The following is a 57,014-nucleotide window of genomic DNA, read 5'->3' on the forward strand; positions in this document are numbered from 1 at the left end:
GCCTACCTGACCGAGCAGAACGTCTCCCGCACCGCCTCCGACATCGCCGCCGGCCACGTGGTCGCGCGACTGCGTGACCGCAACTTCCTGCTCGCCCACTACGGTGGCGGCATCTACGGGTTCGTCCACCGCACCTTCCTCGAGTACCTGGCCGCCAGCGACCTCCTGGAGCGCTCCCGCGAGGAGGAGTGGACCCGCGACGAGACCGTCGCAATCCTGGCCGAACGTGCACAGGACCCCGCCTGGCACGAGGTCCTGCTGCTCACGGCCGGCAGCCTTCCTCAACGGGGCGTGGCGGCTCTCATCGCGAACCTGCTCCACCAGCACCAACGCCGACGCAAGTCCGATGGATGGTCAGTACCGATGCTGGTACTGGCCATCCGGGTCCTGGCCGAGGTCAAGGAGATCGGCGCCTCGCCCACACCGAGGACGAAGGACCGGCACCTGTCGGTAGCCGCGCAGAGCGACGCCGTCATCGACGCCCTCACCATCACGCTTCGCTGGATCCCGTATCCCTCCATCCACGAGGCCCTGCCGGCCCTCGGGACCTTCGACCGCTTCTGGAGCGGCCGCGAACGCTACCTGCGCTGGTACCACGCCCACGGGACACAGAGCGGCTCGAGCACCGCCGGCAGCGTCGCCGCGGCTCTGAGCTGGGACTGGGACGGGGCCCACCAGCACACGCGCATTCCATGGGACCCGTTCCTCCGTACTGCAGCGTTGCGGGTGCTCGGAGAACGATGGCCGGAGCGGGACGACAGCCGGCGAGCCGTCCTGGCCGCCACCACCGATGCCGACCCCCAGGTGCGCCGCACCGCCCTCCGCCTGCTCGGGCGGTACTGGCCGGAGCGGGACGACAGCCAGCACGCCGTCCTGGCCGCCGTCGAGGACACCGACACCGACACCGATGCCATCGTCCGCCGCACCGCCCTCGACACGCTCGGGGAGTACTGGCCGGAACGCGACGACAGCCACGCAGCCGTCCTGGCCGCCACCCAGGACACCCACCCGGACCTGCGCCGCACCGCCCTCAACCTCTTGGGGGAGTACTGGCGGAATCGGAGTGAGAGCCACCGAGCCGTCCTGGCCGCCACCACCGACACCCACCCCGAAGTCCGCCACACCGCCCTCTACACACTCGGAGACTGCTGGCCGGAACGCGACGACAGCCACACAGCCGTCCTGACCGCCACCCAGGACACCGATCCCAACCTCCGCGCCATCGCCCTCGATGCCCTCGGACACTACTGGCCGGAAGGGCACGGCAGCCACGGCCTCGTCCTGGCCGCTACCACCGACACCCACCCCGAAGTCCGCCACACCGCCCTCTACGCACTCGGGGAGTACTGGCCGGGCCACGACGACAGCCACACGGCCGTCCTGACCGCCACCCAGGACACCCAGGCCGGTGTCCGCGCCATCGCCATCGACGCCCTCGGTCGGCACTGGCGTGAGCGGGACGACAGCCACCGCCTCGTCCTGGCCGCCACCACCGACACCCACCCCGAAGTCCGCCGCAGTGCCATCCAAGTCCTCGGAGACTGCTGGCCAGAACGCGATGCCAGTCACCGCGCCGCCGTTGCCGCCACCAAGGACACCGACGCCCACGTCCGTGCCGGCGCCCTCGACTCCCTCGGACAGTATTGGCCAGAGTCGGACCACAGCCACCACGCCGCCGTAGCCGCCACCAGGGACACCGACACCCAGGTCCGCCGCACCGCCCTCCGTCTGCTCGGACGCTGCTGGCCGGAACGGGACGACAGCCACGGCCTCGTCCTGGCCGCCACCCAGGACACCCACCCCGACATCCGCGACAGCGCCCTCGACATCCTCGGTCAGTACTGGCCGGAACGGGAGGACAGCCGACAGGCCGCGCTGGCCGCCACCCAGGACACCCATCCCCGCATCCGCCGCACCGCCCTGGACCTGCTCGGGGAGTACTGGCCGGAACGGGAGGACAGCCGACACGCCTTCCTGGCCGCCACGGCCGACTCCGACACCGAGGTCCGCCGCACTGCCCTACAGGTCCTCGCGGTGCGGTTCCCGGCCCTGGCATGGCCGGTCGTGTGCGGGCACACCGATGAGGAGCAGCCGCCTGACGTCAGGATGTGCGTGATCAAGTTGCTCACACTGCTGTGGCCGGACGCGCCGGACACTCTTCCCCTCATTCGCGCAATGGAGCGGCACGACGACGAGGACATTCGCCGGACCGCCGGGGAGGCACTGTCGTTCTTGGGTACGCAGTGACCGACCAGCCCCTCCGGGGTTGATCACCGAGGATCCACCCTCAGCCTCGGACGGGTTCTCGACACCAGAGCAGTGCGGGACCTCCGCCGGCGCAGGCAGCAGGTCGTCGGCCCGCACGAAAACCCGCCCTGGTAGCCGGACTTCGCCGATCGCCGTTCCGTGCGGTGCCCGTGCGTGGCAGGGTGCTGGCAGGTACGCGGGTGAGGGGGAGCGATGGGACTGTGGGAGCAGGTGCCGGCGCTGGTCGGGGTGGTGGTGGGGGCCGTGGGGTCGATCGCCGCGTCGAGCGTCGCGGAGCGGAGCCGGTGGCGGCGGACACGGGCCGAGCGGTGGGACGAGAAGCGGTTCCAGATCTACGTGGGGTACGCGAACGCGCTGAAGGCGCAGATCCGGATCGCACAACGGATCGGGGCGGCCCGGGGGTTCGCCAACGTGGTCGACCCGTTGGAGCCGGAGGAGGGCTTGAAGCTGCTCGCCGAGGCGGAGTCGCGGCGGGCTGCCGAGTGGGAGTCGGTGCTGCTGGTGGGGGACGCGGAGACCGTCGCCGCTGCCCGGGCCTGGCACGAGGCGGTGTGGAACGTGGAGCTGTACGCACGGGGTCTGCGGACCGATCCGGTCGGGTGGGCGCAGGCGGAGCAGGTGATGAGCCGGGCCCGGGACGCCTTCTACGAGCGGGCGCGCGGCGACCTCGGGATCGCCGGGCCACCGCCGCCCTCGGGCAACTGGCCGCGGCCCTGGCAGGCGGAGAGCGGAATCCCCGGCGGCGGCTGAGCACCTGACGGGTGGTGAGCGGAGGCACGGGCGGCGGTCGGGGAGGGATGAGCGGCCACTGCCCCTCCCCGACCGGTCCGCCCCGCCCTCTCCTGCCGTCAGGCCGGACGGATCGTCAGGACCGTCTCGGCCCCGGCGGTCAGGTGCAGGTCCTCGTCCTTCCGGAGGTGCGGGACCACCCGTCCCACCCCGTCCGTGACCGTCACCGGGCCGGTGCCGGCCGGCAGGCGGACCGTCAGCTCGCCCGCGCCGACGGTGCCGACCCGGGCCCAGGTCAGGGTGCCGGCCGCCCAGCCGATGCCGACGGTCACCCCGCCCGGGGCGCGCAGGCCGGTGACGGTCCCCTCCGGCCAGTCCGCCGGGAGGGCGGGCAGCAGGCGCAGCACGTCCTGGTGGGACTGGAGCAGGCAGCGGGCGATGGCGGCGGTGGCGCCGAAGGTGGCGTCGATCTGGAAGAACTCGGGCGGGCACATCCCGGTGAGGTTGGGGAAGGTGTAGGCGGCGAGCAGTTCGGTCAGCGCGCGGTGGGCCGACGCACCGTCACCGAGCCGGGCGGCCAGCGCCGCCGCCCAGGCGGCGCTCCAGCCGGTGCTGCCGCCACCGTGGTCGAGCCGGTGGCGGAGGGCGGCGGCTGCGGCGGCGGCCGGGCCGGGGGTGGTGACCGGATCGATCCGCTCGCCGGGGAACAGGCCGTACAGGTGGGAGAAGTGCCGGTGGCCCGGGTCCTCGGGTGGGAAGTCCCCGTCCCACTCCTGGAGCCGGCCCCCGGCCCCGACGCCCGGCTCGCGCAGCCGGGCGCGGGCCTGGTCCAGCCGGTTCGCGAACTCCTCGTCGGTGCCCAACTCCCGTGCTGCGGCAGCACAGTCGGCGAACAGCTCGCGCGCCAGCTCCAGGTCCATGGTGGTACCGGCGGTGACGGCGGCGTAGCCGCCGCCGGGGGTGCGGAAGTGGTGCTCGGGCGAGGTGGAGGGGCAGGTGACCAGCGCGCCGTCCCCGTCCTCGACCAGGAAGTCCAGCAGGAAGAGCGCCGCGCCGCGCATCGCGGGGTAGGCGCGCTCGGCCAGGAAGGCGCGGTCCCCGCCGTAGCGGTAGTGCTCCCACAGGTGGGCGCAGAGCCAGGCTCCGGCCATCGGCCACATCGCCCAGCTCGGCGAGCCGGCCACCGGGGCGGTCGGGCGCCAGAGGTCGGTGTTGTGGTGGACGGTCCAGCCCCGGCAACCGTAGAGGTCACGGGCGGTGGGGGCACCGGCCTCGGCGAGGTCCTCGACCAGGCTCAGCAGCGGTTGGTGACACTCCGCCAGGTTGGTGATCTCGGCCGGCCAGTAGTTCATCGGCAGGTTGACGTTGGTGGTCCAGTTGCTGTTCCACGGCGGGGCGGTGTCGTCGTTCCAGATGCCCTGGAGGTTGGCGGGCTGGCTGCCGGGGCGGGAGGAGGCGATCAACAGGTAGCGGCCGTAGGCGAACAGCAGGGCGGTCAGTCCTGGGTCGTGGCGGGTGGCGCGGAAGGCGGCCAGCCGCTCGTCGGTGGGCAGGGCGCTAGTGGGCAGGGCGCCGACAGCCCCGGCCGGGCCGAGCCGGAGCGAGCAGCGGCGGTACAGCGCCCGGTGGTCCCGGACGTGCTCCTCCAGCAGTTCGCGGTACGGCCGGGCCACGGCGGTGGCGAGCACGTGGCACGCCTCCCGCACCGGGCCGTCCTCGGGGCCGACGGGCCGCTCGCGCCAGCCCCGGTAGCCGGTGGCCAGGGCGATCGTCAGGGTGGCCCGGTCCGCGCCGGTGACGGTGAGGGTCCCGTCCTCCGCCGCCCGCACGGTGCCGCCGACGGCCTCGACGTGCAGGGCCGCCGCGAAGCCGGTGCCGGCGTCGGGGAGGTAGGTGAGCGGGGCCGGGCGGTCGAACTCCAGGTGGGCCGGGGCCCGGCCGGTGAGCAGTGCGCCGGACGGGCCGACGGCGTGGGTGGTGCGGGGGTGGGGGGAGGTCAGCCGAGCCGAGAAGGCGAGCGCGCCGGGCCGGTCGACGGTGAGGTCCAGCACCAGCACACCGGCCGGTGCGGACTGGAACGCCTCGCGCCGGTGGTGCACCCCGCCGCGCAGGTACTCGACGGTGTGGACGGCCCGGTCGAGATCGAGCACCCGGGCGTAGCCGGTGGCCTCACTTGCCCGGCCCCCCGCCTCCGGACCAGCCACACCCGCCCGGCCCCCCGCCTCCGGACCGGCCGCATCCGGGAAGTCCAACAGCAGGGCACCCAGCGGCTGGTAGCCCTGCCCGAACGGCCCCTGGAAGCCGGCCGCCAGCCGGTCCGCCCGTTCGTGGTCCCCGTCGCGCAACACCGCGTCCCGCAGCGCGGGCAGCCCGGCGGCGGGCGGCGGCCCGGTACGGGCCGGCACCGGGCCGCCGGACCACAGGGTGTCGGCGTTGAGGTCGATCCGCTCCTGCCGGACACCGCCGTGGATCATCGCGCCGTCGCGGCCGTTGCCGAGCAGCAGGGCCTCGGTGGCGGTGGTGGCCGGGGCGGCGTAGTGCAGCTGATGGACCATCGGTTCGTCGTCCTCCCGGAGGATTCGCGGGTCGCTCACCACTCGGCGAACGACCCGTCGGTGTGCTGCCAGAGCGGCGGGCGCCAGGCGTGGCCGGTGCGGGCGGCCTCCCGGACGACGCCCTCGTCCACCTCGATACCCAGGCCCGGGCCCTCCGGGCGGCGGATCCGGCCGTCCGTCATGTCGAAGACCGAGGGGTCGCGGACGTAGGCCAGCAGGTCGTTGCCCTCGGCGTAGCCGATGCCCAGACTCTGTTCCTGGATCAGGAAGTTGGGGGTGGCGAAGTCGACCTGGAGGCTGGCCGCCAGGGCGATCGGGCCGAGCGGGCAGTGCGGGGCGAGCAGGGCGTCGTGGGTCTCGGCGGCGGCGGCGATCCGGCGCACCTCGGAGATGCCGCCCGCGTGCGAGAGGTCGGGCTGCACCACCGCCACCCCGGCCGCCAGCGGCTCGGCGAACTCCCGCCGCGAGAACAGCCGTTCACCGGTGGCGATCGGGATCGGGGTGGACTCCACGATCCGCCGCAGCTGCGCGCCGTGCTCGGGCAGCACCGGCTCCTCGACGAAGAACGGCCGCACCGGCTCCAGCAGCGGCAGGATCGCCAGCGTGGCGGCGGTGGAGAACCGGCCGTGCACGTCGATCGCGATGTCCACCTCGTCCCCGACCGCCTCCCGCAGCACCCGCATCCGGTGCGCCCAGAACTCCAGGTCGCGCTTGGACGGGATCGGGTCGGCGGCCTCGGTCAGGTTGACCTTGACGGCGGTGAAGCCCTGGGCGACCTTGACCTTGGCGTCGGCGGCCAGCTCGTCCGGGTCGAGGCCGTGCACCCAGGTGTACATCCGCACGGTGTCCCGGACGGCGCCGCCGAGCAGCGCGTGCACCGGCACGCCGAGCGCGCGGGCGGTGATGTCCCAGAGCGCCTGGTCGATCCCGGCGACGGCGCTCGAGAAGACCGGGCCGCCCCGGTAGAAGCCGGACTTGGTGAGGGTCTGCCAGTGCTGCTCGATCCGCCGCGGGTCCCGGCCGACGAGGTACTCGAAGTGGGTGTCGACCACCGCCTTCACCGCCTCGGCCCGGCCCTCGACGATGGGCTCGCCCCAGCCGCTGATCCCGGCGTCGGTGTCGACGCGCAGGAACAGCCAGCGGGGGGCAACCAGGAAGGTCTCCCAGCCGGTGATCTTCATGCCAGTCCTCCTGAGGGCGTGTCAGTCTTCGTGCGGGTGACGCTGCGTACGGATCAAGCTGCGTACGGGGCAGGCGGTCCGGGTCGGGGGCAGCCCGCCTGTGGGTCGGCCGGTCCGGCCCGCCTGCGGGTCAGCGGGTGATGTCGTCGGTCTGCCGGTCGTCCTGCGCCGCGACCTCGTCCCAGGTCGGCAGGCCGTCCCAGTCCCCGACCGTGGTGACGGCGTGCCGGGCGGTGGCCAGCGCGATCCGTATCCGCTCGGCGAGTGGCAGGCCGCGCAGCCGGGCGGCCAGGTAACCGGCCGCCAGCGAGTCGCCCGCGCCGACGGTGTCCACCACCGTCCGGGCGGTCGGGTGGTGCAGCCGGGCCAGGCCGCCGGCGTACACGCCGAGGGCGCCGCCGCCGTCGGAGACCAGCACCTCCTCGGGACCGAGCCCGGCCAGCGCGGCGGCGGCGGCATCGGCGGGGAGGTCCTTGCCGAGCACCAGCCGGGCCTCCGCCGCCGAGGCGAAGACCACCGCGCTGTGGCGGACCAGCCAGGTGAGTTCGGGCCGGGCCCGCCCCTCGCTCCACAGCCGCTGACGGTGGTTCAGCGCCGTGCTGACCGGCACGCCGGCCGCCACGGCCGCCCGGACGGCGGTCCGCACCGCCTCGGCCGGGCCGGGGCCGAGCGCCGGGGTGATCCCGCTGACGTGCAGCAGGCCGGCCCGGCGGACGGCGTCCAGGTCGAGGTCCTCCGGCAGCAGGGTGGTGCCCGCCGTACCGGCCCGGTAGTAGGCGACGGTGGAGCGCTCGGCGGTGCGCAGGGTGCGGATCAGCAGGCCGGTCGGCTCCGGTGCCCGGCGGGCGTGCACGGTGACGCCCTCGGCCCGTAGCTCACGGGTGATCAGATCGCCCAGCTCGTCCGAGGAGAGCACGCCCTGCCAGGCGGCCGGGACGCCCAGCCGGCTGACCCCGATCGCGGTGTTCGCCTCGGCTCCGGCCACCCGGACGGCCAGGCCGCCGCCGCGTACCAGCGGGCCGGGCACCGCGCTGGTGAGCGAGGCCAGCACGTCCCCGAGGGTGACGAGGGCGGGGTGCGCGTGCGCGGTGGTCATGCCGTCTCCCGGGCGGGTGCGGTGAGGGCCTGCCGCAGGGTGCGCAGGCGGGTGCGGAGGTCGTCCTGGTCGCCGGTCAGCAGGGTGCGGCCGAGCAGCGGGCCGCCGAGGCCGACGGCGACCGCGCCGGCCGCCAACCAGCTTGGTATGTCCGCGAGTTCGACCGCGCCGGTGGGGACGAAGGGGATCTGCGGCAGCGGTGCCCGCAGCGCGCTCAGGTAGCCGGGGCCGAGGGTGCCGGCCGGATAGAGCTTGACGGCGGTGGCCCCGGCCAGGTGCGCGGCGAGCGCCTCGGTGGGGGTGAGTGCGCCGGGGAGGGTGGCCAGGCCGGCCCGGGCGGCGGCCCGGATCAGCTCCGGGTCGGTGTGCGGGCTGACCACGAAGTCGCAGCCCGCCTCCTCGGCGGCGGCGAGGTGTCCGGCGGTGCTGGCAGTGCCGATGCCGAGCAGCACCGAGTCGTCCAACTCCCGCCGCAGCCGGGCGAGTACGGGCAGCGCGTCCGGGGTGGTGACGGTGATCTCGACGGCGGTGACGCCACCCTCGGCCAGGGTGTGCACGGTCCGCTCCAGGTGCCGCCCGTCGGGGGCCCGCAGGATGGCCACCACCGGGTGGCGGCGCAGCGCGTCGGCGAGCCGGGCATCGGCGGTGGACCGGGATGTGGGGTCCTCGGCGGACCAGGCGGCGGAATCGGCGGCCGTCATCCCTTCACCGCCCCGCCGGTCATGCCCTCGACCATCCGGCGCTGGAAGAACACGAAGAGCAGCAGCAGCGGCAGGATGCCGAGCAGCGCGGCCGGGAAGAGGTCGGTCGGCTGGGCGATCTTCGGGTCCAGCAGCGCGTAGGCGTTGACCACGATGGTGCGCTGGCCGGCGTCCTGGAGGAAGACCAGCGGGATGATCAGGTCGTTCCAGACCGAGAGGGTGACGAAGAGCAGCAGGGTGGCGCTGACCGGACCGAGCAGCGGGAGGTAGACCGAGACGAAGGTGCGCAGCCGGCCCGCGCCGTCCAACTGGGCGGCCTCGTCCAGCTCTTCGGGGATGGCCCGGACGAAGCTGGTGTAGAAGAAGACCGCGATCGGCAGGTTGACGGCGGCGTAGATCAGGATCACTCCGCCGGTGGTGCCGAGCAGTTGGAGGTCGCGCATCAGCAGGTAGAGCGGGGCGATGAAGACGAAGAACGGGACGGACAGCCCGGCCATGAAGGCCCGGTAGACCCAGACCGACCAGCGCCGGGTGGAGCGGCCGAGCCCGTAGCCGGCCATCGCACCGACCAGCACCACCACCAGGCAGGTGCCGCCGGTGATCACCAGGGTGTTGAACAGGCTGCGGGCGTACTCGATCTCGGAGTAGACCCGGGTGAAGTTCTCGAAGGTGAACGAGGTGGGCAGCGCCACCGGGTCCCTCGCCACGTCCCCGGCCGGGCGCAGCGAGGTGCTGACCGCGAACAGGAACGGGGTGACGAAGAGCAGTACGGCGGCGGCGCCCAGGGCCCGGGCCGCCAGGGCCCTCGGGCCGAGCTTGGTGTCGCGCATCAGATCCGTCCTTCTCGGCGTCGCAGCAGCGAGTTGACCGCAGTTGCGGCGACGACCACCAGGACCAGGAGCAGCACGGCGATCGCGGTGCCGTAGCCGACGCTGCCCTGGGTGAAGAGCTGTTGGTAGATCAGCAGGCCGAGCGTGCGGGTGGAGTTGGCCGGCCCGCCGTTGGTCATCACCAGCGGGAGCTCCAGCACCCGCAGACAGCCCGTCAGGCTGAGCGTGACGCTGACCGTCAGCGCCGGGGCGAGCAGCGGCCACTCGATCCGGCGGAAGCGGGTCCAGCGGCCCGCCCCGTCCAGTTCGGCGGCCTCCAGGAGTTCGTCGGGGATGCCCCGGAAGCCGGCGGCGAAGATCGCCGCCGAGAATCCGGCGAACATCCAGACGTTGACCACCGCGATGGCGTACAGCGCGGTGGCCGGGTCGCCCAGCCAGACCTGGGTGAGGCCGCCGAGGCCGAGCGACTCCAGCGTGCTGTTCACCAGGCCGTCGCCCTGGTAGAGCGAGGACCAGATGAAGCTGGCCATCACCGGGGAGAGCAGCGCCGGGGTGAGCAGCACCACGCTGAGCACCTTGCCGTAGGTCCCCCAGCGGCGGAGCACGGCCGCGATGGCCACCCCGAGGGCGGTCTGCGCGACCACCACCACGACGGTGTAGACGATCGTGTGCAGCAGCGCGGTCCGGACGTCCTCCGAGCCGTACATGGTGCGGTAGTTGGCGAGGCCGACGTCGTTCGCGGTGGGCCCGCCGGTGGAGTCGGTGAGGCTCAGCGGGATCGACCTCGCCAGCGGGTACAGCGTGAAGAGGGCGTACAGGCCGATCGCCGGCACCGTGAAGGGCACGAGGCTGCGGCTCCGGGCGCGAGGGCGGGCGCGTTTGCGGGTCATTGCGGTGGTTCTCTCCGTGGCCGGTGGTACGGGGCGGTGGCTCGCTCGGGCGCGGGTCAGCCCTTGGCGGCGGCGTCGAAGGCGGCCAGCGTCTGGTCGACGTTCTTCTGACCGAGCAGCAGGGCCTGGACGGCGTTCTGCATCGCGGTCTGCGAGGCACCGCCGGCCCAGGAGTTCTCGGGGAGCACGAAGAACCGGCCGGCGTCGACGGTGGCCACGTAGGGCTCGGCGTTCGGGACCTTGGGCGAGGGCACCGTGGTGAACGGGGAGAACGCGGACTCGGCGGTCAGGTACTGGTCGAGCGCGGCCTTGGTGGACCAGAACTTCAGGTACTCCTTGGCGGCGGCGGCGTTCTTGGTCTTGGCGTTGACCGCCCACATGGTGCCGACGGCGTTCATCGCGCCGTTGGTCGCGGCGGAGTCGCCGCCCGGCCAGGCGGAGAGCTGGACCTTGGGGACGTCCTTGGCGATGTCGGCCAGTGCCCAGGAGCCCTGCAGCAGGAAGGCGCTCTTGCCGGCCTTGAAGTCCTGCGGGCCCTGGCCGAAGTCGGAGATGCCGAGCTGCTCCTTGTAGTCGATCAGGCCCTTCTGACCGAGCGAGAGGATCTTGTCGATCGAGTTCTTCCAGCCCGGCTCGGCGGCGAAGGTGGTCTCCCGGGCGGCGAACTTCTGGTTCCAGTCGGCGGTCTTGGCGTAGACCTCGGAGGAGGCGGTGGCGTTGATCGCGGCGTCCACCGACCAGCCCTCCTTGTCGGGCAGGGCGAGGCCGGGCTTGCCGGCCTTCTTCAGCGCGTTCAGCGCGTCCAGGAACTCGGGCCAGCTGGCCGGGGCCTTGGTGATGCCGACCGAGGCGAGGATCTCCAGGTTGCTGAACAGGCCGATGCCGACCATCTCGCTGGGCTGGGCGATCAGCTTGTTGCCGTCCACGGTGGCCAACTGCTTGGCGGGCAGCGCCAGATCGGCCACCCACGCCTGGTCGGACAGGTCCATCAGGTAGCCGGACTTGCCCCAGCGGGCCGCGTTGGCGGTGTTGGTCATCACCACGTCCTCGGCCTTGCCGCCGAGGAAGGCGGCGTTCAGCTTCTGGGTGTACGGGTCGTTGGCCGGCTGGTAGACGTAGTCGATCTTGATGTTCGGGTGGGCGGCCTCGAACGCGGCGTTGATCTCCTTGATCTTGGCGGGCTCCGCCGGGCCGCCCTTCCAGCCGATCACCTTGAGGGTGGTGGTCCCGCCCGTGCCGGTGGAGCCGGAGTCGCCGCTGCTGCAGCTGCTCAGCGCCAGGGTGGCGGCGACGGCGAGGGCGCTGATCGCGGTGAGCTTTCTACCGGGCATTTCAGCCTCCAGGAGTGGGGGCCGGCGACCGCCGGGGATTCGGCAGATCAACCGGTTTCCTTACGATGGCGCCGACGTTAACCAGCCGGATACAGCAGCGTCAATCATCGTAACGCGTTCGTTACTGCCCAGCAGGAAACCGGTTGACTAGGCGTGTCGATGGGCCTAACCTGGCCACACGAACGGACCCGGGCACCCCACCGGGCAGCGCTGTGGTAGATGAACTGATGGACATCCCGTCCAGCCCACGCGCGCCCGCAGGCCGCCGGGCGTGTTCGAGCGCCACGGAGACCCGGCGGCGCGACCGGATCAGGAGACAGCAGCTTCCATGCCCGAGACGCCCACCCGCCCCCGCCTCACCGACGTGGCCGCCGCCGCCGGCGTCTCCAAGTCGGCCGCCTCCAAGGTGCTCAACGACGCACCGGGCACCAGCGTGAGCGAGGAGACCCGGGCCCGGATCCACGAGGCGGCCCGCCGGCTCGGCTACCGCCCGCACGGCCCGGCCCGCTCGCTGGCCACCGGCCGCACCGGAGCCATCGCCCTGGTGCTGCCCCCGCTCTCCAACCCCACCCACGCCACCATCGCCCGGGGCGCCACCCGCCGCGCCCTGGAGCTCGGCTTCATGACCCTGACCGCCGAGGACGCGGGTGACGAGGCGTCACGGGCCGGGCTGGAGATGGTCATCGACTCCGGACGGATCGACGGCGTGATCGTCGGCTCCGCCTCGACCGACAGCGACCTGCCGTTCCTGCTCACCCGCAAGCAGCTGCCCTACGTGCTGGTGAACCGCAGCAGCCCGCACGGGCGGGCCAACGTCGTGATGGACGTCGCCCAGTCCGCCCGCGAGGCGGTCGACTTCCTGGTCGGCCTCGGCCACCGCCGGCTCGGCCACATCGGCGGCCCCACCGAGTACACCCCGAGCGTCGAGCGCATCCAGGCGTTCCGCTCCCGCTGCCGCGAGCTGCGGCTCCCCGAGCCGACCATCACCCTCCAGCCCTTCGACGAGGGCGGCGGCGCCCGCGGCCTGACCGACCTCCGGTCCGCCCTGGAGCCGCCCACCGCGCTCTTCACCAGCTCCTTCGCCCAGGCCGTCGGCGTGCTCGGCACCGCCGCCCAGGCCGGGCTGCGGGTGCCCCAGGACCTCTCCGTGCTGGCCAACGACGACTACCCGATGGCCGACTACCTGGTCCCCACCCTCTCCACCGTCGCCACCCCGCTCGCCGAACTAGGCGCGGCGGCCGTCGACGCCCTGCTCGCCGTCTTCAACGGCGAGGAGACCGGCGACACCGTCATCCCCACCGCACCCCAGATCATCGCCCGCGGCTCCACCAGCGCCCCCGGCGACTGATCACGACCTCCGAGGTGACCACCACCCCATGAAGATCTGGCACACCGAGCCCACCCTGCTCGACCACCCCGCCCTGCTGCTGGGCGAGGGCCCGAGCTGGGACGACGCCACCGGGACGCTCGCCCTGGTCGGCATCGACGACCGGCTGTTCGGCGTCGCCGACGGCGACACCGTCGCCTTCTCGGCGGTGCCGGACTTCCTCGGCTGCGCCGTCCCCTGGCAGGACGGCCGCTGGCTCGGCGCCTACGGCACCACGGTGGCCGCGCTGACCGCCGGCGGCACCCCGCAGGTCTTCGCCCGCATCCCGCTGGACCCGGCCGTGGTCCGGGCCAACGACGGCAAGTGCGACCCGTCCGGCCGGTTCTGGGTGGGCGTCATGAGCCGCCGCGCCGAGGCCGGGCAGGGCAGCCTCTGGGTGGTCGAGCCGGACGGCTCCGTACGGCAGGCGCTCGGCGGCCTGACCGTGCCGAACGGCCTCGGCTGGTCCCCGGACGGCACCGTCATGTACGTCACCGACTCGCTGGCCGGCACCGTCACCGGCTACGCGTACGACGACCGCACCGGCACCCTCGGCGAGCCCCGCTCGGTGATCTTCCTCGACCCGCGCCTCGGCGTCCCGGACGGCCTGGCCGTGGACGCCGCGGGCGCGCTGTGGACGGCCGTCTGGGACGGCGGCGCGGTGCTGCGGCACTCCCCCGACGGCGCGCTCACCGGAGTGCTCGAGTTCCCGGTCTCCCGGCCGACCAGCTGCGCCTTCACCGGTGGCGCGCTGGACGAACTGGTCGTCACCTCCGCCGCCGTGGCGCTCTCCCCCGAGGAGCTGGCCCGCTCCCCGCTGGCCGGGCGCACCTTCCGGCTGCGGGTCGACGCCGAGGGCCTGCCCGCCGTCCGCTTCGCGGGCACCCTCCCCGCCGCCGCGCCCTCCTCCGCTCCCTCCGCCGTCCCCTCCGCCGCGCCCTCCGCCGGGACCATCCGATGACCCCCCGGGTCGCGGTCGTCACCGGCGCGGCCGGCGAGATCGCCCGGGCCACCGCCGCGCTGCTCGCCGCCGAGGGCTGGACGCTGCTGCTCACCGACGTCGACGACGAGGCCGGCCGGGCCGCCGCCGAGGAGATCGGCCCGGCCGCCCGCTACGCGCACTGTGACGTCACCTCGGACGACTCCTGGGCCGCCCTGCACGCGCTGGTGACGGACCGTCACGGCCGGCTGGACCTGCTCTACTTCAACTCCGGCAGCAGTGCCCGCACCCCGATCGGCGCCACGCCCCCCGACAGCTGGGCGGTCCTGCTGGACCTGCACGTCACCGCCGCCTACCGGGGCGTGCGGACCTTCCGCGACCTGCTGGGCGACTCCGGCGGCAGCACCGTGCTGACCTCCTCGATCCACGCCGCCACCGCCTTCCGCGAGCACTCCGCCTACGCGGCGGCCAAGGGCGGCCTGGAGGCGCTGACCCGGCAGCTCGCCGTGGACTGCGCCCCGCACTCCCGGGTCAACGCGATCAGCCTCGGCGGGATCTTCACCACCCCCTGGTTGGCCGCCGACGAGGAGGAGCTGGCCGCGATCCGCGCCCGCATCCCGCTCGGCCGGATCGGCACCCCGCAGGACGTGGCGGCCGTGGTCGCCTTCCTGGCCTCCCCCGGCGCCGCGTACGTCACCGGCCAGACCGTCACCGTCGACGGCGGCCGAACCATCTGGGCCGGCGAATAGGCCACGACCGACTGCCCGCCCCACTCCGCCCGTTCCTTCCGCACTCCCCACCGCGCCTCACCCGGCGCGTCCCCCGGCTCCGCCTCCCGCACACCCCTCGGCGCCGCTTCCTTCTCTGCCTTCCGCGCCCCTTCCGGCACTGCCTTCCGCGTGCCCTCCGGCGCGTCCCTCCACTCTCCACGAACCCGGCGAGGCCCCCATGCCCCACCGCCCCCGGGACGGCGCGTGCCGTCCGCGACCCTCGACCTCCGGCGGGACGGTGGTGCCGGGATGACCCCGCGCCGCATCGTCGACGCCCACCACCACCTCTGGGACCTGACGGTCCGTCCGCAACCCTGGATATCCGGCCCGGCCCTGGCACCGCTGGCCCGCAGCTTCCTGCCCGCCGACCTGATCTCGGCCACCTTCGGCCTGGACCTCACCGCCACGGTCGCGGTCCAGACCGTCTGCGTGCCCGGCGAGACGCCCGAGCTGCTGGCCCTGGCGGCCGGCAGCCCGCTGATCGCCGGGGTGGTCGGCTGGGTCGACCTGACCGCACCCGACGTGGCCGACGCCCTGGCCGCCCTGCGCCGACTCCCGGGCGGTGCACGCCTGGTGGGCATCCGGCACCAGGTGCAGGAGGAGGCCGATCCGCGGTGGCTGCTGCGCCCCGACGTCCGGCAGGGCCTGCTCGCGGTCGCCCGGGCCGGGCTGGCCTACGACCTGGTGGTCCGGCCGCACCAGCTCCCGGCCGCGGTCACCGCCGCCCGCGAGCTGCCGGGCCTCACCTTCGTCCTGGACCACCTCGGCAAGCCGCCGATCGCCACCGGTGCCCTGCTTCCCTGGGCCACCTGGCTCCGGCGCTTCGCCCAACTGCCCAACACCGTGGCCAAGTTGTCCGGCCTGCTGACCGAATCCACCCCGGGTCGCCGCCGGGCCGAGCACCTCCGCCCGTACGGCGACATCGCCCTGGAGGCATTCGGCCCGCACCGGCTGCTCTTCGGCTCCGACTGGCCGGTCTCCACCCTGGCGGCCGGCTACGGCCGGACGGTGGAGGTCACCGAGCAGCTGACCGCCTCGCTCAGCCCCGCCGAGCAGGACGCCGTCTTCTGCTACAACGCCGTCCGGGTCTACGGCCTGCGCCCACCGGCGGGCGGCACCGGGCCGCTCTAGGGCGGCTTCTCGCAGGCAACGCGCCGATCCGGCACGGCAGTTCGAACGCCACGGGCCCTCCCGGGCCGGCTTCCTGGTCGGAGGCCGGCCCGGGAGGGCCTTCGGTGCGGGAGCGGTCAGCTGACGGCGTAGCCGTCGAGGGTGATCGCGGTGCCGGTGGAACGCGGGTCGGCCAGGCCGGTCCGGGTCACCGTCACGGTGTGGGTGCCGGCGGCCAACTGCGGGCTGGTGTAGATCCGCTGGCCGTTGGCGGTGGCGCCGGGGGTGTAGAGGTCGACCTCGACGGCCGGCCCGCCGTCGATGCTCACCTTCGCGATGCCGGCGGCACCGCTCTGCACGCCGAACAGCGAGAGCGTGCGCCCGGTGAAGGTGTAGCTCGCGCTCGCACCGTCGGAGGTGCCGGTCCGGGCGCTGCCGCCGGCGCAGCCGGAGCACCCAGTGGTGGTCCAAGTACCGCTGAAAGTGGCCGCGTTGTCGTCCACCCGGACGGGCGTGGCGACACCGGAGCCGCCGTAGGCGCCGCGGTTCGGGGCCGCCAGGTTCAGCGCGTTGCCCCAGTAGTCCGTCCCTCGGTTGCCCGTGACGGGTGCGCCGGAGCCCAACGAGGCCGATCCGGACAGCAGTTGGTAGCCGCCGAGCGAGTGGATGCCGTACGGCGCGGTGCCGTTCGCACCGACCAGGGCCGGATCGGCGGTCGAGCCCTGCGGGTCGGACGGGGCGGTGAAGCCCACGTAGGTGTTCGCCTTGTACTTGGCCTGGGCCGGCAGCGCCGACCCACCCTTGCCGAGGAAGACGTTGTTGGTGAAGGCCGTGAAGTCCGGCACCTCGTTGAAGTCCCAGTTCTTGTTCCGGCAGTCGATCGTGTTGCCGTAGAAGGCGTAGGAGGCCAGCGTGCCGGTGTAGTTGTGCAGGCGGCAGTCACCGACCGAGACGTTGTACCGGAAGACCACCTTGGTCCGCTCGGCGCCTCCGCAGCTGGCGCAGGTGAGCAGGATGCCGTTGGCGTTGTCGTGGTCGTAGTTGTACTGGTAGGTGCAGGTGCCCCGGTTGAAGCCGTCGCAGTCCCAGGCGACGCTGTCGTCGGTCATCACCAGGATGTTGGAGACCTCGTTGTACTGGAAGGTCGGGTCGGTGTTGCCCCAGCCCCAGATGCCCGCGTAGACGCCGTCGGTGTGGTTCCAGCCGAGCCGGTCCGCGACGTTGTGCTCGATCAGCGGGGCGTCGGAGACGCTGACCACGATGCCGTCCTGCGAGGTGTTCCGGACGGTGTTGCGGGCGATCAGGACGTTCTCGTGCCGCTCCTCGTTGTTGTTCCAGTTCGACTGGTCGCCGTAGAGGCCGATGCCGACGGCGCGCACCTCGTGGACGTAGTTGTCGACCACGGCCAGGCCCTTGATCAGGCTGCCGCGCACGGGGGTGTCGACGCCGATGCCGTGCGAGAGGTAGAAGCTGTCCAGGTTGGTGCTGCGGTTGGACCAGCCCTTGACGTCGTGGACGTTGTTGTTGCGGATGGTGATCCCGTGGTGGACCTGGCCGTCCGTCCCGTAGACGTTGATGCCCGAACGCCGGGCCTCGGTGGCCGCGTCGTTGGTCACCTCCAGGTTCTCGACGATCCAGTAGCTCTGGTTGGTGAGCTGCACCGCCGCCGCGTTCACCAGGCCGCCGCCGGCCACCAGCGGCGCGTTGCCGGTGCCGTACGAGCTCAGCGTGATCGGTGCCGCGGCCGTGCCGCTGCCCTTCGGGGCCAGCTGCCCGTTGCAGACCGACCCCTTCTTCAGCAGCAGCCGGTCACCCGGACCGAAGGTCTTCGCGTTGACCGTCGCCAGCGCGTTGAACGGCGACGCCTGCGAGCCCGAACCGTTCGAGCCCGCCGAGCAGTCCAGGTACCAGTCCGTCCCGGTCTGGGGCGCGTTGACCGTCCACGAGAACGACTTGGACGCGCTCGCGCCCGCCTCGTCGGTGACCGTCATGGTCACGGTCGAGGTGCCCGGCGACTTCGGCGCGCCCATCAGGGTGCCGTTGATGTAGTTCACCGACATCCCGGCCGGCAGGCCCGACGCCGACCACTGGTACTGGCCGGTGCCGCCGGCCGCCGACGGCCGCAGGCCGGAGGCCACACCGGCCGCCGACACCTGCGCACCGATGGCGCCGACGGACAGCGTGCCGCCGGTCCCGCCGCCGGTGCCGGTCGGGAGCACCCACTGCTGGGCGTAGGTGCCGTTGCAGGTCCAGATCTGGAGCGGGTTGCCGTCGTTGGTCGCGGCGTTGACGCTGTCCAGGCAGAGGCCGGAACGGGTGTTCTTCAGGCTGTAGTTGGGGCCGCGCTCCCAGGACTGGGCAGCGCTGCCGTTGCAGTCCCAGAGCTGGACCCGGGTGCCGGGCGCGGTGGCGCCGTTCTTGACGTCCAGGCACTTGCCGAACACCCGGAGGGTCTTGTCGCCGGGCACGTTCCAGGTCTGTCCGGTGCTGTCGTTGCAGGTGGAGAGCACGATCGGATTGCCGCTCGCGCTGGAGTTGTTCGCGTCGGTCAGGCACTTGCCGGCCGGGCCGACGACGGTGCCGGTGGCGCCGGCCGCCTGGGCGGACGGCGCGGGGGCGACGACCAGGCCGAGGCCGATCACGACCGGGGTCGCGCCGGCCGCCAACCGGCGGAGCAGCCCGCGGCTCGGGCTGCTGGAGGAGCGTTGCATGGGGGCCTTCCTTGCGATCGATGGGGGGCTCGCTGCGAAGGAACCGCCGACCCGCACGGCGCGGGCACGACGGGGGACCACCGGGAACGGACGGAGCATCGGCTCCGTGCTCCCGGCCCTCTGACGCACCGACGAGACTAGGAGGCGGCCATGGTCTCGTCAACCGGTTTCCTAACAACAAGTTACGTGCTCGTCACGGGTATTGACTGCCAAGCATGGCTGCCGCTACCGTCACCGCAGCATCCGAGGAAACCGGTTGATCCTTGAATGCGATCCCGGCATGGCCGGACGAGGGGAGGAATCCGCCATCACCCGACGGAATCCGCGCGCCGTGGGACCTGACAGCCACACGGCCCCTCGCCGCCCTGCCTCCGGCGCGGACGGCGCTGCTCCGCCCGTCCGCGCCGCCCCCTGCGTCCCGGGCGTCCGCCACCTACGGACTCCGGGGACGGAACGGAGACGGCGGCGCGCTTCCCGGCGCCGGGACCCGCCGGGGCCGCCGTCTCCCACCGACCGGACCCCGGCCCGGCCGGCCGACGCACCATCACCCCGCTCCGGGCACCCGACCCAGCCCGCCCGTACGCCCCTCGACTCCAGGACACACGGTCGCCCTCCCGATGCCTCGCCACGATCCCGCTCCGCCGGACCCACCGCCGACGCCGGACGGCCTCACACCGTCCGACGCCGAACTCGCCCACGCGGTCAAGTACTTCGCCCCGGGCGACGAACGGGCCCGAGAGGCGGTGGCGCAGCTCTACCGCCGCCACCACGGCCCGGTGCTCGCCTACGCCCGGAGCTGCTGCCACGATCCGCACACCGCGGAGGACCTGGCCTCGGAGGCGTTCGCCTGCACCCTGCGTGCGGTGCGGGCCGGGCGCGGCCCCGAGGCGGCCTGGCGGCCCTACCTGCTGGCGGTCGTCCGGCGGACGGCCGCCGACTGGTGGCGCAGCTCCCGCCGCACCGACCTCACCCCCGACTTCGAACGCCACCTGATCCCCGCGCCGGACCGGGACGGCGGTGAGCCGCACGTCCTGCGGAAGGAGCAACGCGCGCTGGTGGCAAGGGCGTTCGGCTCACTGCCGGAGCGCTGGCAGGCCGTGCTCTGGCACGGGGTGGTGGAGGGCGAGAGCGCCGAGCAGGTCGGCCTGGTGCTCGGCATCGGCGCCAGCGGGGTCGGCTCACTCGCCGCCCGGGCCCGCGAGGGGCTCCGCACCGCGTACCTGGCGGCCCACCTGCGCACCACCACCGATCCGGAGTGCCACCGGTACGGGCCGCTGCTGGCGGCCTCCGTCCGCCGCGCGGCCCGGCGGCCCGGCCGCGATCTGGCCCGCCACCTCGCGGACTGCGACCGCTGCCGCCGTGCGGTGGCCGAACTGCGTGAGCTGGACCGCCGGTTGCCGGCCGTCCTGCCGGGTGCGGTGCTGCTCTGGCCGGGCTCGTACCCGACGCCGCCGGCCCTCGGCACGGCCCCCGTCGGCTCCCTCAGCTCCCTCGGCCCGCTCGGCACCGTGCTGGCCCTCGGTGCCGCGACGGCCGCCCTGCTCGGCGGACACCTCCTCCTGCCCGACGGTCCGACCCCCGTACCCCTCCCTCCCCCGACTCCCCCGCCCGCACCCTCCGCTCCCCCGGACGACCCGTCACCGAACCTCCCGCCCTCGCCCCCGCCGTCCACCTCCTCCTCCCCGCTGTCCCCGTCGCCATCCCCGTCTCCTCTCCCCGGGTCCGCCCCGGCCGGGGCGACCAGACTGCGCGTCAAGGCCACCGGCCACTGCATGGAGACGGGGCCGGCCACCGGTAACCGGCCCCGCGAAGCGCCGTGCGACGGATCGCCCCGCCAGAGCTGGGAGTTGCTCCCCGGCCCCCGAGGCACGGTCCAGCTCCGCAACCGCGCCACCCGGCTCTGCCTCACCCACCCGACCGCGCTGCCCGACGGCGCCCCCGTCCGGCAGCAGCCGTGCGGCGGCCACACGGCCCCCGGCCAGTGGTGGGACCCGCACCACGCCCCGAACGGCGAGGTGGTCTTCGCCCCGGTCGACGACCCGCTGCGGCGCCTCGGCCTGGACGACTGGCACCCGGCGGGCGAGGGGCTCCCGCACTCGCCTCTCATCGGCGTGACCGCGAACTACTACGGCACGCCGTCCCTGGTCTTCCTCTTCGACGGCACACCATTCGCCACCGGAATTCCGTCAGCGGCTGACGGATAGGATACGGAGCGGACCAGACGGGGCTGAGGAGGATCGGTGCGACAGGTGAGCGGCGACGGGAGTTTCCTGCGGCGGCTGAACCAGGTGGCGGTCCTGCGGGCGCTGCGGGAGACGGACGGCGCCACGCTGGCCGAGCTGGCCCGTGGGGCGCAGCTGTCCCGGGCCACCACCGAGGGCATCGTGGAGACCCTGCTGCAGGAGGGCCGGGCCGAGGAGGCCGAACCCACCGAAGGCCAACGGGGGCGCCCGGCAAGGCGGTTCGCGTTCCGTGCGGCGTCCGGGCACGTCGCCGGGGTGAGCATCGGTGGCTCGGGCGTCACCGGTATGGTCGCCGATCTCGGCGGCCGGGTGGTGGCCCGGCGGGTGGAGAACCTGCCGCCGGAGGCCCCGGCCGCCGAGCGGCTGTCGGCCGCCGCCGAGCTGGTGGAGCGGGTCTGTGCGGAGGCCGGGCTGACGCCCGACCGGCTCTCCGCCGTCGGCGTGGGCACCACCGGGGTGATCGACGGTGACGGCCGGGTGGTGAAGAGCGTCGTGCTGTCCGACTGGACGGGCGTCCCGCTCCAGGAGGAGCTGGGCCGGCGGCTGCCCGGGCCGGTGCTGGTGGAGAACGACATGCGCCTCGCCGTGCTGTCCGAGCACTGGCGGGGCGCGGCGCGCGGGCGGCAGCACGTGCTGTACCTGCACACCGGGAGCCGGATCGGGCTGGGCCTGCTGCTCGGCGGGGTGCCGTACCGGGGGGCGCACGCGGCGGCGGGCGAGCTCGGCGGGCATCCGAACAGCCGGTGGCGGGCGTTCACCCACGTGCTGGACTACGCGATGGCGGTGGAGCCCGGCGAGCTGCGGGCGCCCTCGCAGGCCGCGCTGTTCGCGGTGGCCCGGGCGCGGGCCGGGGACGAGGGGGCGGCCCGGGCGGTGGAGGCGTTCGCGGTCGGGCTGGCCGAGGGGCTGGTGAGCCTGGTGACGCCGCTGGACCCGGAGTTGGTGGTGATCGGCGGCAGTCTGGCGCAGGCCGGGGAGCTGCTGCTCGACCCGATCCGCCGCTGCCTGGCGGAGACCTGCCTGTTCCCGCCCGAGGTGGTCACCTCGGAGCTCGGCGCGGACTCGGTCTGCCTGGGCGCCGTCCGGCACGCGCTCACCCACGCCGAGCAGGTCCTGCTCGGCTGAGCGGCCTCCTCCGCCCCCCTTTAATCCCACCGGTCCGCGTTAAACGGTCGCGGAACGGTCACGCGCAGGTCTCGTTATAACCCTGCCTGCACGCAGCTGCGCGATTAATGCTGGTTCTACGCATAAATGAGCGCTAGCGTCCCGTCCCATCACGCAATCACCCCCACTGCGGATAGGACCGATGATGATCAGGAAGGTGACGGCGCTGCTCTGCGCCGGGCTGCTCACGGCCGGTCTGGCCGGCTGCTCCTCCGCCGCGGGCGAGGCCGACGAGGGCTCCGGCCCGGTCACCCTCACCTACGGCATCTGGGATGCCAACCAGCAGCCGGCCATGCAGAAGATCGTCGACGCGTTCCAGGCCACCCACCCGGACATCAAGGTGAACGTCCAGCTCACCCCGAACGCCGACTACTGGACCAAGCTGCAGACCGCCGCCTCGGCCGGCTCGGCCCCCGACGTGTTCTGGATGAGCTCCACCCGGGTCGGCCTCTACGCCGGCCAGGGCCAGCTCCTCCCGCTCACCGGGCGGGACGGTTTCGACGCCTCGAAGTTCTCCCGGGCCCTCAACGACATCTACACCGTCGGCGGCAAGCAGTACGGCATGCCGAAGGACTACGACACCGTCGGTCTCTGGTACAACAAGCAGCTCTTCGACGCCGCCGGCCTCAAGTACCCCGACGCGAGCTGGACCTGGCAGAGCGTCATCGACGCCTCGCAGAAGCTGACCGACCCGGCCAAGGGCGTCTGGGGCATCGCCTCGCCGTCCTGGACCCAGGAGAACCTCTACAACACCGTGCACCAGGCGGGCGGTTCGGTGATCTCCGCCGACCGGAAGAGGTCCGGCCTGGCCGACCCGGCCTCGATCGAGGGCCTGCGCTACGCACTGGACTTCGTGACCAGGTACCGCACCTCGCCGACCGCCCAGCAGATGGCCGACACCGACCCGTCCCAGCTGTTCGCCTCCGGCAAGGTGGCGATGTTCGCCGACGGCGACTGGAACACCCTGACCTACAAGAACGCCCCCGGCCTGGTGGCCGGTGTAGCCCCGCTGCCGGCCGGGCCCAAGGGCCGGGCCACCGTGGTCAACGGGCTCGGGAACGTCATCTACGCCAAGACCAAGCACCCGAAGGCGGCCTGGGAGTTCGTCCGGTACCTGGGCGGCCGGGAGGCCAACGAGGTGCAGGCCGCCACCGGCACGGTGATCCCCGCCTACGAGGGCCTGGCCGACACCTGGGTGAAGTCCACCCCGCAGTTCGACCTGAGGATTTTCGTCGACCAGTTGCAGAATGCCGTCCCGTACCCGGTCTCCAAGAACACCTCGGCCTGGAGCAAGGACACCCAGGCGCTGCTGGACAAGGTCTGGGCCGGCCAGCAGGACCTGGACAGCGCGGCCAAGCAGATGGCCGCGACCATGGACGCCGCCCTGGCCAAGGAGTAGCCGGTGACCACCACCGTACGGACTCCCGCCGCCCCCACCGCCTCCACGGCGGCGCCGCTGCGCCGCTCGCGGGAGCGCGGCCACCCCCGCGAGTGGGTCTGGGGCTACCTGATGGTCCTTCCGCTGCTGGCCGGGCTCGGCGTCTTCTACCTCTGGCCGATCGCCCAGACCGTGTACTTCAGCTTCACCGAGTGGGGCGCCTTCGGCGGGCAGCAGTGGATCGGCACCGCCAACTACCGCGCCTTCCTCTCCGACCCCGAGCTGCCGAAGGCGGCCTGGAACACCCTCCGGTACTCGCTGCTGATCCTGCTGGCGATCCCGGTCTCGGTGGTGCTGGCCGCGCTGCTCAACCAGGTGCGCGACCGGCACGTGGCGCTCTACCGGACGCTCTACTTCCTGCCCGTGGTCTCGATGCCGGCCGCCGTGGCGATGGTCTGGCGCTGGCTCTACAACGGCGACTACGGCCTGATCAACCACCTGCTCTCGCTGGTCGGCGTCGACGGCCCGCACTGGGTCTCGGACGAGCGCTGGACCGGCTACGCGATGGCGGTGGTCGGGATCTGGGCCGCTCTCGGCTACAACATGATCATCTTCGCGGCGGGCCTGAAGTCGATCCCGCGCCACTACTACGAGGCCGCCGAGCTGGACGGCGCGGGCCGGATCCGGCAGTTCTTCACCATCACCCTGCCGCTGCTCAGCCCGAGCGTCTTCTTCGTCTCGGTGCTGTCGGTGATCGGCGGGCTCCAGATGTTCGACACCGTGCTGATGATGCTCGGCAAGTCCAACCCGGCGCTGGCCGGCAGCAAGACCATCGCCTACCTCTTCTACGAGGAGGCCTTCCTCGACAACCGGCAGGGCATGGCCTCGGCCGTCGCGGTGGTCCTGATGGTGGTCCTGCTGCTGCTCACCGCCGCCCAGTTCCGGCTCCAGAAGAAGTGGGTCCACTATGAGTAGGCAGATCGGCGGGCACCGCCTCTGGCCCGTCCACGTGGTGCTGGCGGTCGGCGCCGCCGCGATGGTGGCCCCGTTCTTCTGGCAGTTGCTCACCTCGCTCCAGACCTTCGGCGAGGCGACCAGCGTGCCGCCGACCTTCGTCCCCGGCTGGCACTGGTCGAACTACGCCGAGGTGTTCCGCAGCACCCCGTTCCTCGCGCAGTTCGGCAACACCGTGGCGATCACGGTGGTCCGGGTGCTGGCGCAGCTGCTGTTCTGCTCGATGGCCGCCTACGCCTTCGCCCGGCTGCGCTTCCCGGGGCGGGACGCGCTGTTCCTGGTGATCCTGTCGGTGCTGATGGTGCCCGGACAGCTCTACCTGCTGCCGCAGTACCGGCTGGTGATGAACCTCGGGCTGCTCAACACCCTGACCGGCATCGTGCTGCCCGGGATGTTCAGCGCCTTCGGCACCTTCATGCTCCGTCAGTTCTTCCTCTCGCTCCCCCGGGACGTCGAGGAGGCCGCCCGGCTGGACGGCGCCGGGCCGATCCGGGTGTTCTGGTCGGTGATGCTCCCGCTGGCCCGCCCCGGACTGATCTCGCTCGGCGTGCTCACCGTCCTCTGGTCCTGGAACGACCTGCTCTGGCCGCTGGTGGTGACCAGCGACGCCGCCCGGATGCCGCTCTCGGTCGGCCTGGCCAACCTCCAGGGCGAGCACGTCACCGACTACCCCGTCCTGATGGCCGGCTCGCTGCTGGCCTCGCTCCCGATGATCGTGATGTTCGTCGCGGCGCAGCGCCGGATCACCGAAGGCATCGCCTTCACCGGCTCCAAGTGACGTTCCCCCACTGCTCCGTGACATCCCGTCACCCTCCCGAGAGGATCTCACCCGTGGACGACCTGCGCCTCGGCGTCATCGGCCTCGGCCTGCGGCTCTCGCTCCCGCTCGCCGCCCACCGCCCCGGCCGGGGCACCGTGGTCGCCGCGCTCTGCGACACCGACCCGGCCGCCCTGAAGCGCGGCGCCGAGCGGCTCGGGGTGGACGACTGCGTCCGCGACCACCGCGAACTGCTGCGCCGCACCGACCTGGACGCGATCCTGGTCGTCACTCCCGACGACACCCACGAGGAGATCGCCGTCGAGTGCCTGCGAGCCGGGAAGCCGGTGTACCTGGAGAAGCCGATGCACATCACGGTGGAGGGCTGCGACGCCATCCTCCGCACCGCCCGGGAGACCGGCACCCGGCTGTACGTCGGCCACAACATGCGGCACATGGGCGTGGTCCGGCAGATGCGCGAGATCATCGAGCGCGGCGACATCGGCGTGCCCAAGACGGTCTGGGTCCGGCACTTCGTCGGCTACGGCGGCGACTACTACTTCAAGGACTGGCACGCCGAACGCGCGCGCACCACCGGCCTGTTGCTCCAGAAGGCGGCCCACGACCTGGACGTGGTGCACTGGCTGGCCGGCGGCTACACCCGGCGGGTGAACGCCTTCGGCGACCTGATGGTGCACGGCGACCTCCCGCGCCGCGCCCCCGGGACGCTCCGCCCCGAGGGCTGGCTGCGGGAGTTCGAGTGGCCGCCGACCGCCCGGCGCGACCTCAACCACCTGGTCGACGTGGAGGACGTCTCGGTGATGAACATGCGCCTGGACAACGGCGTGATCGCCGCCTACCAGCAGTGCCACTTCACCCCCGACTACGTCCGCAACTACACGGTGATCGGCACCGAGGGCCGGCTGGAGAACTTCGGCGACGCCCCCGGCGCCGAGATCCGGGTCTGGAACACCGGCCCCACCGGCTACCGCGCCGAGGGCGACGCCACCCACCGCGTCCCTGAGGCCGACGGCACCCACGGCGGCAGCGACGTGGCCATCATCGAGGAGTTCGCCCGCTTCGTCCGCGACGGCGGCCCCACCGACACCTCCCCGGTGGCGGCCCGGATGGCCGTGGCGGCCGGCTACCTGGCCACCCTGTCCCTGCGCGACGGCGGCGTCCCGTACGACGTGCCCCCGCTGGACCCGGAGCTGGTCGCCTACTTCGAACGCGGCCAGCAGGAGAACTGACGTCCGCTCAGCGGGGCGGAGCGGGGCGGGCCCGGCCGGAGGCCGCCAGAAGGGTCCGCTCCCCCGGGTGGCCGAGGCCGAGGTGCTCTCCGAGCAGCGGCGGTCCAAGGGGATCAGGTCCGGCAGTACCGGCTCCGGCACAACGGACCGTCCAGAGCTGCGGCTGCCGCCTTCACGCCACCTTCGCGGTGGGTGCGTTGGTGACCACCTGGCGGAGGAACTCGTCGTTGGTGGGGGTCTTCTTCAGGCGGTCCAGCAGCAGTTCGGTGGCCTGCTGGGGCTCCTGGGCGGTGAGGACCCGCCGCAGGGTCCAGGCGGCGGTGGTGCGGGCCGGGCCGAGCAGGAGTTCCTCGCGACGGGTGCCGGAGGCGCGGACGTCGACGGCGGGGAAGACACGCTTGTCGGCGAGGCGGCGGTCGAGGCGGAGCTCCATGTTGCCGGTGCTCTTGAACTCCTCGAAGACCAGGTCGTCCAGCCGGGAGCCGGTGTCGACCAGGGCGGTGGCCAGGATGGTGAGCGAGCCGCCCTGCTCGGTGTTGCGGGCCGCGCCGAACAGCTTCTTCGGCTGCTGGAGCGCGGTGGCGTCCAGGCCGCCGCTCAGGGTGCGGCCGTTGGAGGGGGCGGCGGTGTTGTGGGCCCGGGCCAGGCGGGTGACGGAGTCGAGCAGCACCACGACGTCGTGGCCGAGTTCGACCAGCCGCTTGGCCCGCTCGACGGCGAGTTCGGCCACCGCGATGTGCTCGCGGGCCGGCCGGTCGAAGGTGGAGGCGATCACCTCGCCCCGGACGGTGCGCCGCATCTCGGTGACCTCCTCCGGGCGCTCGTCCACCAGCACCACCATCAGGTGGGTCTCCGGGTGGTTGCGCGCGATGGCCGCCGCGACCGACTGCACCACCATGGTCTTGCCGGCCTTCGGCGGCGCGACGATCAGGCCGCGCTGGCCCTTGCCGATCGGGGCCACCAAGTCGACCACCCGGCCGGTGAGTTCACGCGGTCCGGTCTCCAGGCGGAGCTGCTCCTGCGGGTAGAGCGGGGTGAGGTCGTGGAAGACCGGGCGGGACCGGGCACCGTCGGCGGGGCGACCGTTGACGGTGACGACCCGGGCCAGCTGCGGGCGCTGGTCACCGCCACCGCCGTTCCGGCCGCCGCGCGCGGTCCGCCCGCCGGCGCCGCCGGCCGGACGGACGGTGCCGGTCAGCACGTCGCCCCGGCGCAGGCCGAGGGCCTTGAGCTGCCCGTTCGGGACGTGCAGGTCGTCGGGGCCGGGCAGGTAGCCGGAGGTCCGCAGGTACGCCTTGCCGTCGCGGACGTCGAGCACGCCGGAGACCGTGGCCAGGCCGTCCCGGTCGGGCGCGGGCGGCTCGGGTGAGGCGGGCAGTGCGGGTGAGGCGGACGGTGTGGGCGAGGCGGGCGGTTCGGCCTGCGGGGCGGGCACTCGCCGGGTGGCGGCCGGCGGGTTGCGCTTGGCGTTGATCGCCTCGACCAGTTCGCCCTTGCGCAGCCGGGAGTTGCCCGGAATGCCGAGGGCGGAGGCGAGTTGGTGCAGATCGGCCTTGAGCAGGCCGTCCAGGGGCTGCGTGGTGAGGGTCGGTTCGAGTGTGGCGGTGGTCATGGGTACTCCTGGGGGAGGTCGGTGGGACGGGGCGGCAGCGCGGCGCGGTGCGCGAGCAGGCCGGGGCAGGGAGCCGACCGGAGCCGAGTGGCTCGGGTGGCGGGTGCCGTGGTGCGGCGCGGTGGCGGTGCGACTGCTGTACGGCCTGGGGCCGTGCGTGGTGTGGCTCGCCGCTGCGAGCCTGCGGGCGCCGGGGCCGAAGGGCCCGCGCTCCGTGGAAGGCAGTTCCGGAATCCGCACTCGGAAGGGGCGGCGTCGGAGGTCTACCTGTCCGCACTGTAACCCCTCCCGGACGGTTCTGCCAAGGACTTCCCGGAAGAGGCCGACTCCGGTACCGCCCGCCGGCTCGAAATCCCGTGCGCTGACGGGCGGTCAGGGCCGTAGCATCGCCGGATGAGGAAGATCGACGAGCTGCTGCCCGGAGTGGGACGGGCCGACGAGGCGGGGCTCCGGGCCGTGCCGCCCGAGGCGCTGGCCCGGTACGCCACCGCCCGACAGCACGTGTGGTGGCGCCGGAAGGCGTGCGTCGAGGCGCTGGCCGGACGGGTGCCGGAGCGTCGGGTGCCGGACCTGCTGGCCCGGATCCGGGACCGGCAGGAGAGCGGCGAGGTGCGGATCGCCCTGCTGGCCCTGCTCGGCGACCGGGCGGAGCTGCTCCCCTGGCTGCTGCGCCACGACGAGCGGACGGACGGTGCGCACGGCCTGCGACCGGCGGTGCTCCAGGCCCGGGGCCGGCTCGGGGACCTCACCGCCGCACGCGAGTTGGCCACCCTCGCGTTCTCCCCGTGGCAGCACGAGGAGGCCACCGGGGAGGCCGGGCTCGCCGGTCTGGTCGGCCGGCTGGGCTCCGAACGCGTGCTGGCCGAGCTCGGAGTCGGACGGCCGGAGGACCGCTGGTTCGGATTCCTCACCCGGTACCGGGCCGACGCCGACGTGACCGACGCACTGGCCGACCCCGACCCCTCGGTGGCCTTCCGCTCGCACCACCTCCAGTCGGACCCCGCCCGGCTGCGGGAGTACGCCGACCGGGCGCCCACCGAGCAGGCCGCCCTGCTGGCCGCGTACGCGGTCCACGAACTCACCGACGACCGGGCCGAACTCCGCTCCCGCTACGCCGCCCTGGGCAGCCCGAGGGTGACGGTGCCGGGCCTGGACGAGGAGGTGCGGCGGGCGATCCTGCACGAGTACGCGCCGTGGTGCCAGAGCGCGACCGATCCGCGCTGGCGGGTGGAGGCGCTCTGCACTCCGGCGCCCGAACCGGTCGACCAGGAAGCCCAGTTGGCACGCGCGACGGCCGCACTGGCCCACGCCGGCCTGGCGCCGCAGCCGCCGGTGCACTGCCGCGAGGACAACCGGCAGGGCGACGGCACCTACCACGTGATCCGGTACGGCGGGGCGGAGGACCCGGTACTGGTCAGCACGCTCGGCGCGTTCGCCACCGGTGAGGACGACGACTGCCCGGCCCGGCCCGTCCTGGAGGCGGCGGGCCTGCGCTGGATCGACGCCGAGACGGGCTCCGTCCGGGTCACCGACCTGTACGTCTACTACTTCGGTTCGCGGGCCCCGCTCACCGTCGACACCCTGCTCTTCTTCTGGCAGGACTGACGCCCGGGCGCCCGCGCTCCACCCCGGTGCGGGAGGATCGGAGCGTGACGACCGACCACCCCGCCGCCCCGGAGCCCATCCCCGGGGACGTGCATGTCCTGCGGGTCGGCGCCCGCACCCTCCCGGTGGCGAGCCGCGCCATCGCCGACGAGATCACGGCGCTGTGGAACAGCCAGGTCGCCGAGGGCTCCCCCGCCCGCGCCTACGCCCGGGTGGTCCGGCGGCTCGACCGCTGGACCGGCCCCGGCCCGGTCTGGGACCACGTGCCGGAGTGCCGGACGGTCCACTCCCGGCGGGCCACCGTCGAACCGGACGGTACGCTCGGCGGCGAGCGGAGCACGGAGGCGCTGCGGTGGGAGTTCGAGCCCGGCGCGTTCACCACCCACCCCTGCCGCTACCGGGTGGAGCGGCGGCCCGACGGGCGTTTCGAGGTCGAGGCCCAGGGCACCGACCTGCTGGAGGTGGCCACCGGCTTCGAGGCCGCCCTCACCGAGGCCCGCGGCCGGCTCTCCTGATGGACCGCCGGCTCACCGGCCGTCAGGCGAGCCGGCCGTCGTCCGGGCCGTCCGACCCTCCGGTGATCCGGGTCCTCGGGTCATCCGGTCATCCGGTCATCCGCCGACCGTCAGCCGCGCGCCCGCGCCCGTCGATCCAGGGTCGCCAGCGCGGTGTTCGCCACGACCACCGCGGCGAAGGCAGTGGCCCAGGCCGCCCACCCCAGCGCGGAGCAGGCCAAGACCGCGGAGCCGAACACCACCGCCTTCACCGCCAGCACCCCGACCAGGGGCACCCGCACCCGCGCCTTCGGCGCCGCGAACGTCCCCCACAGCACCGCCGCCGCCCCCGGCAGCAGGACCGCCAGCAGCAGACTGACGGGCACCGACGGCCCGATCCGCCAGCCCCAGCCGGCGAGCAGCCCGAGCGCGACCAGCTCCAGCAGGAAGGCGAGCAGCTCGTTCGCCCAGCGGAACGGTGCGGGAAGCTTCATCGGGACGACCTCTCGGACGGTGTGCGGCTCGGACGGTGTGCGGCGGCGGCCCCATGAAAGCGCACCGCCGCACCGCTCCGCCCACCGGGGCGTCCCCGGCCGCCTCGGGCCCGAGCCGCCCGCGGGTACGGGACTCAGAGCACGGAGCCGGTCCGGCTCGGCAGGCCGTTCTCCACGTGGCCGATGAAGCGCTGGGACCACGCGGCGTCGTACTGCACCGAGACGGTGTAGTCGTACCAGCCTGCGGCGTCCGGCACCGGGTGGGCGAAGTGGTCGGCGCTCTGCCCCGCCGCGACGGTGTAACTCCAGCTACCACTACGGTAGTTGTTCGACAGCAGGGTGAAGGTGGCGGCCAGCGTCGGGTGGTCGTTGCGGAGCTCGAACCGCAGCGCCAGCGGGTCGCCGCCCTGCGCCGTGAACGAGGTCCGGACCCGGGCGTAGCGGCCGTTGGCGCCGGCCGTGTTGCCCTGGAAGCGGCGGAGGAAGCGGTTGGGGCCGGTGACGGTGAGGTCGTACCGACCGGCGCCGAAGCCGGAGCCGATGTTGAAGAAGTCGCTGGTCGCGGCGTTCGGTCCGACGGTGTACTGCCAGGGGCCGCCGCTGCGGTAGGCGTTCGCGTAGGCGGCGAAGTGGGCGGCGGAGGTGGCCTGTTGGCCGAGGTTCTCGATGCCGACCCAGATCTTCTGGGTGCCGGTCGGGCTGGTGCCCTCGTAGCGGTCGAGGTAGGCGTTGGGCTGGTAGGGCAGCGGGCAGGCGGTCTTGTTGCCCGGCTCCTGGACCGGGCGGGAGCCGCCGTTGGCCGGGGCGGTGGGCGCGGACTGCGAGCCGCAGGCGGCGCCGGTCATCAGCGCGTGGCCGGCCGGCACGGGGCTCGGGAAGGCGGGCAGCGGACCGAAGACCGGATTGGCGAAGTCGAAGGCCGAGGTGAGGTCGCCGCAGACCGCCCGGCGCCAGGCGCTGATGTTCGGGCACGCCACCCCGGTCCACTGCTCCAGGAAGCGCAGCACCGAGGTGTGGTCGAAGACCTGCGAGTTGACCTTCCCGCCCCGGGTCCACGGCGAGGCGATGATCATCGGGACCCGGAAGCCCAGGCCGATCGGCTGGCCGTTCACGTACTCGGTGGTGTCCCCGGTGTTCGCCGGGACGGCGGGCGGCACGTGGTCGAAGAAGCCGTCGTTCTCGTCGTAGGTGAGCAGGAAGACCGTCGAGTTGAAGATCTCCTGGTTCTCGTTCAGCGCCGACAGGATGCGCTGCGCCACGGTGGCGCCGACGCTCGGACTGGCTGCTGGGTGCTCGGAGTTGGCGTAGTCGGTGACGATCCAGGACACCTCCGGCAGTCGGCCGCCCAGTACGTCGGAGCGGAACGCCGCCACCAGGGCGTCCGCCACGTCCCCGCCGGAGTACGGCACGCCGGCCACGCCCCGCTGCCACAGTGCCTGGTTCCCGGTGCCGTCCTTGCTCGCGTCGGCGGTCATGAACGGCGCGAAGTACTCCAGCGCGTTGTCGCCGTAGTTCTTCGAGCCGGACTTGTCGTAGACCTGGTAGACCTTCCAGGACCGGCCGGCCAGCTCCAGCGCCTCCGCGTAGGTCTGCCAGTTCTGCCCCTTGCGGCGGAAGTCACCGCCGTTGGAGTTCACCTGGTTGGCCCCGGCCAGACCGGCGCCGATCGAGCCGGACCACAGGTAGTTGCGGTTCGGCCCCGTGCCGGTCATCGAGGAGCAGTGGTAGGCGTCGCAGATGGTGTAGGCGTCCGCCAGCGCGTAGTTGAACGGGATGTCCGCCCGGCTCATGTGACCCATGGTCAGGCCGGTGCTGCTCTTGGCCGCGTACCAGTTGTTCATCCGCCCGCCGTTCCAGGCGTTGTGCTGGTCGCTCCAGCTGTGGCCGCCGCCGTCCACCTTGCACTCCGAACGCTCCCAGGAGTTCGGCGAGGCGCTCAGCGGCCACGGGTACAGGAAGCCGCTGCCGCGCGGCTGCTGGAACACCGTCCGGCCCGAGGGCGCCGAGGTGGTGCCGGGCAGGTCGATCACCGCGTGGTCACCGAACCCCCGCACGCCCTTGAGCATCCCGTAGTAGTGGTCGAAGCTGCGGTTCTCCTGCATCAGCACCACCACGTGCCGCACGGGTGCCAGCCGGGGGTCCGGGACCACGGCGGCCACCGGCTCGGGGGCGAACCGGGCGTCCCCTTCCGGCCCCGGCGCACTGCCGTCCCCGGCCTGCGAGCCGACCACCGCCGCCGCCGCGACTGCGGTGGCGGTGGTCAGGAACATCCGACGTCCGATGGAATTGGTCATGGCGCACTCCTACTGCTCACGGGGAAGGTCGGGCTGCGGAGCCACCGGGTCTGGAATCGCACACCGACGGTGAATCACGCGGTACTTCGCCTCACTTGGCCGTGGATCGCACGTGGCCAACGCCGCCACAGCCTCCCCGGCCGAGGTGAACACAGAGTGGCCGGGAGGCCATCAGTCGCGGAGGAGACGGTTTCCACCACCGGATACATCCGATGACTCGCCCGCGCTACTCCTCGGTCGGGCCGAGGACCGCCCGGTCCCCCAGCCACACCTCCCGGGTGCCGGCGGCGTGCAGCTCCAGCACCGTCACCTCGTTCCGGCCGGGCCGCAGGACGGGGGCCGGGACGTAGAGGGTGGCCTGCGGACCCCGGGACCAGTAACGGCCGAGCGGGAAGCCGTTGATCCAGGCGTGCCCCTTGGTCCAGCCGTCGAGGGCGAGGTGGCAGTCGGCGGCCGGGCCGGCGAGCTCGAAGGTGCCCCGGTGGAAGGCCGGGCCGACCAGCGGTTCGGCCGGAGCGAAGGTGAGGGGCGCCAGGGAGTCCAGGGGCAGCGGGCGGCTGCTCCAGTCGGCGAGCTCGACGCCGTTGACGGTGACCGGGCCGAGCAGGCCCTTGCGGTCGGCCAGCGCGGGGCCGTAGTTGACCCGGCCCTGGTTCTCCAGCAGAACGGAGAGCCGGGCGCCGATCCTGGGCGAGCCGAACGCCAGCACCCGCTCGTGCAGCTCGCGCTCCAGCACGCCGACCGGCTGGCCGTCCACGAAGACCTGGGCACGGTCGCGGACCTCCCCGATCCGCAGCAGCACCGGCCCGGCGATCGGGAGTCCGGCCTCGTACAGCAGGAAGCCGAAGTCCTGGCCGAGCTCCTCCATGGTCAGCGGCCGGTGGGACACCACCGCCTCGCCGAGCACCTCCTGCTGCTCCAACAGCCCGGCGCAGTCCGTGAGTTCGACGGCGCCGAAGGACAGCTTGGGCGCGGCTGCGGGTACCGGCTCGGCCGGCACCGGCGCGTACCGGGCGATCACCTCCCGGAACGCCAGGTACTTCGGGGTGGGATCACCCGCCTCGTCCAGCAGCGCGTCGTAGTCGTAGGACGTCACCGTCGGCCGGTAACTGCCCTTGTCGTTGGCGCCGTTGGTGAATCCGAAGTTGGTTCCGCCGTGCAGCAGGTAGATGTTGACGGAGGCTCCGGTGGCCAGCAGCCGGTCCAGCTCACCGGCCGCCTCGGCCACCGGTCGGCTGGTGTGCACCCCGCCCCAGCGGTCGAACCAGCCGATCCAGAACTCCGAGCACATCAGCGGCCCGGTCGGCTGCTGCCGCCGCAGCTCGGCCAGCCCGGCCTCCGCCCGGCTGCCGAGGTTGACCGTCCGCAGCACGCCGTCCAGCCCGCCCCGGGCCAGGTCGCCGGGCTGGTCACAGGTGAACAGGGGGACGTCCACGCCGTGCCGCCGTAGCAGACCGGCCAGTTCGGCGAGGTAGGCCGGGTCGTCCCCGCCGTGGGCACCGTACTCGTTCTCCAGCTGCACCGCGATCACCGGCCCGCCGTGGCCGGCCAGGTACGGCTTCACCAGCGGCAGCAGTGCGGCCAGGTAGCCGTCCACGGCGGCCAGGAAGCGCGGGTCCCGGCTGCGCAGTTCGATGCCCGGCTCGGCCAGCAGCCAGGACGGCAGGCCGCCGCCCTCCCACTCGGCGCAGATGTACGGGCCGGGCCGCAGCAGGACGTGCAGCCCTTCTGCCGCCGCGAGGGCGAGGAAGCGGGGCAGGTCGAGACCTCCGTCCGCCCGGAACTCCCCGGGCCTGCGGGCGTGCAGGTTCCAGGGGACGTAGGTCTCGACCGTGTTGAGGCCCAGCAGGCGTGCCTTCCGGAGCCGGTCGGCCCACTGCTCGGGGTGGGTGCGGAAGTAGTGCAGTCCGCCCGAGATGATGCGGAACGGCCGTTCGTCGAGACGGAAGCCGTCATCGGCGATCTCCAGAGGCATGCCTGCTTCTCCTCATCGATGTCTGGTCGTCGGTCAGTTCAGCGGACGGCAGAGCAGCACGTCGGGCACCCCGCCGTGGCTCCAGCGCCAGGTGTAGCCGACCCCGGCCAGGTACTCGTCGTCGCCGCACTGTCCCTTGTAGTGGCCCGGCGCCCAGTCACTGGCGCTGGAACCACCGGTGGCGGGCCGGTTGTCGCCGCGGTCGAACCAGACGGTGCGGCCGGTGACCGGCAGCGCCCGGTCGGCGGGGGCGCAGAGCAGCGCGGCCATCGCGTTGCCGTTCACCGCGTACCCGGCGGCGAAGGTCCGGTCGGGGCACTGGAGCTTGTTGTAACCCGAGGCCCAGTCACCGCGGTTGACGAACCGTTCGTCGGTGACCACCGTCCAGCCGGTCCCGGCCGCCGTGCCCGGGCGGCGGGCGTCGGTGCACAGGCCGCGCGAGTCGCTGCGACCGAGGCCGGTGAGGCGTTGGCCGTCGGGGCAGTTGCCCTTGCGATTGCCCGTGCTCCAGTCGCCCCGGGCCAGCATCGTGCGGGAGAGGTTCTGGTCGCCGAAGTCCAGGTTGAGCATGTTCCAGTGGTCGGTCGGCGGGATCGCCCCCGTCCGGCCCGGCGCGTTGACCAGCTTGGCCCAGTCGGCGGAGCGCCAGTCGGCGGGGTCGCCCACCGTGGCGGTGCGGCGGCCGGCCGCGTCGTAGTTCACCAGTGCCCAGTCGTCGTTCGCCTCACCGGTCGGCCGGCTCCAGCCGACCAGCGGCCACTGGGCGAAGTCGCTGTCGTTGCGCACCAGGATGTCGGTGAAGTTCTTCCACCAGGCCCGGTCCTTGGGGTCGGTGGAGCGGCTGCCGGCACCGAACTCGCTGATCCAGACCGGCGCCGTGAAGTGCTGGCCGGCCGTGGTGACGAACAGCGCCTGGTCGTCGACCACCTGGATCAGCTGCTCGGGGGTGAGGTCCCGGTAGCGCGGGTCGTTGGTCTCACCGTTCTGCCAACCCCCGCTCGCCCCCGTGTGGTTGGGGCCGGTGAAGCCGTAGAAGTGCGCCGAGTAGACCAGCTTGCCGGAGTCGATCAGGGTGTGGGAGAGGGTGCGGACCGGAGTGAGGGTCGGCCGGCCGTGGCTGAACATCCCCTGCGGGATGCCCTGCCAGTTGATGCCCTCCATCACGATCAGCAGGTCGGGGGCGAGCTGGAGGATCCGGTTGCCCGCCTCCTCCAGGGCCTTGTAGAGGTCGTGCTCGTTGCCCCAGCCCCAGTTGGGGTCGTCCCAGGTGTCCCGCCGCACCTCGTTGCGCAGGTCGGCGCCGACCACCCGCTTGTCACTCTTGTAGCGGTCCACCAGGAACAGCCAGTCGTCGATCCACTGCTGGGTGGACTGCCCGCTGTTCCACCGCTCGCTGCCGTCCAGGCCGCAGCAGAACCGGTAGTACGTGGTGTGGTTGTTCAGCACCACCGCGAAGCCGTCGGCCGTCAGCGCGGCGACCACCGCGTCGAAGACCTGGAGCGGGGTCCGGCCCCGGAGTCCGGGGTTGGCGGCCACCGCCGCGTCCGGGACGGGGGTGGAGTCGTGCAGCATCGCGTTGGCGAACGGGAGCCGGATGCTGTTGATGCCGAGCTCGTGGAAGTCGGCCAGGATGCGGCTGATCGGGGTGCGGTCGAGGCCGAGCGGGATGTTGCCGGACATCTGGTCGGCCTGGTGGTTGGTCACGTCGTTGACGTCGCCGCTGCCCTCGTAGGTGCCCTGGGCCCCGGCCCAGTTGCCCGACTTGAGCTTGAAGCGGTTGCCTCCGGCGTCGACCACGTACCGGCCCCGGGTGCTCAGCGGGCCGGTCCAGGACGCGGCGAGCTGGGCCCCGGTCTGGACCGGCGCCGATACCGACGCCGAGGCGGACACCGAAGCGGGCGCCGAAAGCTGGGCCGACGCCGGGGCCGGGCCGGCTGCCGAGGCACCGCCCGGGAGGGTGAGGAGGAGCAGGGAGGCGGAGACGAGTGCGGCGGACAGCAGGTGCCCGGCGCGGTGGGTTCTGGTGGATCGCATGGCGAATCTCCAGGAAGGTGGGATGAGTTGGGGTGGTACGGCCCCGTCGCCGCCGCCCACGAACGGCTCCGGGGAGCAGGGAGGGGTGGCGGCGCCTCAGCCCTTCAGTCCGCTGGAGGCGATGCCCTCGACGATGTACCGCTGGGCGATCAGGAACATCACCACGAGCGGAGCGATCGTCACCACCGCGCCGGCGAACAGGCCGGGCAGGTTGATGGTCTGTGAGGTCAGGAAGCCGGAGAGCGCGATCTGCGCCGTCCAGGCGGAGGGGTCCTGGCCGATCACCAGGGGCCAGAGGAAGGCGTTCCAGCTGTCGATGAAGGCCAGTGCCCCCAGCGAGGCCAGCATGGCGCCCGAGTTCGGCAGCGCGATCCGCCGGTAGAGGCCGAACCAGCCGAGCCCGTCCAGCCGTCCGGCCTCCTCGATCTCGGCCGGCAGGCGCAGGTAGAAGTTGCGGAACAGCAGCACCGCGAAGGGGTTGAACAGGCCCGGCGCCAGCACGCCCCAGAGGGTGTTCACCCCGCCCATCGAGCCGACCACCACGAAGGTCGGCACGAAGGTGACCGAGCCCGGGATCATCAGGGTGGCGACCACCAGGGCCATCAGCACCCCGCGCCCGGGGACGGGTATCCGGGCGAAGGCGTAGCCGGCCGCCGAGGCCAGCAGGGTGGAGACCGGCGCGGTGATCCCGGCGATCAGCAGCGAGTTCAGCAGGGCCCGGCCCAGGTGCAGGGAGGGATCGGTGAACAGGCCGGTGAAGTTCTCCCAGTGCGCGCTGGAGGGCCACCAGGTCCACTCGGGGGAGGCCAGACTCCGGCTGTCCATCAGGGAGTTGCGCAGCATCAGGTAGAACGGCGCCAGGAAGACCAGGGTCAGCAGGCCCACCACCACTGCGCGCAGCCCCGCCCCCACGCGGGTCGTCGTCACGGTGCTCACTCCTCGCCCTTCCCGAAGCCGGTGACCCGTCCCTGGACCAGCGTGACGCCCACGATCAGCGCGGTGAGCACGAAGGCGCCCGCCGATCCGAGGCCGTAGTTCTGCGATCCCATGGCGGTGTCGTAGAGGTGCACCAGCGGGGTCTGCACCGGCGCGGTGGCCGAGCCGGAGAGGCCGCTGCTGAACAGGTTGTAGAACTCGTCGAACGCCTGGAACGCCGCGATGAGTTGGAGCATCAGCACCGCCACCGAGGTGTTGCGCAGCATCGGCAGGGTGATCCGCAGCGCCAGCCGCCACCCGGTGGCGCCGTCCAGGGCGGCGGCCTCGTACACGTCCCTCGGGATCGCCTGCAGGCCGGCCAGGAACAGCACCATGTAGAAGCCGACCTGGAGCCAGAGCCGCAGGGTCACCAGCACCACCCAGTACAGCGGCGGGTCGGTCGACTGGATCCACGGCACCGCGTCCATCCCGAACCAGCCGCCGACGGTGTTGGCAACGCCCGACGGAAGCCCGTTGAACAGGGCCATCTTCCAGAGCAGCGAGGCCGCGACGTAGGAGACGGCCGCCGGGATCAGGAAGGCGGTGCGCACCACCGCCCGGCCGCGCCGGACCCGGTGCACCAGCAGCGCCAGGCCGAGCGAGGCGACGAAGGTGACCGGGACGATGAAGGCGGAGAACAGCAGGATCTGCCCCAACGAGCTGCGGAACGCCGGATCGCCCAGCAACTGACGGTAGTTGGCCAGGCCGACCCACCGGCTGAGCGCGATGGTGCCGTGGGCGTCGCAGAAGCTCAGCAGGAAGCTCCAGCCGATCGCCACGTACTTGAAGATCCCGAGGCCCAGCAGCACCGGTCCGGCGAGCAGGGCGAAGGCCGCCCAGGCTCGGAGGTCGGTGCGGCGGTGGCCCGGCCTCGGCACTGGGTTCGGGCGGGCAGACTTCGGCGCGGGCTTCGATCGGGCGCGGTCCGATCCGGCGGGGTCCGATCCGGCGGGCTTCGATCGGGCGGGGTCCGAGATCGCGGCCATCAGGAGCGCTGCTTGTCCAGCGCGGCCTGGGCCACCTTGGCTGCCTCCGCCAGCAGTTGGGCCGGATCGCCCTGCCCGCTGACGGCCTTCTTCGCGGCGGCGGCGAACGGTGCGGAGAGCTCGGTGTCCCAGGTGTTCGGGTAGTGCCGGCCGTACTTGGCGGCCAGCTCGACCGTCTCCTTCGCCGTGCCCACGGTCAGCTTGTCGGCGGTCGCGGCCACCGAGGCACGGGGCGGGACGTGGAATCCGTAGCTCTCCGACCAGTCCTTCTGCAGGGCCGTCTGCTCGACCCAGAGCCAGCGGACGAAGGTCTTCGCCGCCGCCACCTGGCGGCCCTTGGCGTTGACGCAGCTGGTCCAGCCGCCGACCCGGAGCACGGGCGTGCCGCCCGACTTGAGCGCGGGCCAGGGCAGTACGCCGAAGTCGTCGCCGAGCGCGGTCCTGATCGCCGGCATCGCCCACAGGCCGCACCACTGCATCGGCACCACGCCCTGGGTCAGCGCGGACGGGTCCCACCAGTCGGTGGTGAAGCCGAGCAGCACGGACTGGTCGTCGGTGAGCCGCTTGAGCGCGGTGACCGCCTCGACGGCCTGCGGGGAGGCGAACTCCACCCGGCCGTCGGTGACCAGGCTGCCACCGTTCGAGAGCACGGCCAGAGCCGGGCTCTCGCCGAGGCCGTCGTTGCCGAGGTAGAGGCCCTTGGTGTTCCTGGTGCTGAGGGCCTTGGCGGCGGAGGCCAGGGCGTCGAAGGTGGTGGGCGGGGCGATGCCCGCCTTCTCCAGCGCGCTCCTGCGGTAGTGGAGCATCAGCACGTCGTCGATCATCTTGACGCCGTAGACCTTGCCGTCCACCGACATGTAGTCGAGGTTGCCCTGGCTGAAGTCGGACCGCTCACTGCCGTAGACCTCGTCCAGCGGGGCGAGTTGACCGCGCCGGGCGAGCGCCTGGCTGAAGTCGCCGATCTCGAAGACGTCCGGCGCGCCGTCGGTCAGCAGGCTGGCGTTGAGCTTGGCGGTGTAGTCGCCGGGCACCCAGGTGACCTTCACCGCGATGTCCGGGTGCGCCTTGGTGAACTCGCCCGCGTACCGGGTGAGTGCCTGCTGGGTGCCGGCCTCGCCGTAGGCGTGGGACCAGACGTTCAGGGTGGTCCCCGCGCCCTTGGCGTCTCCGCCGCCCGGGGTGGTGCTGCAGCCGACCGCCGCTCCGGCGACGAACAGCAGGGAACCTCCGAGGAAACCCCGTCGGCTAAGCTCCGCTCTGTGTGCACTCATCTCGCGTCCTCATGGGTGGGGGAACGGGTGGACTCCGTACCGGCCGGTGTCCGCCGTCGTTTGCTGCCAGGCAAGACGGGCACCGGCCGGGGGCCGTGCGGTGGTGCGGTGGCGTGCGTGCGGGTGGTTCCGGGTGTGCGGGTCGTGCGGGATGTGCCGACTGCGGCCGGTCGGGATGTGCGGGTCGTGCGGGATCGTGCGGACTGTGCGGGTCGTGTCGGCCGGGTGCCGGTCGTGGGGCCCAACTCCCTTGCGAGACCGGGGTCCTAGGGGAACAGTGCCTGGATTCCGAGGACGGCGGCGCCGCGCGCCCAGTCCTCCCAGGCGAGCGGACGCAGCGTCAGGGGGCAGTTCGCGGCGGCCTTGAAGGTGTGGGCGGCGTAGGCCTCCCGGATCTGGGTGCCGAGCAGGTCGTAGGTGTCGAGCCCCTCGCCGGTGACCACCACCCGCTCGGGGCCGAACAGGTTGACCAGGGTGGCGATCCCGGTCCCGATCGCCCGTCCGGCCCGGGCGAACGCCTCCCGGGCCGCAGGGTCACCGCTGCGCGCGAGGTCGACGGCGCCGTCGAAGTCCAGTGCCGTCAGGCCGGTGGCCTCGCGGACCCGGGCCAGGATGGCGCTGCTGGACGCCACCGCCTCCACACAGCCGGTCTGGCCGCAGTGGCAGCGCGGGCCCGCAGGATCGATGCTGATGTGGCCCAACTCGCCTGCCACGCCGTAGGCTCCGGCGATCAGGCGGCCGTTGACGACCAGTCCGGAGCCGATGCCCGCGCCGATGGTGACCAGCGCGAAGTGTTCGGTGCCGATGCCCTCGCCGAACCAGTGCTCGGCGGAGGTGATCGCCTTGACGTCGTTCTCCACGATGACGTTGAGGCCGGTCCGCTCCGCCACCAGCTCGGCCAGCGGGACGTCCTGCCAGCCGGGCAGGACGGAGTAGCGGACCCGGCCGGCGTGGCGGTCCACGTCCCCCGAGACCGCGATGCCTAGGTGGCGCAGGTGCTTGCGGTGGCGCGGGTCACGGCTGAGCAGCAGTTCGACCGAGTCGCAGATCAGTGCGCCGACGGCGGCCGGGCTGCGGTCGGCGCCGAGCCGGCGGCCGGTGGTGGCCCGGACGCCGGCCCGCAGGTCGCAGACCACGGCGTAGAGCGCGTCGGCGCTGACCTTGACGCCCAGGAAGAACTCCCGGTCCGTGGTGACGGCGAGCGGGTTGACGGGGCGGCCGGCCCCGGGGGCGGTGCGCTCCGGCGGGAGCTCGTGCAGGTAGCCGTCGTCGATCAGTGGCCGGGCGGCCTTGGTGATCGCGGTGCCCGACAGCCCGACGCGACGGGCCAGTTCCACCCGGCTGAGCGGCCCTTCGGCCAACAGCAGGGCGAGGATGGCGGTTTCGGCCGGTGCGGTGACCAACGGCTGGGTGTGGGTGGGAAACACGGAAGCAATGTAGCGACGAATAAATAACTTCGTCCAGTATTGATTTCAGGCCAGACCCGCCCCTACCCTCCGCGCGCCCGAAGGTTCGCCGGTGAGTTGACGCTTCATCAACTTCCATAAATAAATAACTTCTTCACGTATTGATTCCATCGACCCGGCTCCCTACGCTCGGGCACCGCGACCACCACTGCCCCCAGGGAGAGCCACCGTGTCCGCGACGCCGTCCTCCGTCTCCTTCGACCCCGTCGGCGGCCTGGCCGTCCTCACCACCGCCACCACCACCTACGCCATCCGGATCGGCGCCGACGGCAGCCCGCGCCACCTCTACTGGGGCCCGACGGCCGGCTTCGCCGCCGATCTCCCCCTGCCGCGCTCCCCCGCCGCCAGCAGCTTCGAGGCCGAGCCGGCCGCCGACGAACTCGCCCCGCAGACCGGCGCCCGGTTCGGCCCGGCCGGTCTCCAGGTCCGCTTCGCCGACGGCGTCCAAGGCGCCCAGTGGCGGTTCACCGGCCACCACGTCACCGACCACGGCGAGCTCCGGCTCCGCCTGACCGACCGTCACTACCCGCTGGCCGCCGAGCTCTGCTACCGCGTCCACCCGGACAGCGACGTCATCGAACGCTGGACCGAACTCACCCACACCGGCACCTCCCCCACCCTCCCCTCGCCCACCGCCCCTTCCCCGGACGACCTGACCGCCGAAGTCCCGAACGCTGACCGGCCGACCACCGACAGGCTGACCACCGACGGACCGACCACCGACGGCCCGATCGCGGTCACCCGCCTGGACTCGGCCGCCTGGACCGCACCACCACTCCCCGACTACCGGATCAGCCACCTGATCGGCGGGTGGAACAGCGAGTTCCAGCTCCAGCGAGACCGGCTCCCGGTGGCCGAGACCGTCCTCACCGGCCGCCGCGGCCTCACCGGCCACCACGCCAGCCCCTGGCTGGCCCTCGACGACGGCACCGCCACCGAGGAGCGCGGCGAGATCTGGAGCACCGCCCTGACCTGGAGCGGAAGTTGGCGGATCACCGTGCACCGGGACCCGGTCGGCCGGACCACCTGGACCGGTGGCTTCGGCCACGAGGGCCTGAGCTGGACCCTCCGCCCGGGCGAGACCCTGCACACGCCGGTCTTCGCCGGGCTGCACACCACCGAAGGCGGGTTCGGTGCCGCCAGCCGCGCCTGGCACGCCCACGTGCGCTCCCGGGTCCTGCCGGACCCGGCCCGCGAGCTGCCCGTCCTCTACAACTCCTGGGAGGCCACCGGCTTCGACGTCGACCTCAAGGGCCAACTCCGCCTGGCCGAGCTCGCCGCCGGGCTCGGCGCCGAGCTGTTCGTGCTGGACGACGGCTGGTTCGGCTCCCGCAGCAGCGACCGCTCGGGCCTCGGCGACTGGACACCTCGCCCCGCCGCCTTCCCCGGTGGGCTCCGGCCACTCGCCGACCACGTCCACGCGCTCGGCATGGAGTTCGGCCTCTGGGTGGAGCCGGAGATGGTCAGCGCCGACAGCGACCTCTTCCGCGCGCACCCGGACTGGGTGCTCCACGCACCCACCCGAGAGGCCACCGAGCTGCGTCACCAGCTCGTCCTCGACCTCTCCCGTCCCGAGGTGGAGCAGTGGGTGCACCACACCCTTGACCGACTGGTCCGCGAACACCGGGTCGACTGGTTCAAGTGGGACGCCAACCGCGCGTTCACCGAGGCCGGCCGAGCCCACCACCCCGACCCGGACCGGCTCTGGATCGACCACACCCGCGCCGTCCACCGCGTCATGGACCGGCTGCGCGCCGACCACCCCGGCCTGCGGATCGAGGCGTGCGCGGGCGGCGGCGGCCGAGTGGACCTCGCCGTGCTGGCCCGTACCGACCAGGCCTGGGCCTCCGACAACACCGACCCGGTCGACCGGATCGCCATCCAGCACGGCTTCAGCCAGCTCTTCCCCGCCCGGACGATGGGCGCCTGGGTCACCGACAGCCCGAACGTCACCACCGGCCGGACCACCCCGCTGCGGTTCCGCTTCCACGTCGCGATGGCGGGCGCGCTCGGCCTCGGCGGCGACCTCGGCAGCTGGTCGGCGGCCGAACTCGCCGAGGCCGCAGCCCTGGTGGCGCAGTACAAGCGCATCCGCCCACTGGTCCAGCACGGCCATCAGTACCGGCTGTCCGGCTCCGGCGGCGACTCGGCCGCCACCTCCCCCGCCTTCCCCCCGGCTCCCGGCGAGGTCCGCGCCGTCCACTACGCCGCCCCGGACGGCAGTGAGCACGCCGTGCTCGCCTGGCGGCCCGTCAACCGCTTCGGCCACCCTGCCGCACCGCTGCCCCTGCCCGCCCTCGACTCCACCGCCCGCTACCGCGAGGCGGAGACCGGCCGGATCCACCACGGCGCTGCGCTCCGCAGGCACGGGATCGACCTGGCCCTCCCGGCGGGCGACCACGCCAGTACCATGATCCACCTCACCCGCCTCACCGACTGAACCGCCCACCTCCTCCGGCCGTCCCGCACCCCCGGAAGTCCCGCTCCCCGGCAGTCCCGCACCTCGAAGGCTCGCAGATGAACAACCGCAGGCTCCTGGTCGTCGGCATCGACGGCGTCCGGTTCGATCTCCTCCCCTCCCTGCACACCCCGCACCAGGACGAGGTCGCCGCCGCCGGCTTCCTCGGGCGGGTGGAGGTCGACCCCGGCACCCCGACCATGTCCGGCCCGTGCTGGGCCACCGTGGTGACCGGGGTCTCGGTCGTCAAGCACGGCGTCTGGGGCAATCGCTTCGACGGCCACCGGCTCGGCGTCTTCCCGGACTTCACCACCCGGCTCGCCCTCGGGCACGGCCTGCGCACGCTGGCGGCCGGCGGCTGGACCCCGCTGTTCGTGGCTCGTGACGGCGGTCCGATGTTCGCCGCACCGAGCCGGCTCAGCTACATCGGGCCGACCGCCGACACCCCCGAGGCCTGGGAGGAGTGCGACCTCGCGGTGGCCACGGACAGCGCCCGCATCCTCGCCGAGAGCCCCGAACTCCACGCTGCCTTCGTCTACTTGGGCGCGGTGGACGAGACCGCCCACTTCCTCGGCTGCGGCCCCGCGTACCGCACCTCGATCGAGACCGCCGACCGCCACCTCGGCACCCTGCTCGCAGGGCTCCGCCGCCGCCCCGGGCACGCGGACGAGGAGTGGACGGTCATCGTGGTCACCGACCACGGGCACCGCGACGAGGGCGGCCACGGTGGCCGCTCCCCCGAGGAGACCACCGCCTGGATAGCCGCCTGCGGCCCGGACATCCCGCCGGGCGCCCCGGCCCCGGACGGCCTCCGGCACGCCGACGTCGCCGCTCACGCCTACGCCGCCCTGGGCATCCCGATCGATCCCCACTGGTCCCTGGACGGCCGCCCGTTCAGCGCCTCCGCGCGCCGCTGAGCCGGTCGCACCGCACCCAGGGCCACCGGCTCGGCGCGTCGATGCCGCCGCACACCCGGGCACGAGTGACCTGTCTCACACCTCCCTGACGAACCGCCAGGTCACGGCCGGGTCCGGCCACCCACCGGGGCGCCCGCTGCCGAGGGGGGCACCACCGCGCACGCATGAACCACCGTTTCCGGGACAGGCGGGACGCACGACCGAGCAGCGCGACCTGAGAGGGCCACCGTGACCACCGCTTCCCGTCCGACCGCCGCACCGGCCCGCCCGCAGAGCACCCGGAACACCCGTGAGCCTTGGCAGGACGGTGCCTGTGGCACCTCCGAGGCGTTCCACCGGCCGGCCGGCGAGCCGCGCGCCGCCGCCGAGCGCCGCATCCGGGCCGCCAAGGCCGTCTGCACCGCCTGCCCCGTCCGGGTCGAATGCCGCCGTCACGCCCTGGCCACCCGGGAGCCGTTCGGCGTCCGGGGCGGCCTCTCCGCAGAGGAGCGCCGCGCCCTCTTCACCGGCTCCGAGCAACTGCAGGGGCCCCTGGCGGCCTGAGCCGCAGGTCGGGACGCCGCGCGGGTCCGGGGCTTGCGTGGTCAGACGACAACAGGCAACCGAGGCGGCCCCGAGCCGCACCGCGAGCCACGGCCCGCTCCTGCGGCTACGACTCCTCCACCAGGTCGGCCGTGCGGCTCGGCCGGTCCGACACCGCCCGGGTGCGGGCCGGCCCCGGCTCGGCAGCACCCTCCCCGAGCGGCCTCCGCCGACACCTCCGCCGCCGCATCGCATCCCCGCCGTACCCTCCTTCGAGTGGTCCCAACGGCGGCCCCGGCGTTGCGTCCCAGCCGCTCGCACCCGGCTGCCTACGCTCCGCAGATGGACGACGCATGGACCGCAGAGCAGGCAGACCGGTACCGGATCGGCCCGGACGGCCAGGAGTTCCTCGGGATCGAACCCCCGCTAGGTGAAGCACAGTTGGACGGCAGCGGACCCGCCCTGGAGGCCGGACCGGGCGATCACCCGCGCTGGACCCCGGAGCTCACCGACCCGACCCGGGCCACCGACACCCCGCTGCGCTCGATCCCCTGGGACCACTCCTACGACAACGACTGACCGCCCGTCGCCCGTTCGGGTGGCGCCCCGGCACGGCGCGGGCACGGCCGCCCGGCCCGGGGTAGGTTGCGACGCACGGCGCGGCGCGACCCCCGCACGTGCCCGGACAGCGAGCACCCGGGAGCCGTCGAGATGACCGTCAACCGCAGGAACCTCCTCCGGCTCACCACGGTGGCCGTCGGCTCCGGCCTCACCGCCGCAGCGGCCGCCGGCCCGGCTGGAAGCGCCCAAGCAGCAGGCCCGTCAAGGACGTTGAGGTTCACCGGGAAGCGGTCCGCTGCCAACCTCCCCGAGCTGCTGGTGCCCGGGACCCCCTACTTCGTCCACTACGACCTCCTGGACGAGCAGGGTCAGCCCGCCGGCACCGAGAGCGCGCACTGCACGCCGGTCACGGTGGACGCGAACGGCGCGGTGGTCCTCGCCTCGCTCGCGCTGCGCCTCACCGGCGGCACCATCACCGCCGCCACCGCCTACGAGCGCCCGCTCCCGGCCGTCACCGAGACCCTGCTCGCGGCACGCCGCTGGTCCCACACCTTCGCCGTCACGGGCGGCACCGGCGAGTTCAACGGCGCGACGGGAGAGCTGACGATCGATCACCTCACCCGGGAGGACGACGTCCTCACCGTCACCCTCACCTGACCGCACCACCCTCCTTCTCCCCTTCTCCCCCAAGCTCGCAACGGCCCACGGCGCCCCGCGCTTGGACGAGTCCACCGGCCGGGCCTCCCGCGTCAGACCCCTCCGCCGAGGCCGGGCGCCTCGGCGGACGACCGGGAGGTGTCGACGGGCCGGTCGATCGCCGTCCCCAAGGGTCGGAGCTTCCCGGTGAAGGCGGTCGGGCTCCGCACCACCGCAGCCAGCAGGTCGGCATCCCCTGGAGTCAGGCCGTCGGCGATCGCGCGCGGGAGCCACGGCCCTCCGCCACCCTCGTGCCGTTCCAGGAGTGACCTTCCGTCATCGGTGAGGTCGCCCGGCTCCCCCCACCGGTCCTTCCGGTCGACCACACACCAGACCCCGCCCAGGAACAGGGAGGCACCCAACAGCCAGAACGCCTGCGGATCACCCGCCGCCGGCCGGATCAGCGCACAGTCCAGCACCACGCAGCCGAAGACGCTACCGCTGAGCCAATTGCGGGCACGCTCGAAGGCCCCGAAGCGATCGGGGTGCAGCACCAAGCCCTGGTCACCCAGCCGGTTCCCGACCTCCACGACGGACCGGCTGCGGCCCAACTCGAACGTCTTCTCCCAGGTCCTCACGCTCGGCTGCGAGCCGATCGCCTGGACGACGTCCGCCTCGACCGCGTCGCGCGGATCCGGGTCGGTGACGGTGACCGTCCGCGCCCCCTCGTCCACCACCAGTCGCCCGGCGAGCATCATCGCGGCCAGCGCGACCCGCGGGACGGCCTGCCCCCGCCCCCGGAGGTACGCCAACTCGTGCAGCGTCAAGTCCTCGTCCGCGCACCGGAGTCGGAGCGGCGCGCGCATCGCCGTCCGCCGGGCGCGGGCGAAGCGGAACAGACAGACCAGGGCCGCCGCGTGCACCAGACCGAACGCCGACCACCACCCCATGGCCCCCTCCTCGGTCTTCCCCTACCCCCGACCGTCGGGCCCGACGCCCGCCACCGGCCGGGGACCGCTCCGGGGATTCAGCGCCCCGGGGCGCCGGTGGGCGGGACGTCGAGCACCCGGAAGGCGATGCCGGCCGCGATCAGTCGGTCGATCAGCGGGCGGCCCATGGCCACCGCCGTGGTCGACTGGCCCGCCACGGGCGGGAGGTCGTCGTAGGCGAGGCAGAGCGCCGCTTCGGCGAGCATCACGGCGGTCTCCTGGTAGCCGGGGTCCCCGCCGGACACCTCGGCCAGCACGGCCCGCCCGTCGTCGGCCCGGGCCGCGAAGCGCACCACGAACCAGTTCTTCGCCCGCTGCGCCGCGTCCGGCCCCTCTCCGGGCTTCCGCAGATCGCCCAGCACCCGCCGCAGCAGCGGCAGTTGGGCAGCCAGCGCGAGTCCCGCCACCGCCGCCAGGCCACCGAGCACCATCGGCAGGCGCTTCACCGCCGCGTAGTGCGCGTAGGAGAACTCCTCCCCGTACTCCTCCAGTCCGGCGGCCGAACGCCCGACCACCTGCGGGTCGATCGCGGGCATCGGCACCACCCAGGCCCGGGCCGGCCAGGAGCGCCGCACCCGACCGGTGGGGGTGTGGATCCGACGGCCCTTCGGCCGGGGCTCCGCCGCCCGCCGCTCCCGGGCCACCCGCGCCATCGCCCGGGGACGGGAGAAGGCGAGCAGCACCGAAGCGAGGGTGCCGCCGGAGACGGTGCCGCCCGCCCGGACGTAACCCTCCACCGCCACCTGCCCCAACGGGCCGCCCCGGCGCCGCAGTTCCTCCACCGTGAAGAGCACCCCGAGGTCGTGCGGGATCGAGTCGAAGCCGCACGAGTGCACCAGCCGGGCGCCGCTCGCCACCGCCTGCCCGTGGTGGCGCAGGTACATCCGGTCGACGAACTCGGGCTCACCGGTCAGGTCCACGTAGTCGGTGCCGCTCTCCGCGCACGCGGCCACCAACGGCTCACCGTGCTGCAGGTACGGCCCCACCGTGGAGATCACCACCCGCGCGGAGGCGGCCACCCGGCGCAGCCCTTCCCGGTCCGACGCGTCCGCCACCACCAGCGGCAGCTGCGCACAGCGCGGGTCGATCGCCGCCAGGCGCTCTCTGACGGCCTCCAGTCGTCCCCGGTCACGACCGGCCAGCGCCCACCGACAGCCCTCGGGCGCGGCGGCGGCCAGGTACTCGGCGGTGAGTCCCCCGGTGAACCCAGTGGCGCCGAACAGGACGAGGTCGTACGGGCGCGGCTCGACCATCAGGAGTCCTTGACTACTAGCGGGTAATCGACTGCGCCACGCTAGGAGCCGGCCCCGCCGCTGTCAACGACCCCACGCCTTCGCGCACGCCCGCACCCACCGGGTGGTCCCACCCGACCACACCCACGCGACCGCACCCACCGGACCACGCGCGCCGGCAGGTCGGGCGAACGACGGCCCAGCCGACCAGCCGAGCGGCTCACGGAGCGTCAGGCCAGCAACCGCCCGACGCACGCGTCCCAGTCGACCAACGCGCCCTCCGCTCCCGGCGGGACCACCCGGTGCGTGCGCGCCAGGAAGGCGGCCAGGTCCCTGGTGGGTGCGCGCAGCACCGCCATGCCGTCACCGACCGGACCGCACAGAGCCAGCAGGGTGTACCGGCCGTCCACCGGGCTGATGTGCACGTCCCCGTCACCGGCGGGCCCGACCAGCCCCTCCGCCAACAGGTCACGCCCGAAGGCCCAGAAGACCGGCACCGGTTCCTTGGGGAAGTAGCAGCGGACCGCCCACGGGTCACTCGTGCTGTAGAATAGTTCCACCGGCACGTCCGCGTGCGGTCCGACCTGGTGGTACATCGCCGTCCGCGCCGTGATCACGTCCATCGGCCACTCTCCCCTTTTCCCGTCCTGCCGAGCGCGTCTGCCCCGCGATCCGCCGGGCATGCCTCCCCGACGTCCCCGGCCGAAGCCGGGACCGAGGCCGGGACCGCGTCCCCGCTCGCCGCCGCTCGCCGCCGCTCAGCCGGCCGGCCCCCGGCCGGTGAAGGGGGTACCGAACGACTCCGGCTCCAGGGTGCCGGGCAGCACCCCGAGTTGCTGGAGCACGGCCAGCCGGTCGAACGCGTCGACCCCACGGGCGATCCGCCCGTCCTCGGCGAACTCCAGCAGGCTCATCACGTACAGCGTGAACCTCTTGCCCCGGCTCGACTCCGGGAGGCAGAGGAAGGGCTCCTTGACGGTGGCGGAGTACTGCACGTGGGCCAAGGCGTGCGTGGGCCCGACCAGCACGCCCGCCGGAGCGGCGTCGATGTCCGCGAAGAGGTCACCGGCCCGACGGAAGTACTCGTTCAACTCCCGGTGCCCCCGGTAGGAGTGACCGAACGCCTTGTCCTCGATCACCGCGTCCTCGGTGTAGTACGCCATCGCGTCCTCGGGGGCGGTCGGCGAGTTCCACATCACCACCCACCGCTCCACGAAGGCCCTGCGCTCCGCCTCGTCGAACTCCCGCACCGCACCCATCCCAGCGCTCTCCTCTCCGACCTTGCCGACCACTGCGACCGCTCCATCCCTTCCTCGCCCTGCCTGCCGCACCCGCCACACCCCCCGCACCCGCCATCGCGGCGACGACCGTCACCCGACGCCGATCACCAGTGCCGGGCCACCGAGGCCAGCACCCGTGGACGGGCCAGCCCCGCCGGGGAGCCGCTCAGGCTGACGGCGTTCCAGACGCTTCCGGCGACCTCGGAGTCGGCTGCCGCCGCCCGCATGGTGGCCCCGAACGCCTTCCCCAGCAGCCCGACGACGACGGGGCGGGTCCCGGGGACCTGGGGCATGGACCGGTCGGCCATGGTGGAGAACAGCCAGGGCAGCCGGACCACGCGGGCGGCCTTCCGGTAGAACCGCCGAGGGAGGTCCGCCGCACCGTCGACCAGGCACTCCTGCAAGGCCCTCGCCTCCAGCGCGGCGACCGTCATGCCCGCCCCGTAGATCGGGTTGAGGCTGCACAGTGCGTCGCCGATCGAGATCAGGCCGTCGGGGAGCCGCCGCAGCCGGTGGAAGTCCCGGCGGATCGAATCGGGGTACCGGAACGCCGAGATGCCGGTGATCGGCTCGGCCGCCCGCAGTGCCGTCCGGGCGTCCGCCGAGAGCATCTCGTCGGCGAAGTCGAGGAACTCCTGCTCCCCGCCCGGTGGTTGGTCGGCCTTGCCGAATCCGTAGAGGGAGAGCACCCAGGCCTCCCCCTCCTGCTGGGTGAGCACCAGACCGCGCGGTCGCGCCGGGGTGGCACCGATCAGCACCCCCTTCGCCTCGCCCAGCGCACCCGGCGGCACGAGGTAGCGGCGGCTGGCGTAGGCGACGTCGACGCGCAACCGCTGTTCGCGCGGCGGCCGGTAGCCGAGCGAGCGCAGCCAGGCCGCGCCCCGGCCGGCCCGGCCCATCGCGTCGAGCACCAGATCGGCTTCCACCTCCTCGGAGGAGTCCGGCCGCCCGGGCCGGGACAGCCGCACACCGCGCACCCGCACGCCGTCCGCACTCAGCGGCTCGACGGCCTCCACCCCCTCCCGCAGGGTGACGCGCCGCAGCGCGCCGACCCGCTCGCGCAGCCGGTCCTCCAGGAACGGCCGGCTCACCTGGAGCACCTGGCCGAGCGGCACCTGTCGCAGCCGCGAGCCGAAGAACACGATCTCGAGTTCGTCCAGCGCTCCTGCGAACGTGCCTCCGCCGTCGACCAGTTCGGTGACGAAGCCGGGGAAGATGCCGTCCAGGGCTTCCGCCCCGGCAGCGGTCAGCGAGTGCACGTGCGCCCCCTGCGGGACACCGCGCCGAACGGCCGGCCCGGTCGGGAAGGCGTCCCGCTCGACCACGGTGACCCGCTCGAAGCACCCGGCGAGCGCCCGGGCCGCGCACAGCCCGCCGATCCCCGCGCCGAGCACCACGGCGTGCCCGGTCCTCTGCGGACCACCGCCACCCGCTGGACTCACAGTCGGCTCCGATCGCCCTCGGCCACAAGGCAGTTGGACCGAAGGTACCGCCGTCCCGGCCGGAACGGCAGCGCCGACGGCCGCGCCCACTGTCGCTCGGGAGCACTCCACCGGAGCGCGCCCGCGCACTGCGCCCACCGCGCCCCCGCCGCCACCAACCGACCCTTTCCCCCTCCGACGAGACGTCAGATTCGTTCGAGCGAGCGAAAGTTGGACACCCCGGCAGCGGCAGGCCCGCACACGGCCCCTGACATGCACTTTTCACCTCTTGCACCCGGCCTTCACGCCATCCTTCCGCCGTGAGCCGAGTCACGGGGCCCCACCGCGCCCGCGCCCCCCACAGCAGGATCTCCGGTCGAGCGACTGCACAGAGTGAAGATCGTTGCCCATCTGATGACCATTCAGTGAAGCCGGTGAAGATCTTACGGCCCGTCCCGCATCGCGACATGCGCATGGATGACTTGATTCCATCGAATCCTTCCGACCCCCGCCATTCGGCAGTTCCGTAGGTCATCTCCGCTTGCGAGCATCGAAACAGCGAGGGTGATCATGAGATCCCCTCGAATTAACGTTTCTGCACCACTTCATGAACGGCGCCCCAACAGCATGCGGGCGCCCAAGGGGGGTACACCCATGTCCGAAATCAGCCACGCCTCGGAACTGACCCGCCGTCGGATGCTCCAGGGTTCCGCCGTCGCGCTCACCGTCGCCACCGGCGCCTTCGCAATCGGCCTCGTCGGCCCGGCCGGCGACTCCGCCACCGCTGCCGACCCGGGTGCGTCGGACTCCTTCGACGAGATCTTCCACGGCCGCCGCATCCAGGGCCGTCCGATCACCGACGGCGGTGCCGGCCACCACCACACCAGCGGCACCACCGGCGCCGGCGGCAACGGCTACGCCGTGCACATCGACGGCGAGGAGCTGCACATGATGCGCAACGCCGACGGCACCTGGATCAGCGTCGTCAACCACTACCAGACGCACCCGACGCCCCGCGCCCTCGCCCGCGCCGCCGTCAACGACCTCCAGGGCGCCGCCCTCGTGCCCGTCACCGTCGCCTGACCCGGCCCGCCACCAGCGCTCCACACCATCACTCGCACCCGTACCGGTACCAATGAGGGGGGACTCATGGCAGTCCGCAAGAACCAGTCGACGCTGACCACCCAGGAGAAGCGCGCCTTCGTCAACGCCGTGCTCGCGCTCAAGAGCAACGGCGGCTACGACTCCTTCGTCAGCACGCACAACCAGTTCATCGTCAGCGACACCGACAACGGCGAGCGGGTCGGCCACCGCTCGCCGTCCTTCCTGCCCTGGCACCGCCGCTTCCTGCTCCAGTTCGAGCAGGCCCTCCAGGCGATCGACCCCACCGTCACCCTCCCGTACTGGGACTGGACGGCCGACCGCACCACCACCGCCACCCTCTGGGGCGCCGACTTCATGGGCGGCAACGGCCGCAGCAGCGACGGCCAGGTGACCACCGGCCCGTTCGCCTACTCCACCGGCAACTGGACCCTCACCGTCCGCCCCGACACCCGCAACTACCTGCGCCGCTCCCTCGCCACCGGGGTCGCCCAACTCCCCACCCGCACCGAGACGGACGGCGTCCTGGCGATCACCACCTACGACGCCGCCCCGTGGAACAGCACCTCCAGCGGCTTCCGCAACAACCTCGAGGGCTGGCGCGGCGTCAACCTCCACAACCGGGTGCACGTCTGGGTCGGCGGCATGATGAGCACCGGCATGTCGCCCAACGACCCGGTCTTCTGGCTGCACCACTGCTTCATCGACAAGCTCTGGTCCGAGTGGCAGAAGCGCCACCCCTCGGCCGGCTACCTGCCCACCGCAGGCACCGCCAACGTGGTCGACCTCAACGAGACCATGAAGCCCTGGAACAACGTGACCCCGGCCGACATGCTCGACCACAGCGCCCAGTACACCTACGACACCGGCTTCTGACGCACCATCACCACCACCCGGGCCCCGGCAGGCCACCACCCCACCACCCGCCGGGGCCCTCCCCCGTCCCGCACCCTCAACCACCCCACCGCACCGCCGCTACCGCGACCGCCAGGGGAGAGCCGGTGGTCGCGGGGGTCAGCCGAGGGAGCGTTCGAGGAGGTCGAGGGCGGCGGGGAGGGTGCGGGGGCTGGCGGTGCCGTCGGGGTGGTCGCCGCGGTGCCAGCCGGGGCCGGTGGCGAGGACCAAGGCATGGGTGCGGGAGCCGCGCGGGCCCCAGGCGGTGGCGGTGACGCGGCGGACGAGGTGGGTGTCGGCGGTGGTCGGGTGCTGGGACCAGAGCATGACGGCGGCGGGTCCGGTGCGTTCCAGGGCGTCGAGCAGGGCGCGCGGCGGGACGGCCGCACCGAGCATGCGGAACGGGATCCGACGGGCGGTCAGCCCGGCGGCCACCGCCTCCAGGGGGAGGGTGTGCTGTTCGTCGGGCATCGCGGCCAACAGGACCGGGGGGACGGGGCGGGGCCGGCCCGGGCGGACGGCCTCGGTGCGCAGGATGGTGGAGACGTGCCAGGAGAGCAGGTGCTCCACCTCGACGTACTGCTCGCCCGAGGTGGCCCACTTGCGGCCGGCGGCACGGAGGGCGGGCATCATCACCTCGGTCCAGGCCTCGACCACCCCGAGCGCCTCGACGGTCTCCCGGAGGATGGTGGCCACCTCGGCGGAGTCCAGCCGCATGGCGGCGCGGGTCAGGCCCCGGCACTCGGGGCGGACCGCGCCGGCCCGCAGCGCACGGTGGTCGTCCGGTGGCGGCGGGGCCGGTGCCGGCAGTGGCGCGTCCGGTACGACCACGGCATCGGCAGCAGCGACAGCGGCTGCGGCTGCGGCGCCGGTGGCAGGCGTGGCGGAGACGGCCGTGGCGGTGCCGGTGAGCGGGTTCGCGCGCTCGGCGAGGACCGCTCGGGCGGCCTCCCCCGGGGGGACGCCGCGTGCCGTGAGGGCGCACATCGCGGCCAGGGTCTCGATGTCCGCCGGGCTCCAGCGCCGGTGGTGGCCCGGGGCGCGCTCGGCCGGGCCGAGGCCGTAGCGGCGCTCCCAGGAGCGGACGGTGGTCGGCGAGACTCCGAGCCGGCGGGCGACCGCCCCGGTGGGCAGGCCGGTACCGGATCCGTCGGACGGCTCGGGCGACGCGTTCTCCGGTGGCCCGGTCTGACGATCCCTCATGACGTACCACCCTCCCACGGTCGGACGGGCAACCCCCGCAGCCCGGGGATCACGGTGGAGGCGGCGGGCTGGAACGGCGGCGGGCCCGAGGCCGGAAACGGCGTCGGGGTCAGGGTCAGGTGTGGATCATCGGGCGGAGCTTGCGCAGCCCGTCCCGCATCCGGGTCTTGACGGTGCCGAGCGGCACGCCGAGCAGGGCGGCGATCTCCCGCTGGGAGTACCCGCCGTAATAGGCGAGCACCAGGGACTCGCGCTGCGGTGCGGTCAGTTCGGCCAGCGCGGAGCGGACCCGCTCGGCGTCCGCCAAGTGCTCGAGCTGGTCGGTGTCCGGGGCGTGCAGGGGCTGGTCCTGGCGGGTGAAGCGAAGCTCCCGGTCGGAGGACGCCCGGACCGAGCGGACCCGGTCGACGGCCCGGTGGTGGGCGATCGTCAGGACCCAGGTGAGGACGGAGCCGCGCTCCGAGCGGTAGGCGGGCGCGGTCCGCCATACCTCCAGGAACACCTCCTGGGTGACCTCCTCCGCGTGAGCGGGGCTGCGCAGCACCCGCAGCGCCAGCCCGTACACGGGACCGGCGAGCTCTCGGTACAGCGCCGCGAAGGCCGCTTCGTCGCCCCGGGCGGCTGCCGCGAGGAGGGCCGTCCGGTCCTCGTGGAGGGAGGACGGCTGTCGCGTGGCGATCACTGTTACGGTCACGTCGCCACAGTGCGGCGATTCGATGCGACCGGGCCAAGTGCGGCGTTTGTGCAGCGTTTCGCGCAGCTTTCTCGACACCGGAAATCGACGTGCTCCGGGTGGATCGGGGTGGCAGGATCGCGCGCATGCCGACTGATCCCCTGCTTGCCAGAGCCCGTGCACTCTGGGAGCAACTTGCCGTGGCACCAGTGGAGTTCGCCCAGGGCAGCGAGGTCACGGTGGTGGTCTCCCCCAGGTCGCTGTTCTGCCCGCCCGGGTGGGTGGGGCTGGTGGCGCTGGGCGACGCGGCGATCGTGACGGCGCCCGACGCCGGTATCGCCGATTCGGTGCGCGAGGCCTTGGCCGGACTGCCGACGCGGGCGATCACCGACCCTGGGGTGATCCGGCGCGTGCTGCCCGAGGTCGGTCGGGTACTCGGCCCTGCGATCTTGGCCTACCTGGCCGAGGCGGACTTCCGACCGGCGGCGGGAAGAGCGGGCGAATCAGCGCGGGCAGCGGGGATGGCGTCTGCGGCGCCGCAGGCGGCGTCAGCCGAGCCGGCGGTGGAGCAGGTGCCGGCGGACGACCGAGGGCTGCCGGAGCTGGAACGCCTCGCGGGTCCGGAGGACGCCGGCGAGGCCGGGCTGGACGGGATCACCTCGCCCGCGTTCGTGGTCCGGGAGGGTGGGCGGGTGGTCGCCGCCGCCGGATACCGGATCTGGCCGGGCGGAACAGCGCACATCAGCGTACTGACCGCTCCCGAGCGGCGGGGGCGCGGGCTCGCACGGAGGGCGGGTTCGCACGCGGTGGCCGACGCGCTGGCGGGCGGACTGTTCCCGCAGTGGCGCGCCCGGGTCCCGGCGTCCCGACGGGTCGCACTCGCGCTGGGATTCCGGGAGTTGGGCACCCAGCTGAGCGTGGAGGTGGGAGGCCGGCCGGACCGGGAACCGAGCCCGTAGCCGAGCACGGGAACAGAACCCGGCCCCGGGCCGACACCTGAGGAGGGCCGGCAGCCGGCGAGCCGGCGCTGACCCGGCCCGGACAGTCCGGGCCGGCGCAGGTCGGCAGGGTTCAGTGCGGCTCCGACCGCGCCAGGCCGACGACCGAGAGCGCAGCCCAGCCCACCGAGACCGTCAGGGCCATGGCGCGGTGGCGGCGCCGGGGGAGGGTGGTGGTCAGGGTGAAGGCGTCGGCGAGGTCTGAGGCGATCCGCAGGGCGGCGGCGGTGCGCAGGCTGCGGTCGTCCGGGGCGAGGGCCATGGCCAGGCCGCAGGCCGCGTCGCGCAGGGCCAGCGGCCTCAGGCAGGTCGCGAGGTCCCGGGGCACCGTGCCGCCGGGGGCCAGGCCCGAGGGGCCGGCCAGCAGCACCGGCCGGGCGGCCACCGCGACCCCGTACACCGCCGTGGCGGCACCGACCGCCCTGAGCAGACGACGATCCATCTCCCGCTACCTCCATCACCTCGGTCCACCGACAGGTACCCCGTCTTCGGTCCGGACCACACCGGCGGATGGGTGCCGTCCGCACCGGGGCCGAATCGCTGCGCGAGCGCTGCGGCTGTCCGCGCGGCCGGGCCCGGAGGAGCGTCGGTGGTACCGGCCCGGGGCTCCTCCCGGGTCTCCGTGAGGAGGAAGCGGGC

The 57,014-nt window shown here is 73.2% G+C and carries 47 protein-coding genes (1 of these 47 only partly in view); 22 read left to right on the top strand and 25 right to left on the bottom strand.

The window, feature by feature from the left end:
• Positions 1–2,247: the 3' portion of a HEAT repeat domain-containing protein gene (locus ACIRBX_RS34905; protein ID WP_402303668.1), read on the top strand. Its footprint begins 1,659 nt before the window's first position; 2,247 of the gene's 3,906 nt are visible here — the last part of the coding sequence; its start codon lies off the left edge, out of view; it ends in the stop codon at positions 2,245–2,247.
• 213 nt (positions 2,248–2,460) lie between these two features.
• Positions 2,461–3,018 (top strand): hypothetical protein, encoded by a 558-nt coding sequence (locus tag ACIRBX_RS34910; RefSeq protein ID WP_402303670.1) that lies wholly within the window; start codon positions 2,461–2,463, stop codon positions 3,016–3,018.
• A 98-nt stretch (positions 3,019–3,116) separates the two neighbouring features.
• On the opposite strand, the gene ACIRBX_RS34915 is transcribed toward ACIRBX_RS34910, so the two are convergent.
• The 7 genes from ACIRBX_RS34915 to ACIRBX_RS34945 all read right to left on the bottom strand — a co-directional run bounded on the left by ACIRBX_RS34915 (position 3,117) and on the right by ACIRBX_RS34945 (position 11,581).
• The gene (locus tag ACIRBX_RS34915) at positions 3,117–5,552 is read right to left on the bottom strand and encodes a glycosyl hydrolase family 95 catalytic domain-containing protein (RefSeq protein ID WP_402303672.1); all 2,436 of its coding nucleotides are present in this window, start codon (positions 5,550–5,552) and stop codon (positions 3,117–3,119) included.
• A gap of 35 nt (positions 5,553–5,587) precedes the next feature.
• The gene (gene dgoD / locus ACIRBX_RS34920; RefSeq protein WP_402303674.1) at positions 5,588–6,733 is read right to left on the bottom strand and encodes a galactonate dehydratase; all 1,146 of its coding nucleotides are present in this window, start codon (positions 6,731–6,733) and stop codon (positions 5,588–5,590) included.
• 130 nt (positions 6,734–6,863) lie between these two features.
• A complete protein-coding gene (locus ACIRBX_RS34925; protein WP_402303677.1) occupies positions 6,864–7,829 on the bottom strand; it encodes a sugar kinase in 966 nt (321 codons plus the stop codon).
• Positions 7,826–8,530, bottom strand: coding sequence for a bifunctional 4-hydroxy-2-oxoglutarate aldolase/2-dehydro-3-deoxy-phosphogluconate aldolase (locus tag ACIRBX_RS34930; protein ID WP_402303679.1), 705 nt, complete (start codon positions 8,528–8,530; stop codon positions 7,826–7,828). The genes ACIRBX_RS34925 and ACIRBX_RS34930 overlap by 4 nt, the downstream gene beginning before the upstream one ends.
• Positions 8,527–9,360: a carbohydrate ABC transporter permease gene (locus ACIRBX_RS34935; RefSeq protein WP_402303680.1), complete on the bottom strand. Its 834-nt coding sequence runs from the start codon at positions 9,358–9,360 to the stop codon at positions 8,527–8,529. Before ACIRBX_RS34935 ends, ACIRBX_RS34930 begins: the two co-directional genes overlap by 4 nt.
• On the bottom strand, positions 9,360–10,205 hold the full coding sequence (locus ACIRBX_RS34940; protein ID WP_402303682.1) for a carbohydrate ABC transporter permease: 846 nt from the start codon (positions 10,203–10,205) through the stop codon (positions 9,360–9,362). Before ACIRBX_RS34940 ends, ACIRBX_RS34935 begins: the two co-directional genes overlap by 1 nt.
• Before the next feature lie 101 nt (positions 10,206–10,306).
• Complete coding sequence (locus ACIRBX_RS34945; protein ID WP_402303685.1) at positions 10,307–11,581, bottom strand: ABC transporter substrate-binding protein; 1,275 nt, start codon at positions 11,579–11,581, stop codon at positions 10,307–10,309.
• Positions 11,582–11,909: 328 nt separating this feature from the next.
• Here ACIRBX_RS34945 and ACIRBX_RS34950 point away from each other — a divergent pair, with 328 nt between their 5' ends.
• From ACIRBX_RS34950 to ACIRBX_RS34965, 4 genes are all read left to right on the top strand, one after another.
• Entirely contained in the window at positions 11,910–12,929 is a 1,020-nt protein-coding gene (locus ACIRBX_RS34950; RefSeq protein WP_402303687.1) for a LacI family DNA-binding transcriptional regulator, read from the top strand.
• Positions 12,930–12,957: 28 nt separating this feature from the next.
• Positions 12,958–13,908, top strand: coding sequence for an SMP-30/gluconolactonase/LRE family protein (locus ACIRBX_RS34955; protein WP_402303689.1), 951 nt, complete (start codon positions 12,958–12,960; stop codon positions 13,906–13,908).
• The gene (locus ACIRBX_RS34960) at positions 13,905–14,636 is read left to right on the top strand and encodes an SDR family NAD(P)-dependent oxidoreductase (protein WP_402303690.1); all 732 of its coding nucleotides are present in this window, start codon (positions 13,905–13,907) and stop codon (positions 14,634–14,636) included. Before ACIRBX_RS34955 ends, ACIRBX_RS34960 begins: the two co-directional genes overlap by 4 nt.
• A 270-nt stretch (positions 14,637–14,906) precedes the next feature.
• Entirely contained in the window at positions 14,907–15,788 is an 882-nt protein-coding gene (locus ACIRBX_RS34965; RefSeq protein WP_402303775.1) for an amidohydrolase family protein, read from the top strand.
• A 116-nt stretch (positions 15,789–15,904) separates the two neighbouring features.
• On the opposite strand, the gene ACIRBX_RS34970 is transcribed toward ACIRBX_RS34965, so the two are convergent.
• Positions 15,905–18,478 carry a ricin-type beta-trefoil lectin domain protein gene (locus ACIRBX_RS34970; protein ID WP_402303692.1) on the bottom strand — a complete coding sequence of 858 codons (2,574 nt, stop codon included), beginning with the start codon at positions 18,476–18,478 and terminating at the stop codon, positions 15,905–15,907.
• A gap of 617 nt (positions 18,479–19,095) precedes the next feature.
• Between ACIRBX_RS34970 and ACIRBX_RS34975 the strand changes: the two genes are divergently transcribed.
• From ACIRBX_RS34975 to ACIRBX_RS35000, 6 genes are all read left to right on the top strand, one after another.
• Positions 19,096–20,682 (top strand): sigma-70 family RNA polymerase sigma factor, encoded by a 1,587-nt coding sequence (locus ACIRBX_RS34975; protein WP_402303693.1) that lies wholly within the window; start codon positions 19,096–19,098, stop codon positions 20,680–20,682.
• A 36-nt stretch (positions 20,683–20,718) separates the two neighbouring features.
• The gene (locus tag ACIRBX_RS34980) at positions 20,719–21,846 is read left to right on the top strand and encodes an ROK family protein (protein ID WP_402303695.1); all 1,128 of its coding nucleotides are present in this window, start codon (positions 20,719–20,721) and stop codon (positions 21,844–21,846) included.
• Positions 21,847–22,027: 181 nt separating this feature from the next.
• Complete coding sequence (locus tag ACIRBX_RS34985) at positions 22,028–23,284, top strand: ABC transporter substrate-binding protein (protein WP_402303697.1); 1,257 nt, start codon at positions 22,028–22,030, stop codon at positions 23,282–23,284.
• Positions 23,285–23,287: 3 nt separating this feature from the next.
• A complete protein-coding gene (locus ACIRBX_RS34990) occupies positions 23,288–24,238 on the top strand; it encodes a carbohydrate ABC transporter permease (protein ID WP_402303699.1) in 951 nt (316 codons plus the stop codon).
• A complete protein-coding gene (locus ACIRBX_RS34995) occupies positions 24,231–25,055 on the top strand; it encodes a carbohydrate ABC transporter permease (protein ID WP_402303702.1) in 825 nt (274 codons plus the stop codon). The genes ACIRBX_RS34990 and ACIRBX_RS34995 overlap by 8 nt, the downstream gene beginning before the upstream one ends.
• 53 nt (positions 25,056–25,108) lie before the next feature.
• Positions 25,109–26,284: a Gfo/Idh/MocA family protein gene (locus ACIRBX_RS35000; protein ID WP_402303704.1), complete on the top strand. Its 1,176-nt coding sequence runs from the start codon at positions 25,109–25,111 to the stop codon at positions 26,282–26,284.
• Between the two features lie 172 nt (positions 26,285–26,456).
• On the opposite strand, the gene rho is transcribed toward ACIRBX_RS35000, so the two are convergent.
• Positions 26,457–27,896: a transcription termination factor Rho gene (gene rho, locus ACIRBX_RS35005; protein ID WP_402303706.1), complete on the bottom strand. Its 1,440-nt coding sequence runs from the start codon at positions 27,894–27,896 to the stop codon at positions 26,457–26,459.
• 393 nt (positions 27,897–28,289) lie between these two features.
• On the opposite strand from rho, the gene ACIRBX_RS35010 reads away from it, so the two are divergent.
• Together ACIRBX_RS35010 and ACIRBX_RS35015 are read left to right on the top strand one after the other, a co-directional pair.
• Positions 28,290–29,501 (top strand): hypothetical protein, encoded by a 1,212-nt coding sequence (locus ACIRBX_RS35010; protein ID WP_402303709.1) that lies wholly within the window; start codon positions 28,290–28,292, stop codon positions 29,499–29,501.
• 44 nt (positions 29,502–29,545) lie between these two features.
• The gene (locus ACIRBX_RS35015) at positions 29,546–30,016 is read left to right on the top strand and encodes a hypothetical protein (RefSeq protein ID WP_402303711.1); all 471 of its coding nucleotides are present in this window, start codon (positions 29,546–29,548) and stop codon (positions 30,014–30,016) included.
• A 110-nt stretch (positions 30,017–30,126) separates the two neighbouring features.
• Here ACIRBX_RS35015 and ACIRBX_RS35020 read toward each other — a convergent pair whose 3' ends face one another.
• The 8 genes from ACIRBX_RS35020 to ACIRBX_RS35055 all read right to left on the bottom strand — a co-directional run bounded on the left by ACIRBX_RS35020 (position 30,127) and on the right by ACIRBX_RS35055 (position 41,451).
• Positions 30,127–30,489: a YrdB family protein gene (locus ACIRBX_RS35020; RefSeq protein WP_402303712.1), complete on the bottom strand. Its 363-nt coding sequence runs from the start codon at positions 30,487–30,489 to the stop codon at positions 30,127–30,129.
• A 134-nt stretch (positions 30,490–30,623) separates the two neighbouring features.
• On the bottom strand, positions 30,624–32,783 hold the full coding sequence (locus tag ACIRBX_RS35025) for a phosphocholine-specific phospholipase C (protein WP_402303715.1): 2,160 nt from the start codon (positions 32,781–32,783) through the stop codon (positions 30,624–30,626).
• Between the two features lie 226 nt (positions 32,784–33,009).
• A complete protein-coding gene (locus ACIRBX_RS35030; RefSeq protein ID WP_402303716.1) occupies positions 33,010–34,758 on the bottom strand; it encodes a beta-galactosidase family protein in 1,749 nt (582 codons plus the stop codon).
• Positions 34,759–34,791: 33 nt separating this feature from the next.
• A complete protein-coding gene (locus tag ACIRBX_RS35035; protein ID WP_402303718.1) occupies positions 34,792–36,792 on the bottom strand; it encodes a glycoside hydrolase family 5 protein in 2,001 nt (666 codons plus the stop codon).
• 96 nt (positions 36,793–36,888) lie between these two features.
• Positions 36,889–37,719 carry a carbohydrate ABC transporter permease gene (locus tag ACIRBX_RS35040; protein ID WP_402303719.1) on the bottom strand — a complete coding sequence of 277 codons (831 nt, stop codon included), beginning with the start codon at positions 37,717–37,719 and terminating at the stop codon, positions 36,889–36,891.
• Positions 37,720–37,724: 5 nt separating this feature from the next.
• A complete protein-coding gene (locus ACIRBX_RS35045; protein WP_402303720.1) occupies positions 37,725–38,645 on the bottom strand; it encodes a carbohydrate ABC transporter permease in 921 nt (306 codons plus the stop codon).
• Positions 38,646–38,752: 107 nt separating this feature from the next.
• Positions 38,753–40,024 carry an ABC transporter substrate-binding protein gene (locus tag ACIRBX_RS35050; RefSeq protein ID WP_402303722.1) on the bottom strand — a complete coding sequence of 424 codons (1,272 nt, stop codon included), beginning with the start codon at positions 40,022–40,024 and terminating at the stop codon, positions 38,753–38,755.
• Positions 40,025–40,290: 266 nt separating this feature from the next.
• Positions 40,291–41,451, bottom strand: a complete 1,161-nt coding sequence (locus tag ACIRBX_RS35055) for an ROK family protein (RefSeq protein ID WP_402303724.1) — start codon at positions 41,449–41,451, stop codon at positions 40,291–40,293.
• 208 nt (positions 41,452–41,659) lie between these two features.
• Between ACIRBX_RS35055 and ACIRBX_RS35060 the strand changes: the two genes are divergently transcribed.
• The 5 genes from ACIRBX_RS35060 to ACIRBX_RS35080 all read left to right on the top strand — a co-directional run bounded on the left by ACIRBX_RS35060 (position 41,660) and on the right by ACIRBX_RS35080 (position 46,605).
• On the top strand, positions 41,660–43,930 hold the full coding sequence (locus ACIRBX_RS35060) for an alpha-galactosidase (RefSeq protein ID WP_402303726.1): 2,271 nt from the start codon (positions 41,660–41,662) through the stop codon (positions 43,928–43,930).
• A 77-nt stretch (positions 43,931–44,007) separates the two neighbouring features.
• Positions 44,008–44,865 (top strand): alkaline phosphatase family protein, encoded by an 858-nt coding sequence (locus tag ACIRBX_RS35065; RefSeq protein ID WP_402303728.1) that lies wholly within the window; start codon positions 44,008–44,010, stop codon positions 44,863–44,865.
• A gap of 228 nt (positions 44,866–45,093) precedes the next feature.
• Positions 45,094–45,408 (top strand): WhiB family transcriptional regulator, encoded by a 315-nt coding sequence (locus tag ACIRBX_RS35070; RefSeq protein ID WP_402303730.1) that lies wholly within the window; start codon positions 45,094–45,096, stop codon positions 45,406–45,408.
• 321 nt (positions 45,409–45,729) lie between these two features.
• Positions 45,730–45,966: a hypothetical protein gene (locus tag ACIRBX_RS35075; RefSeq protein ID WP_402303732.1), complete on the top strand. Its 237-nt coding sequence runs from the start codon at positions 45,730–45,732 to the stop codon at positions 45,964–45,966.
• A 132-nt stretch (positions 45,967–46,098) separates the two neighbouring features.
• On the top strand, positions 46,099–46,605 hold the full coding sequence (locus ACIRBX_RS35080) for a hypothetical protein (RefSeq protein ID WP_402303733.1): 507 nt from the start codon (positions 46,099–46,101) through the stop codon (positions 46,603–46,605).
• 92 nt (positions 46,606–46,697) lie between these two features.
• Here ACIRBX_RS35080 and ACIRBX_RS35085 read toward each other — a convergent pair whose 3' ends face one another.
• The 5 genes from ACIRBX_RS35085 to ACIRBX_RS35105 all read right to left on the bottom strand — a co-directional run bounded on the left by ACIRBX_RS35085 (position 46,698) and on the right by ACIRBX_RS35105 (position 51,527).
• Positions 46,698–47,534 (bottom strand): TIGR04222 domain-containing membrane protein, encoded by an 837-nt coding sequence (locus ACIRBX_RS35085; protein ID WP_402303735.1) that lies wholly within the window; start codon positions 47,532–47,534, stop codon positions 46,698–46,700.
• Between the two features lie 77 nt (positions 47,535–47,611).
• Positions 47,612–48,826 (bottom strand): saccharopine dehydrogenase family protein, encoded by a 1,215-nt coding sequence (locus ACIRBX_RS35090; protein ID WP_402303737.1) that lies wholly within the window; start codon positions 48,824–48,826, stop codon positions 47,612–47,614.
• A gap of 209 nt (positions 48,827–49,035) precedes the next feature.
• Positions 49,036–49,428, bottom strand: a complete 393-nt coding sequence (locus ACIRBX_RS35095) for an SsgA family sporulation/cell division regulator (protein ID WP_402303738.1) — start codon at positions 49,426–49,428, stop codon at positions 49,036–49,038.
• A 135-nt stretch (positions 49,429–49,563) separates the two neighbouring features.
• A complete protein-coding gene (locus ACIRBX_RS35100) occupies positions 49,564–50,064 on the bottom strand; it encodes a nuclear transport factor 2 family protein (RefSeq protein ID WP_402303740.1) in 501 nt (166 codons plus the stop codon).
• A 125-nt stretch (positions 50,065–50,189) separates the two neighbouring features.
• On the bottom strand, positions 50,190–51,527 hold the full coding sequence (locus tag ACIRBX_RS35105) for an NAD(P)/FAD-dependent oxidoreductase (protein ID WP_402303742.1): 1,338 nt from the start codon (positions 51,525–51,527) through the stop codon (positions 50,190–50,192).
• A gap of 633 nt (positions 51,528–52,160) precedes the next feature.
• Between ACIRBX_RS35105 and ACIRBX_RS35110 the strand changes: the two genes are divergently transcribed.
• Both ACIRBX_RS35110 and ACIRBX_RS35115 read left to right on the top strand, forming a co-directional pair.
• Positions 52,161–52,589, top strand: a complete 429-nt coding sequence (locus ACIRBX_RS35110) for a tyrosinase cofactor (protein ID WP_402303743.1) — start codon at positions 52,161–52,163, stop codon at positions 52,587–52,589.
• A 66-nt stretch (positions 52,590–52,655) separates the two neighbouring features.
• Positions 52,656–53,483, top strand: a complete 828-nt coding sequence (locus ACIRBX_RS35115; protein WP_402303746.1) for a tyrosinase family protein — start codon at positions 52,656–52,658, stop codon at positions 53,481–53,483.
• Positions 53,484–53,621: 138 nt separating this feature from the next.
• Here ACIRBX_RS35115 and ACIRBX_RS35120 read toward each other — a convergent pair whose 3' ends face one another.
• Both ACIRBX_RS35120 and sigK read right to left on the bottom strand, forming a co-directional pair.
• Positions 53,622–54,704 carry a MerR family transcriptional regulator gene (locus ACIRBX_RS35120; RefSeq protein WP_402303748.1) on the bottom strand — a complete coding sequence of 361 codons (1,083 nt, stop codon included), beginning with the start codon at positions 54,702–54,704 and terminating at the stop codon, positions 53,622–53,624.
• A gap of 115 nt (positions 54,705–54,819) precedes the next feature.
• On the bottom strand, positions 54,820–55,398 hold the full coding sequence (gene sigK / locus ACIRBX_RS35125) for an ECF RNA polymerase sigma factor SigK (protein WP_402303749.1): 579 nt from the start codon (positions 55,396–55,398) through the stop codon (positions 54,820–54,822).
• Positions 55,399–55,577: 179 nt separating this feature from the next.
• Between sigK and ACIRBX_RS35130 the strand changes: the two genes are divergently transcribed.
• On the top strand, positions 55,578–56,336 hold the full coding sequence (locus tag ACIRBX_RS35130) for a GNAT family N-acetyltransferase (protein WP_402303752.1): 759 nt from the start codon (positions 55,578–55,580) through the stop codon (positions 56,334–56,336).
• Positions 56,337–56,448: 112 nt separating this feature from the next.
• Here ACIRBX_RS35130 and ACIRBX_RS35135 read toward each other — a convergent pair whose 3' ends face one another.
• Complete coding sequence (locus tag ACIRBX_RS35135) at positions 56,449–56,817, bottom strand: hypothetical protein (RefSeq protein ID WP_402303755.1); 369 nt, start codon at positions 56,815–56,817, stop codon at positions 56,449–56,451.
• Positions 56,818–57,014: the final 197 nt, after the last annotated feature.

Source organism: Kitasatospora sp. NPDC096147, assembly GCF_044763225.1.
Lineage (GTDB): Bacteria > Actinomycetota > Actinomycetes > Streptomycetales > Streptomycetaceae > Kitasatospora.

Coding starts and splice junctions, on each gene's coding strand:
- ACIRBX_RS34910 (WP_402303670.1), top strand. CDS start 2,461: ATGGGACTGTGGGAGCAGGTGCCGGCGCTGGTCGGGGTGGTGGTGGGG.
- ACIRBX_RS34915 (WP_402303672.1), bottom strand. CDS start 5,552: ATGGTCCATCAGCTGCACTACGCCGCCCCGGCCACCACCGCCACCGAG.
- dgoD (WP_402303674.1), bottom strand. CDS start 6,733: ATGAAGATCACCGGCTGGGAGACCTTCCTGGTTGCCCCCCGCTGGCTG.
- ACIRBX_RS34925 (WP_402303677.1), bottom strand. CDS start 7,829: ATGACCACCGCGCACGCGCACCCCGCCCTCGTCACCCTCGGGGACGTG.
- ACIRBX_RS34930 (WP_402303679.1), bottom strand. CDS start 8,530: ATGACGGCCGCCGATTCCGCCGCCTGGTCCGCCGAGGACCCCACATCC.
- ACIRBX_RS34935 (WP_402303680.1), bottom strand. CDS start 9,360: ATGCGCGACACCAAGCTCGGCCCGAGGGCCCTGGCGGCCCGGGCCCTG.
- ACIRBX_RS34945 (WP_402303685.1), bottom strand. CDS start 11,581: ATGCCCGGTAGAAAGCTCACCGCGATCAGCGCCCTCGCCGTCGCCGCC.
- ACIRBX_RS34950 (WP_402303687.1), top strand. CDS start 11,910: ATGCCCGAGACGCCCACCCGCCCCCGCCTCACCGACGTGGCCGCCGCC.
- ACIRBX_RS34955 (WP_402303689.1), top strand. CDS start 12,958: ATGAAGATCTGGCACACCGAGCCCACCCTGCTCGACCACCCCGCCCTG.
- ACIRBX_RS34960 (WP_402303690.1), top strand. CDS start 13,905: ATGACCCCCCGGGTCGCGGTCGTCACCGGCGCGGCCGGCGAGATCGCC.
- ACIRBX_RS34965 (WP_402303775.1), top strand. CDS start 14,907: ATGACCCCGCGCCGCATCGTCGACGCCCACCACCACCTCTGGGACCTG.
- ACIRBX_RS34970 (WP_402303692.1), bottom strand. CDS start 18,478: ATGCAACGCTCCTCCAGCAGCCCGAGCCGCGGGCTGCTCCGCCGGTTG.
- ACIRBX_RS34975 (WP_402303693.1), top strand. CDS start 19,096: ATGCCTCGCCACGATCCCGCTCCGCCGGACCCACCGCCGACGCCGGAC.
- ACIRBX_RS34985 (WP_402303697.1), top strand. CDS start 22,028: ATGATGATCAGGAAGGTGACGGCGCTGCTCTGCGCCGGGCTGCTCACG.
- ACIRBX_RS34995 (WP_402303702.1), top strand. CDS start 24,231: ATGAGTAGGCAGATCGGCGGGCACCGCCTCTGGCCCGTCCACGTGGTG.
- rho (WP_402303706.1), bottom strand. CDS start 27,896: ATGACCACCGCCACACTCGAACCGACCCTCACCACGCAGCCCCTGGAC.
- ACIRBX_RS35010 (WP_402303709.1), top strand. CDS start 28,290: ATGAGGAAGATCGACGAGCTGCTGCCCGGAGTGGGACGGGCCGACGAG.
- ACIRBX_RS35020 (WP_402303712.1), bottom strand. CDS start 30,489: ATGAAGCTTCCCGCACCGTTCCGCTGGGCGAACGAGCTGCTCGCCTTC.
- ACIRBX_RS35025 (WP_402303715.1), bottom strand. CDS start 32,783: ATGACCAATTCCATCGGACGTCGGATGTTCCTGACCACCGCCACCGCA.
- ACIRBX_RS35030 (WP_402303716.1), bottom strand. CDS start 34,758: ATGCCTCTGGAGATCGCCGATGACGGCTTCCGTCTCGACGAACGGCCG.
- ACIRBX_RS35035 (WP_402303718.1), bottom strand. CDS start 36,792: ATGCGATCCACCAGAACCCACCGCGCCGGGCACCTGCTGTCCGCCGCA.
- ACIRBX_RS35050 (WP_402303722.1), bottom strand. CDS start 40,024: ATGAGTGCACACAGAGCGGAGCTTAGCCGACGGGGTTTCCTCGGAGGT.
- ACIRBX_RS35065 (WP_402303728.1), top strand. CDS start 44,008: ATGAACAACCGCAGGCTCCTGGTCGTCGGCATCGACGGCGTCCGGTTC.
- ACIRBX_RS35075 (WP_402303732.1), top strand. CDS start 45,730: ATGGACGACGCATGGACCGCAGAGCAGGCAGACCGGTACCGGATCGGC.
- ACIRBX_RS35080 (WP_402303733.1), top strand. CDS start 46,099: ATGACCGTCAACCGCAGGAACCTCCTCCGGCTCACCACGGTGGCCGTC.
- ACIRBX_RS35085 (WP_402303735.1), bottom strand. CDS start 47,534: ATGGGGTGGTGGTCGGCGTTCGGTCTGGTGCACGCGGCGGCCCTGGTC.
- ACIRBX_RS35090 (WP_402303737.1), bottom strand. CDS start 48,826: ATGGTCGAGCCGCGCCCGTACGACCTCGTCCTGTTCGGCGCCACTGGG.
- ACIRBX_RS35095 (WP_402303738.1), bottom strand. CDS start 49,428: ATGGACGTGATCACGGCGCGGACGGCGATGTACCACCAGGTCGGACCG.
- ACIRBX_RS35100 (WP_402303740.1), bottom strand. CDS start 50,064: ATGGGTGCGGTGCGGGAGTTCGACGAGGCGGAGCGCAGGGCCTTCGTG.
- ACIRBX_RS35110 (WP_402303743.1), top strand. CDS start 52,161: ATGTCCGAAATCAGCCACGCCTCGGAACTGACCCGCCGTCGGATGCTC.
- ACIRBX_RS35115 (WP_402303746.1), top strand. CDS start 52,656: ATGGCAGTCCGCAAGAACCAGTCGACGCTGACCACCCAGGAGAAGCGC.
- ACIRBX_RS35120 (WP_402303748.1), bottom strand. CDS start 54,704: ATGAGGGATCGTCAGACCGGGCCACCGGAGAACGCGTCGCCCGAGCCG.
- ACIRBX_RS35135 (WP_402303755.1), bottom strand. CDS start 56,817: ATGGATCGTCGTCTGCTCAGGGCGGTCGGTGCCGCCACGGCGGTGTAC.